Raw genomic sequence first — 56,701 nt, 5'->3', positions numbered from 1 at the left:
GCGCAGGGATCAAGCCTGACCGCCCGGAGTGGGTGGGCTCCCCCGGAAACCCAGCGGCCGAGGACCGTCACACCCCCTTGGGATGCCAGACCGTCTTCGTCTCCAGCAGCGCGGTCATCCGGGTCACCCCGGCGTCCGCGAACCAGTCGTGGTCGGCCGGTGCCGGCCGGAGCACCCGCTTCAGGTTCTCCGCGGCCTTGATCTCCAGCTCTGCCGCCAGCCCCGCGTCAGCCACGCCGGTCAGGTCGATGGCGTTGACGTCCATGTGCGCGGCGAGCGTCGGCACCGTCTCGCTGATCTTCCCGGTGAGGAGGTTGACCACCCCACCGGGCAGGTCCGAGGTGGCCAGCACCTCGGCCAGCGTGATCGCCGCCAGCGGCTCCGCCGGCGAGGCCGCCACCACCACGGTGTTGCCGGACACGATGGCCGGGGCGATCACGCTGACCAGCCCGAGCAGCGCCGGCCGCTCCGGGGCGACCACCGCCACCACGCCCGTCGGCTCCGGCGCGGAGATGTTGAAGTAGGGGCCGGCGACCGGGTTCGCCCCGCCGTACACCTGGGCGAGCTTGTCGGACCAGCCGGCGTACCAGACCCAGCGGTCGATCGCCGCGTCCACCTCCTCGCCCGGCACGCCGAGCGCCACGAACTGTTCCCGCCGGCCCTCCAGCATCTCGGCGACGCGGTAGAGGACCTGACCCCGGTTGTACGCGGTCGCGCCGGCCCACCCCTTCACGGCGGCGCGGGCGGCGACCACGGCGTCACGCGCGTCCTTGCGGGAGGAGAGGGCGACGTTGGCGTCCTGCACGATGTACGACCGTCCCGACTCGCTGCGCGGGAACTTCCCGCCGATGTAGAGCTTGTACGTCTTGCGTACCGCGACCCGCTCAGACATTGAGGTACGCCTCCAGCCCGTGCCGGCCGCCCTCGCGACCGTAGCCCGACTCCTTGTAACCGCCGAAGGGCGAGGTGGGGTCGAACTTGTTGAACGTGTTGGCCCAGACCACCCCGGCGCGCAACCGGTCGGCCATCCAGAGGATCCGGGAGCCCTTGTCGGTCCAGATCCCGGCCGACAGCCCGTACGGGGTGTTGTTCGCCTTCTCCACCGCCTCGGCCGGGGTGCGGAAGGTGAGTACCGACAGCACCGGCCCGAAGATCTCCTCGCGGGCGATCCGGTGCGCCTGGGTGACGCCGGTGAAGATGGTCGGGGCGAACCAGAAGCCCCGGTCCGGCAGCTCGCACGGGGGCGACCAGCGTTCCGCGCCCTCGGCCGCGCCCGCGTCCGAGAGCTCCTTGATCCGGGTCAGCTGCGCCGCGGAGTTGATCGCACCGATGTCGGTGTTCTTGTCCAACGGATCGCCGAGGCGCAACTGGGCCATCCGCCGCTTCAGCGACTCCAGCACCCGGTCGGCGACCGACTCCTGGACGAGCAGGCGGGAGCCGGCGCAGCAGACGTGCCCCTGGTTGAAGAAGATGCCGTTGACGATGCCCTCGACGGCCTGGTCGATCGGCGCGTCGTCGAAGACGATGTTGGCGGCCTTTCCGCCCAGTTCCAGGGTGAGCTTCTTGCGGCTGCCCGCGACCGACCGGGCGATCGCCCGGCCGACCTCGGTCGAGCCGGTGAAGGCGACCTTGTCCACGCCCGGGTGCTCGACCAGCGCCCGGCCCGTCTCACCGGCGCCGGTGACGATGTTGACCACGCCCGGCGGCAGGTCGGCCTGCTGGCAGATCTCCGCGAAGAGCAGCGCGGTGAGCGGCGTCGTCTCCGCCGGCTTCAGCACCACCGTGTTGCCGGCGGCCAGCGCCGGGGCGATCTTCCAGGCCAGCATCAGCAGCGGAAAGTTCCACGGGATGACCTGCGCGGCCACGCCGAGCGGCTGCGGGTCCGGGCCGAAGCCCGCGTAGGGCAGCTTGTCGGCCCAGCCGGCGTAGTAGAAGAAGTGCGCGGCGACCAACGGCAGGTCGACGTCGCGGGACTCCTTGATCGGCTTGCCGTTGTCCAGCGACTCCAGCACCGCGAGCTCACGGGAGCGCTCCTGGATGAGCCGGGCGATCCGGAAGAGGTACTTGGCCCGGTCCCGGCCCGGCATCGGACCCCACACCGTCTCGTACGCCGTCCGGGCTGCCCGGACGGCGCGGTCGACGTCGCCGGAGCCGGCCTCGGCGATCTCGGCGAGCACCTCCTCGGTGGCCGGGTTGATCGACTTGAAGCTGCCGCCGTCGGACGGGTCGACGAACTTCCCGTCGATGAAAAGTCCGTACGCGGGCTTGATGTCCACCACCGAGCGGGACTCGGGGGCGGGGGCGTATTCGAACATCGCGCTCAGTCCAGGGTGAAGTAGTCGGGTCCGGCGTAGACACCGGTCGTCAGCTTGGTGCGCTGCATCAGCAGGTCGTTCAGGAGGCTGGACGCGCCGAAACGGAACCAGTCCGGGTCGAGCCAGTCCGGGCCGACGGTCTCGTTCACCATCACCAGGTACTTGATCGCGTCCTTGGTGGTGCGGATGCCGCCGGCGGGCTTCACGCCCACCTGCCGCCCGGTGGCGGCGCGGAAGTCGCGCACCGCCTCCAGCATCACCAGGGTCACCGGTGGGGTGGCGGCCACCGGAACCTTGCCGGTGGAGGTCTTGATGAAGTCGCCGCCCGCCAGCATGGCCAGCCAGGAGGCGCGCCGCACGTTGTCGTACGTCGCCAGCTCGCCGGTCTCCAGGATCACCTTGAGGTGGGCGTCCCCACAGGCCTCCTTGGTGGCGACGATCTCGTCGTACACCTCCTGGTAGCGGCCGGCCAGGAACGCGCCTCGGTTGATCACCATGTCGATCTCGTCGGCGCCGGCCTCGACCGCGGCCCGGGTGTCGGCGAGCTTGACCTCCAGCGGCGCCTGCCCGGACGGGAAGGCGGTCGCCACGCTGGCCAGGTGCACCTCGCTGCCCTTCAGCACCTCGGCGACGTACGGGACCATCGCCGGGTAGACGCAGACCGCGCCCGCGTGCGGGCAGGACGGGTCGGCCGGGTCGGGGCGCAGCGCCTTGGCGGCCAGCGCCCGCACCTTGCCCGGGGTGTCCGCGCCCTCCAGGGTCGTGAGGTCGACCATCCGGATCGCCAGGTCGATCGCCTGGGCCTTGGCGGTGGTCTTGATGGAGCGGGTGCCGAGCTGTGCCGCCCGCTGCTCCGCGCCGACCTGGTCCACGCCGGGCAGGCCGTGCAGGAAGGTCCGCAGAGCGGTCTCGGATCGTCCCAGCTCGGAGAGCTCCGACCGGGCCGACGTCACTGTCGCCGTCATGCCGGGAAGTCTACGCATCCATCGACACGGTGATCTTGGTCACGTTCCGTGCTGCCGGTGAGCGCCCGCTACGAGTGAGCGGCGTCGCCCCGCTCGCCCGCACCCGCACGCCGGGGCCGGACCGTTCGGTAGGTTGAGCGATCGTGGACGTACACGTCATTGACCACCCGCTGGCGCAGTCCCGGCTGACCGCCATGCGGGACGAGCGCACCGACTCCGCCTCCTTCCGGGCGGCGCTGCACGAACTCACCACCATGCTGGTGTACGAGGCGGTGCGCTCCTTCCCGGTCGAGCGGTACGACATCCGGACGCCGGTGACCGGCACCGAGGGAACCCGGCTGGCGAACCCGCCGCTGCTGGTGCCGGTGCTGCGTGCCGGCCTGGGCATGGCCAACGCCGCGCTGGGGCTGCTGCCCGAGTCCTCGATGGGCTTCGTCGGGCTGGCCCGGGACGAGAAGACGTTCGAGCCGCGCGCGTACATGGAGTCGCTGCCCCGCGACCTGACCGGCCTGCCGGTGCTGGTGCTGGACCCCATGCTCGCGACCGGCGGATCGCTGGAACACAGCTGCCGCCTGCTGGCCGACCGTGGCTGCACCGACATCACCGTGCTCTGCGTGCTCGCCGCGCCGGTCGGCATCGAGCGGCTCGAACGCTCCGGTCTGCCGATGCGCCTGGTCACCGCCTCGATCGACGAGGGCCTCAACGACCGCAAGTTCATCATTCCGGGCCTCGGCGACGCCGGCGACCGCCAGTTCGGCGGCATGCCCCGCTTCTGACCCGCCCACTCGTTCACGGAAAGAGGGCCCGTTCCACGCCGAATGGGCCCTCTTTCCGTCAACGAGCGCACATCCGTAGGGGACGTAGGCGTACCCGGCGAGTGAGGTGGTGCGTGGGGTGCGTGGACCGGATAGCGTCTGCGGCCATGACTGGTGTTGCGCTCGCCGAAGAGTTGCTCCTCCTCGCGTACGACGACGAGACGGGCAAGGCGACCATGCCGCGGATCAGCCTGGACCTGGGGATGGCCGCGGCGGTGCTGATCGAGTTGGCCCTCGCGGGCCGGATCGCGTTCACCGACGGGAACCTGACCGCGGTCGATCCGACGCCCATCGGCGAGCCGGTCGCCGACGATGTGCTCGTCCGGATCGCCGGGGACAGCCCGCACACCCCGTCCTCCTGGGTGCAGCGGCTCCGGCACGGCCTGCGCGACCGGATCCTGGGTGACCTGTGCAGCCAGGGCGTGGTCCGGGACGTGGACGAGACCGAGCTGGGCTTCATCCATGTGCACCGCTACCCGGTGGTTGACGCCTCCGTCGAAGCCGACACCCGGCGCCGGCTGGCCGACGCGCTCACCAGCGGCCTCGCCCCCGACGAGCGGACCGCCGCGATGGCCGCGCTGGTCGCCGTGCTGCGCATGGAGTCCGCGCTCGGGCTGAGCGACGGGGCCGCCGAGACCGCCCGGCACCGGCTCGCCGAGATCGCCAGCGGCGCCGGCTTCTCCGGCGAGGTCAGCCTGGACGACTCCGTGGTCCGCCCCTCGGTGGGCCTCGTCGTCGCCGCCCTGGCGCAGGCCGTCGACGCCGCCCTCGGCCCCCGCCGCTGAACCCGGTTGATCAAGAGCTTCGCGTCAGGTTCTCCGCGTCTCCTGACGCAACGCTCTTGATCAACACGTGCCGGGGTGGGGGTGGGGTGGGGTGGGGGTTAGAGGTTGAGGGCGGTCGCGATCTCGGCGCGGAGTCGGGTGACCGCCTGCTGCGCGCGGGTGCGGGCCGTGGCGACGTCGCCGCCCGTGACCGGCTCCACCACCTCCAGGTACGCCTTCAGCTTCGGCTCGGTGCCGGACGGACGGATCACCACCCGGGCGGTGGCCGTACGCAGGATCACGACATCCGCCTCGGGAAGCAGGTCCTCGGTCGTGTCGACCGGTTGCCCGAGCAGGGTGGTCGGCGTCGCCGCCCGGATCCGGGCCATCGCGTCGGCGATCTGCCGCAGGTCGTCCACCCGCACCGAGAGCTGGTCGGTGTGGTGCACGCCGAACTCGGCGGCCAGCTCGTCGAGCCGGTCGGTGAGGGTCCGCCCCTGTGCCTTCAGCCCGGCGGCCAGTTCCGCGACGGTCAGCGCGGCGCTGATCCCGTCCTTGTCGCGGACCAGGTCCGGCGCGACGCAGTAGCCGAGCGCCTCCTCGTACCCGAAGACGAGCGGCACCGACCCGCCACCGGCGCGGACGATCCACTTGAACCCGGTCAGCGTCTCGTCGTACGGCAACCCCCGCGCGGCGCACATCGCCCGCAGCATCGACGACGACACGATCGTGGTGGCGTAGAGCCCGGTCACCCCGCGACGCATGAGGTGGTCGGCGAGCAGCACGCCCACCTCGTCACCGCGGAGCATCCGCCAACCGGATCCGCCGTCGCGGACCGCCACCGCGCAGCGGTCCGCGTCCGGGTCGTTGGCGATGGCGATGTCCGCGTCGGTGGCGTTGGCCAGCGCCACCAGCAGGTCCACCGCGCCCGGCTCCTCCGGGTTGGGGAAGGAGACGGTGGGGAAGGTCGGGTCCGGTTCGGCCTGCTCGGGCACGATCCCCGGCACCGGGAAGCCGGCCCGGGCGAAGGCCGCGGTCAGGACGGCACCGCCCACCCCGTGCAGCGGGGTGTATGCCACGGAGAGATCCCGGGACCCGTCCGGCGCGATCACCGAGGCGACCTGTTGCACGTAGGACGCCACCAGGTCGTCGCCGAGCACCTGGCCGGCCGGGCCGAGCGGCACCTCGGCCAGCGAACCGACGGCCCGGATGGCGGCCTCGATCCCGGCGTCGGCCGGGGGCACGATCTGGGCGCCGGCGCCCAGCGTCTCACCCAACTGGGCGCCCAGGTACACCTTGTAGCCGTTGTCCTCGGGCGGATTGTGGCTGGCGGTGACCATCACCCCGGCCACCGCGTCGAGCCGGCGTACCGCGTACGCGAGCACGGGCGTCGGCAGCGGGCGGGGCAGCAGCAGCGCCGGACGTCCCGCCCCGGTGGCGACCTGTGCGGTGCGCTCGGCGAATTCGCGGGAACCGTGCCGGGCGTCGTACCCGATCACCAGCGGACCGGTGCCGGCCTGGGCGGCGAGCCAATCGATCAGCCCGGCGGCCGCCTGGGTGACCACCGCGAGGTTCATGCCGTTCGGGCCGGCGCGCAGCGGTCCACGCAGGCCGGCGGTGCCGAAGGCCAGCGGACCGGCGAACCGGTCGGCGAGGTCCGGGGCGCTCGCCGGCAGCCGGTCGAGGACCGCCTGAAGCTCGGCCCGGCTGGCCGGGTCCGGGTCGTCGTCGAGCCAGCGCCGAGCTTGCTCGCGAATGTCGTCGATGTCAGTGGTGTCCGCCGGCATGCCTCTTGATAGCACGCCGGCGGAGCACCGCTGACAGTTCCCTCCGGCTCAGCGGGTCACGCCACTCCGGCCCGACCTCGGCTCAGCTGGCGTCGGTGAGCTTGAAGGTCTGCACCATCTCGTCGAAGATCGGCTTGCTCTCGGCGAACCGGCCGTCGTTGGAGGTCAGGTAGAACGAGTAGACCTTGCCGTCGCTGACCACGCCGCGCCACACACCGTGCCGCATGGTGTCGCCCTCACCGCAGGTGTACTCGAACTCGGCGGCCGGCTTGCCCGCGAGTTCCTTCTCCGCCATCTCGAGCTGGCTGTACGGCTTGGGGCAGCTCTTCGCCTTCTTGAGCCCGTTCGCGGCGATCTCGGCCCAGCGCATCGAGCTGTCCCCGCTGAACTTCTCGGTGAGGACGCGGACCTTGCGACCGCTGTCCTCCGGGTCGACGTAGTCGATGTAGACGCCGCCGGTCGCCTTCTTCCAGCCCTTCGGCACCATCACCTGGATGCCCCGCGCGGCGTGCTCCTGCATCTCGACGCCCGGCCCGGCGGGCGCGGTGGCGCTCGGCTGGGCCTGCGGGGCGGTCGGAGTCTCGTCGCCGCCGCCGGTGACGGCGACGATCACCGCGATCAGCAACACCACGGCGAGGCCACCGGCCGCGGCCAGCTGCATGTTGCGCGGCCAGCCCTTGACCGTGCGGACCAGCTCGCCGCCCATCCGGCGGACCCGGTCGACCAGGCTCCCGCTCTGGACGGGTGCGGCGCCGGAGGAGGTCCACGGCTGCCCGGTGCCCGGCACCGACCACTGGCCGCCGCCGTAGGTGCCGCCGATCCGCTGGGTGGCCTCGGGTGCGACAGCGTACGGGACCGCCTGGGTGGCGTCCGGCCGGACGCCCCAGGTCACCGGCTGGGTCGTGTCGCGGTGGGCGTCCACCCGCTGGGTGGCGTCCGCGCCTCCGTAGGTGCGACCGGCGGTGGGCAGGCCCGGACCCGGCATCGCTCCGGTGGGCGTGTGCAGCGGGCCGGCCAGCGCGTCGGCACTGGTCTCGTCGAGGGCTCCCGTGCCCGCGGCGCCGGTCGGCTGCGGCTGTTCGCCACGGCGCAACGCGGCCAGCCGGTCGGTCAGCGACTCTTCCGGGGCGAGCATGGCCCGACCGCCGATCTGGCCCGACGGCTTCGGTTCGGGCGGGACCACCGGCGGGGGACTGACCGGCCGCTGAAGCGGCACCACCGAGTAGGGATCGGTCATCGAGTGCACGGCGGCGGCGTTGTTGCTCAGTGGACCGGCCAGCAGCTCGCGGAGCATGGCGCGGGCGCCGTGCACGTCCATCCGGCGGGCCGGGTCCTTCTCCAGCAGACCCATCAGCACGCCGGTCATCGGGCCGCTGCGCTGTGGCGGGCCGGGCGGGTCCTCGACCACGGCGTGCATGGTCTCGATCGGGTCGCCCTTGTCGAACGGCGGGCGCCCCTCGACGGCCGTGTAGAGGGTCACGCCGAGCGAGAAGAGGTCGCTGGGCGGGCCGAACTCCTGGCCCATGGCCCGTTCGGGGGAGATGAAGTGCGGCGAGCCGAGCACCATGCCGGGCGTGGTGAGCTGCACGTCGGTGGGCATCCGGGCCACACCGAAGTCGGTGAGCACGCAGCGCCCGTCGGTGCAGATCAGCACGTTGGCCGGCTTGACGTCGCGGTGCAGCACGCCGATCGCGTGCGCCACCTCCAGCGCGCCGAGCAGCGCGATTCCGATCTTGGCGACGACGCGCGGCGCGACCGGCCCGTCCTCGATCACCATGTCGGCGAGGCTGCGGGCGTCCAGTAGCTCCATCACGATCCACGGGCGGCCGCTCTCGGTGACCACGTCGTAGACCTGAACAACTGCGGGGTGTTGGATCGCGGCGGCCGCGCGGGCCTCGCGGAGGGTGCGTTCGTACATGGCGTCGCGGTCACTGGGGGCCAACCCCGGGGGGAGGACGACCTCCTTCACCGCCACGTCCCGGCGCAGCAGGGTGTCTGTCGCGCGCCAGACCGTTCCCATGCCGCCGTTGCCCACCGCGGAGCGCAGTTCGTAGCGACCACCGATGGTGGTGCCGGGTGCCGCACGTCCGCTGGAGGGACTGACAGGTCCGCCGCTCCAGGTCGGGATCTGAGTCACAGAAAAGCCACCGGGGGATATCGAGGGGGCTGGGACACAACCTCCCTATCTTGCTTGTTCCGACGCCCGATGCGAAAGCCGACGCTCGGACGTTTATCGAAGTCAACGGTGTGTAGGCGGCCGCTCACCTGTGGTCCACCTTTGGGGACTCAGTGTGCGGAACCCCTCACCCCCGGCCGTCGTGGGTCGTCCTACCATCCGGGGATGAACCAACGGCGGTCAAGCGAATCCGGTTTTCCGATCAAGGGCGTCTACGGGTCCGACGACCTTCCGGAGGACCTGGACTCCCGGCTCGGTACCCCGGGCGAGTTCCCGTACACGCGCGGGGTCTACCCGACCATGTACACGTCCCGTCCGTGGACCATGCGCCAGTACGCCGGCTTCGGCACCGCCGCCGAGTCCAACGCCCGCTACCACCAGCTGTTGCGGGCCGGCACGATGGGCCTCTCCGTCGCCTTCGACCTGCCGACCCAGATGGGATACGACTCCGACGACCCGATCGCGCACGGCGAGGTCGGCAAGGTCGGGGTGGCGATCGACTCCATCGAGGACATGCGGACGCTCTTCGGCGGCATCCCGCTGGACCAGGTGTCGACCTCGATGACCATCAACGCGCCCGGCTCGGTGCTGCTCCTGCTCTACCAGCTGGTCGCCGAGGAGAACGGCGTACCCGGGTCCGCGTTGAACGGAACCATCCAGAACGACATCCTCAAGGAGTACATCGCGCGGGGGACGTACATCTTCCCGCCGAAGCCCTCGCTGCGCCTGGTGGCCGACACGTTCGGCTACTGCCGCAAGGAGGTGCCGAAGTGGAACACCATCTCCATCTCCGGCTACCACATGGCTGAGGCCGGAGCGAGCCCCGCGCAGGAGATCGCGTTCACCCTGGCCAACGGCGTCGAGTACGTCCGCGCCGCGATCGCGGCCGGGCTGGCGGTCGACGATTTCGCTCCCCGGCTGTCGTTCTTCTTCGTGGCCCGTACGACGCTGCTGGAGGAGGTCGCGAAGTTCCGTGCCGCGCGGCGGATCTGGGCCCGGTTGATGCGCGACGAGTTCGGGGCGAAGAACCCGAAGGCGATGATGCTGCGTTTCCACACCCAGACCGCGGGCGTGCAACTCACCGCCCAGCAACCCGAGGTCAACCTGGTCCGGGTCGCGGTGCAGGGGTTGGCCGCGGTGCTCGGCGGCACCCAGTCGCTGCACACCAACAGCTTCGACGAGGCCATCGCGTTGCCCACGGAGAAGGCCGCCCGGCTCGCGCTGCGCACCCAGCAGGTGCTGGCGTACGAGACGGACCTGACGGCCACCGTCGACCCGTTCGCCGGCTCGTACGTCGTCGAGGCGATGACCGCGGAGGTGGAGGCGGCGGCGACCGAGCTGATGGACCGGGTCTTCGAGTACGGCTCGGCCGTGGACGCGATCGAGGCGGGGTTCCAGAAGCGGGAGATCGAGCAGTCCGCGTACCGGATCGCGCAGGAGATCGACTCGGCTGAGCGGGTGGTGGTCGGCCTCAACCGGTTCGCCATCGACGAGGAGGAGCCGTACGAGCCGCTGCGGGTCGACCCGGCGATCGAGGCGGCGCAGGCGGGGCGCCTGGCCGAGTTGCGGCGTACGCGCGACGCCGCTGAGGTCGAGCGGACCCTCGCCGAGTTGCGCGCGGCGGCTGCCGGTTCCGAGAACGTGCTCCACCCGATGAAGGCGGCGCTGCGCGCCCGGGCCACCGTGGGCGAGGTCTGCGGGACGCTGCGCGAGGTGTGGGGCCAGTACCGGCCCACCGACCGCTTCTGACCGGCCCCACCGACCGCCGCCCGGCACCTGCGCCACGCCGGGCGGCTGTCGCGTTTTAGCTGGTCAGGCACTCGATCGCGTGGTTCGGGGGGAGCTACAGTCGAGATGGGCCCACCCGCCGCCCCGCCCCCGGCGCGATACGCGCGACGCCGCCGTACCGCTGCGGGTCGCCCCCGGGGCGGCGCTGCCCCGGTCCGGCGCGGCGTGTGCTCGTGGGGTTTGCGGGTACCTCGGCCGAGTGAACGGAACGGACACCGTGTGCGCTCCGGTCGCACGGGCGCATGTGAGCGTCTGTCCGGCTCGTCGCGGAGAGTGGTCGGCTCATTGGCGGAGTGTATGTTCATGAAGCTTACTAATGCGACAATTCAGAACTAAGGGCCCGGGGTGGCCGCGCTCGAATTCGTGACCGCCGAATCGGTTACGCGTTGTAGGAGGTGATGCGGCAGATGGCAGCGTCCGAACGCGATCTACCTGCTGTGCCGCTGACTTCTGAGCGCTCTCAGCAGGGCTTTCGTGACGCTGTGCGCTCCGACCGCTACCGGAACGAGGTTGCGCAGCGTCACCGGCGGAGGTCTAGGCTGTCTGCTGTTCATGATGATCCATCCATCTCTACTGAACGAGAATTCGACGTGACGAGTGCGTTGACGCTGCCCACTGGCAGCCAGCTGGCGTCGTCCTGGCCGGAGACGCCATCCGGGTCCCTACCTCTGCCGTTCGAGCTGGACGATCTCCTCGCCCTGCGGATACCCGGCCTCGTCGGCACCCGCCGTCACATCCACGCCCATCCGGAGCTCTCCGGTCAGGAGTTCGACACCGCGGCGCTGATCGCCCGGGAGCTCACCCTGGCCGGCCTCAACCCGCGACTGCTGCCCAAGGGCAACGGCGTGCTCTGCGACATCGACGGTCGCCCCGACGGGCCGGTGATCGCCCTGCGCGCCGACATCGACGCGCTGCCGCTGACCGACGTCAAGGACGTGCCGTACCGCTCCACCGTGGACGGCGTCTGCCACGCGTGCGGGCACGACGTGCACACGACGATCATGCTCGGCGTCGGGATGCTGCTGGGCCAGCTCGCCGAGCGTGGCGAGCTGAACGGCCGCGTCCGGCTGATCTTCCAGCCGGCCGAGGAGATCCTGCCCTGCGGCTCGCTGGAGGTCATCGAGGCCGGCGGCCTGGACGACGTGGTGCAGATCTTCGCGTTGCACTGCGACCCCAACCTGCCGGTCGGCCAGATCGGCCTGCGGGTCGGCCCGATCACCGCCGCCGCGGACAACGTCACCGTCCGGCTCAGGGGGCCCGGCGGGCACACCGCCCGTCCGCACCTGACCGTCGACCTGGTCGACGCGCTCGGCCGGATCATCACCGAGGTGCCCGCCCTGGTCAGCCGCCGAGTGCCGGCCAACAGCGGGCTGCTGCTGGTCTTCGGCCACGCCTCGGCCGGCACCCGCTACAACGTCATCCCCTCCGAGGCGTGCGCGGCCGGCACCCTGCGGGTGATGGACCGCGACACCTGGGAACTCGCGCCGAAGATCGTCGGTCAGGTCGTCCGGGACGTGGTCGCGCCCACCGGCGCCACGGTCGACCTGGAGTACCTGCGCGGCCGTCCGCCGGTCAGCAACGACGCCAAGGCGATCCAGATCCTCACCGCGGCCACCACGGCCGCCCTCGGGCCGGAGGGCGTCGCGGAGACCCCGCAGAGCATGGGCGGAGAGGACTTCTCCTGGTACCTGGAGTACGTCCCCGGTGCGCTCGCCCGGCTCGGGGTCGGCCGGTCGGGGCCGAACGTCGACTTGCACCGCGCCTCGTTCGACGTGGACGAGCGGGCGATCCCGGCCGGCGTACGCGTCATGGTGCAGACCGCGTTGCGGGCACTGGAGGCTGCGGCCCACTGACCTGCGGCGGCTGCGGCCCGCCGACCGGCGGAGGTGGCGGCGCGCCGACCGGTGCCGCCGGCGGGTTCCGCCGCCGTCGGCGCAGCAGCACGAGCAACGCCGCCAGCGGTACGCCGATCACCACCAGCCACGGCAACAGCGCGCCGAGCACGGTCAGCAGGAGGGTCATCGAGGACAGGAAGACCTTCCAGCCGCCGTGCAGCCCGGTCATGAAGCCGAGGTCGGTCCCCTCGTCGGCCGTGCTCACATCCCGCCCGAGCAGCGTGAGCGTGATCGTGGACAGCGCGGTCAGGTCGGCCAGCCGACGCTTCTTCGCCTCCAGCGAGGCCAGGTCCGCCTCCCGCTTGGCCAGCTCACCCTCCAGCGACACCAGGTCGCTGATGGAAGTGGCCCGGGCCAGCAGCTTCCGGCCGCTGTCCACCCGGGCGCGTTGAGTGGCGATCCGCGCGTCGAGGTCCACGGTCTCCTCGGTGACGTCCTCGGTACGGATCTCCCGCCGCTCCTGGCGGCCCAGCTTGGCGAGCTCGTCGACGATCCCGGTGAAACGCGCCGCCGGCACTCGCAGGCTCAACTCGGCCCGCGCGTCGGCGTCGACGCTGCTCCGCTGGTCGCCGCCGACGAAGCCGCCCGCCGCGGTGACCGCCGCGACGGCGTCACGTGCCGCCTTGTCCACATCGTCCACCCGCACCAGCATCGTTCCGGTGTAGATGATCGAGCGCTGGTCCACCCGCAGGTCCGGGGCGCCCGCTCCGGCGGGGGCGGGTGCGCCGGCCTCCCCGGGTGCGCCCGCACCGGCCGGGGGCCGCGCCTGCCCAACCGCACCGGCAGCCGTACCGGCCTCGTCGGTTCCGCCGGTGGCGCTGCACCCGCCGGCGGCCAGGCTCGCCACCAGCACCGCCGTCAGGACCCCCCGACGCCGTCTGCTCCGTACGTCCATCTCCGCTCCCCTCCGCTCGCCCGACGGGCGATACCTCGGACGTGGCGCGCCAGCACGCCGGTTCCGGCAGACTGCGCTGAGGACATCACGATTCGATAATCGAGGAGTCACGATGCAGCTCACCAAGTACGCCCACTCCTGCCTCCGGGTGGAGCACGACGGGGGAGTGCTCGTCATCGACCCCGGTGTGTTCAGCGACCCCGTGTCGCTGGACGGGGCGGACGCGGTGCTGATCACCCACGAACACCCGGACCACCTGAACGTCGAGGCCGTCACCCGGCAGCTCGACCGGCGTCCCGCGCCGGTGTACGGGCCGGCCTCGCTCGCCGCGACCCTCGGTGACGCGGCCGAGGCGCTGCGGGCGGTCCAGCCGGGCGAGTCGTTCACGGCCGCCGGAGTGGCGGTCCGCGCGTACGGCGGCCGGCACGCCGTGATCCACCCGGACATCCCGGTGGTGGACAACGTGGGCTACCTGATCAACGACGTGGTCTACCACCCGGGAGACGCGCTGGTGGTGCCGGACCTCCCGGTCGACACCCTCTTCGCGCCGATCCACGCCGCCTGGTCGAAGTTCTCCGAGGTGGTGGACTTCATCCGGGCGGTCGCGCCGCGTCGGGCGTACGCGCTGCACGACGCGCTGCTCAACGACAACGGGTACGGCCTGCTCGATCGCCAGTACGCGGCGCTGTCGCAGACGGACTACCGGCGGCTGGAACCCGGTACCCGGCTGGACGCCTGAGGCGATGCCCGGCCCCTCGCCCGAGCTGGTCCAGCAGCTCTACAGCACGCCTCCCGACCGGTTCGTGGCGGCTCGGGACGCGGCAGTCGCGCAGGCGCGCAAGGCGGGTGACCCGGCGACCGCCCGTCAGATCGCCCGACTGCGCCGTCCCACCGTGGCCGCCTGGCTGGTGAACCTGCTCGCCATCCGCCGCCCCGAGCTGGTCGCCGACCTGGTGCGGCTCGCCGAGGCGATGCGCTCGGCGCAGCGGGAACTGCGCGGCCCGCGGCTGCGGGAACTCTCCGCGCAGCGGCGCACGGCGGTCGGCACCCTCCTCGGCGAGGTTCGCAAGCTGGCCGCGGCGGAACCCGGCGCCCCGTCGACCGGGAAGCTGCCGCTGACCGAGGTGGAGGCGACCTTGAACGCGGCGCTCTCCGACAGCGAGGTGGCCGAGCAGGTACGCGCCGGACGGCTGCTCCGAGCGGCCAGCTACGCCGGCTTCGGTGAAGTACCCCGCCCGCAACTGCGCCTGGTCACCGGCGGCGAGGACGAGGAGGAGGCGCAGCGGCGACGGGAGTCCGGCCGAGCCCCCGCCCAGCGCGCCCCCGGCGGACGGGCGGCCGAGCGGGCCGCGGAACGGGCCGAGCGGGAGGCGCGGGCCGAGCGGGCACGGCAGCGCCGGGCGTTGGAACGCGAGCTGGCGAAGGCGCGCGCCGAGCAGGAACGGGCCGAGTCGGAGCTGGCGGACGCGACCGAGGTCGAACACGACGGCGCCGCGGCGCTCGACGAGATCGAGACCGAACTGGCCGAACTGGAGCGGCGGCGGGCAATCGCCGAGCAGGAGCTGAGCCGGGCGAAGCTGGCCCGCCGCGGGGCGGAGCGGGCGCTGACCGCGGCCCGGAGGCACGCCGGCGAGGTCGAGGCGGCCGTGGAGGCGCTGGAGGCCGAGGAGGGGGATTCCGGCGCGGGCCGCGGCGAGGCAGACTGACGTCGATGAACTTTCGTGTGGTGCGGGCGGGACGCTCCGGCGCCCGTGGGCGGGCCCGATGACCCCGGAGCAGATCGCCGCGGCCAGCAAGCCCATGGTGCTCGAACTGGGCGACGCCTTCGGCCGCTGCCCGGTCACGTTGCGTCGGGCCCGGCTGCTCGGCATCTCCGGCTGGGCTTTCTACGTGGCGGGTCGGGCCGGCGCCCTCGGTGACGTACGGGCCGAGACGGTGGCCGCCACCCTCGGCTTCCTCGCGCCGGACGCGGTGGCGGACGGCTGGGACGGAGCGGCGCGCACCGTCCGGCCGTCCGAGGTGGCCGCCGCGATGCTCGCCGAGTGCTGCCGGTGGGGTTCGCAGCACCTGGACGACCTACCCCGGATCGACCGGCTCGTCGGGCTGCTCGAACGGGCGGTCCACGCGGCGGACGGCAGCGGCATGCCGCTCTTCGCCGCCTGGCGGGCGATACCGGTGCCGCACCGCGCCGCCGGGGCCCGCGCCGCGGTGGCGTTACGTCTGCTCCGGGAGTACTTCACGGGTGCGTACCTGCTCGCCGTCCGGGCCGGCGGGATGACCCCGCTCGAGGCGGTGCTCGCCGGGCCGGAGGGGGAGGCGGGCGCGATGGCCTGCGGCTGGCCGCCGCCGTACCCGGCGGTGGGCCCGCTGGTCCGGCGTCGGCTCTGGGCCGAGGCGGTGACCCACCGGCTGGCCGCGCCGGCGTTCGCCGCGCTCGGACCGGTCGACGGCACCGAGCTGGTGGAGCTGCTGGCCGCCACCCGCGTGCACCTCGGCGCGGTGGCCCGCGCGCAACCTGCGGCCTGAGCGCCACCGGGGCGGATGGCGCTCTGGCGTCCCGACGCGCGCCCGCCCGGCCCGCACCTCGGCGATCGGGCGAGGGGCAGCGCGGCGTTCGAGGTCGAAAATGGGCGGCGTCGGCGGGCCGGCCCTGCCAGGATCGGCGGCGTGACCCTCCCCGCTGGCTGGAGCGCGCGCCGGCCCACCCTCGACGACGTGCCCGCGATCCTCGCGGTGGTGCACGCCGCGGACACCTTCGCCGTCGGCTACCCGGACTTCGACGCCGCCGACGTCGAGGCGGCGTTGAGCGGCCCGTACGTCGACTCGTCCCGCGACTCCTGGTTGGCGCTCGACCCGGACGGCCAGGTCGTCGGCTGGACGAGCATCGACAACCCGACCGGCACCGGCCGGGAGTTCGTGGATGTCTACGTCGACCCTGAGCGGGGCAGCCAGCTACGCGGGCCGCTGCTGGCCCGCCAGCTCGACCGGGTCGCGGAGCGGGCCGCCGAACGGTCGTTGCCGGCGCTCATCGTGCGGTGCGCGGCCTTCGACCCGGAGCGGGACTGGGCGCGGGTCCTGCGCGACACCGGTTTCACCCCGGCCAAACGTTACGTCCGTATGCACCGCTCGCTGGCCGACCTGACCGCTGAGCCGCCCCCACCGCCCGGAGTGACGGTCCGCCCGGTCGATCCCGACGGCGAACTGGACCTGCGCGAGTTCCACCGGATCTTCGACACCGCCTTCCGGGACACACCCGACTACGAGCCGCTCGGGTTCGCCGAGTGGCGCAAGAAGGTCACCCAGCACGGAACCAGCTGGGACGAGTGGTTCGTCGCGGAGGTCGACGGGGTGGTGGTCGGCGCGCTGCAATCCTCCGACTAGGCGCTCGACCAGGACGAAGGCTTCGTGCGGAGCCTCTCCGTGCTGCCCGGATTCCGGCGGCGGGGGGTGGGTGCCGCGCTGCTGCGCCGGGCGTTCAGCCGGTACGCCGAGAAGGGGCGCGCCTCCGCCGGTCTGGGCGTGGACCTGACCAACCCGACCACGCCGCTGTCGCTCTACCGCTCGGTGGGCCTGCGGGAGACCCGCTGGACCGACATGTACGAGCTGGTCGTGCCGGCCGCGTCGACGGCGGTCGGTTGACGTCCCGCCGCGCGGACGCTCCCGTCCGGTGCCGGTTCCGCCCGAATGTGTGATCGGCGACCCCTCCGCGGAGCCCGGACGGTGGAACGTACCGGCCCGGTAGCAGACTGGGCGCGTGCGACCTACGTTACGCCGAGGCGGTGCCGGTGGGGCGGGAGCGCAGCTCGGTGACGTAGTCGTCCGGCGCCCCGGCCTTCTCGGCAGCGGCCGCGATCTCCGACAGGTACCACGAGGTGGGCAGTCCGCCTTCGTAGCCGTCGAAGACGTAGATCCACGCGGTCACGTCGCCGTCGAGCGTCGAGACGCGGACGTGCAGCTTGCGGTACGTGCCGGAGGTCACGCCCTCGATCTCGTCGAGCTGGGCGGCGTCGTACGGGTGGATGTCGTAGAGCGCCACGAAGACCCGTTCACCGGGGGACTCGACGAGGGTGCTCACCGCGCCCTCCCAGCCGATGACGTCCTCGCCGGCGAAGGTCAGCCGCCAGCCTTCCAGCCAGCCGGTGCCCACCATGGGCGAATGCGGGCAGTAGGCGCGCATCCGACCAGGGTCGAGGTTTGAGCCGTAGGCGGCGTGAAGACGCACGGCGATGACGATAGCCCGGCGGACGGGTAGGGGAGAATACGACGGTGCGTGTCGGACGTGTTCAGGAGAAGAAAGTCACTGTGAGCATCGACGAGGGGCGAGTACGGTGAGCCGGATCGTGATCATCGGGGGCGGGCCGGCCGGCTACGAGGCGGCGCTGGTCGCCGCGCAGCTGGACGCCGACGTCACCGTGGTGGAGGCCGAGGGCGCCGGCGGGGCCTGTGTGCTGTCCGACTGCGTACCGTCGAAGACCTTCATCGCGAGCTCCGAGGTGGTGACCGGCTACCGGGACACCGAGGAGTTCGGGGTGCACTCGGACGGGCTGGAGGCGGTCACCGTCGACGCGACGGCCGTGCACCAGCGGGTGAAGCGGCTCGCGCTCGCCCAGTCGTCCGACGTCCACGCCAAGCTGCTCAAGGCCGGGGTCACCTTCGTGGCCGGCACCGCCCGCCTGGGTGAGGACATGCTCGGTCACACGCACCGCGTGCTGGTCAGCCCGGCCGACGGCGCCGCCGACTACACGATCGACGCCACCACCGTCCTGGTCGCGACCGGTGCCACGCCGCGCCAACTGCCGACGGCCCTTCCGGACGGCGAGCGGATCCTCACCTGGCGCCAGGTGTACGACCTGCCCGAGCTGCCCGAGCACCTGATCGTGGTCGGCTCCGGTGTGACCGGGGCCGAGTTCGCCAGCGCGTACCTCGGGATGGGCGTCGAGGTCACCCTGGTGTCCAGCCGGGACCGGGTCATGCCGCAGGAGGACGCCGACGCGGCGCAGGCGATCGAGCGGGTCTTCCGCGCCCGGGGCATGAGCATCCTGAACAACTCCCGCGCCGACGCGGTCCGCCGCACCGAAACCGGCGTCGAGGTCGAGCTCTCCGACGGTCGCAAGGTGTACGGCTCGCACGCGCTGATCACCGTCGGCTCGATCCCCAACACCGGCAACCTCGGCCTCGCCGAGTACGGCGTCGAGCTGGGCCGGGGTGGCTACGTGACCGTCGACCGGGTGTCCCGGACCAACGTGCCCGGCATCTATGCCGCCGGCGACTGCACCGGCGTGCTCGCGCTGGCCAGCGTCGCGGCCATGCAGGGCCGGATCGCGATGTGGCACGCGCTCGGCGAGGCGGTCCGCCCGCTGCGGCTGCGGACCGTCGCCGCGAACGCCTTCACCTCGCCCGAGCTGGCCACCGTGGGCGTCTCGCAGAACGAGGTGGACGCCGGCACGGTCCCGGCCCGGCAGGTGATGCTGCCGCTGGCGGGCAACGCCCGGGCCAAGATGGACGACCTCGCGGACGGCTTCGTGAAGCTCTTCTGTCGGCCGGCGAGCGGCCAGGTGATCGGCGGTGTGGTGGTGGCTCCCAAGGCGAGCGAGCTGATCCTGCCGATCACGATGGCGGTGGAGAACAACCTCACCGTCAACGAGCTGGCCCAGACGATCACCATCTACCCGAGCCTCTCCGGATCGATCACCGAGTCGGCCCGCCAGCTCATGCTCCACGAACTGGAGTAACCGGCGATTCCACCGGCCGTACCACGGCCGGCGTACGCGGCCCTGCGGTCGTGGCCCTCTGCCGAGGCGCCACGACCGCGTGATCTCGGCGGTCCGGCAAGCCGGTGACCACCAGGGCGAAGATGGTGAGCACGGCGACCTCGGCGAGGATCAGCAGGCGCTCCACCAACCCGATGAGCACGCGGTCACCCGGGTACGCGGACCAGACCATCGCCACCGCGAGGACCGCGCTGGCGATCACGAACCGGCGCGTCCACCGGGCGCCGGCCGCGGGCAGCCGCTTCGCCAGCAGCCACCCGCCCACCGGCAACGCCAGGAAAGCGACCACCGAGGCGTACCGGTGCACGTAGGCGGCGGCGCCCATCGGCGTACCGGGCTGGTTCGTCGGTACGACCGCGGCCAGCAGCAGTCCGGCGACCCAGGCCGCCATCAGGCCCTCCGCCCACCCGATCCGGCGTGCTCCCCTGGCCCGGGCGGCCCGGTGGCCGTCCGTCGCGGCCGGGGTGCGGCTCAGCGCGGGCAGGAGCACGGCGGTGGCCGCCGCCAGCAGCACCATCGCGGTGTCGATGACCCCGCCCCGGTCGGAGACGGCGAAGTCGCTGACGGTCAACGACCAGGGGGACAGGTCCTCGTTCACCTCGAGATGTCCGATCACGGCGAGCAGCGCGGCCAGTGTGATGCCGCCGAGAGCCAGCAGGCCCGAGCTTCGCGTTCCAGGCATGCCCTAGCCTGTCGCCGGCACCACCCGAAACGGATCGGGGCGGGCCACCGAATTCGATCCCCGGGACCACCCCTAGGAGCCGTGCCGAGGATCGACGCCTGCGTCACCGCCGGGCAGCGACGTGCGCACCCGAAGAGGGGGCCGGTGAGTCGACCGGCTGGCCGGCGTTGCGGCGGGCGTTCACGACCGTCATCAGCCAGCCGGCGGCGGCGAAACCGGTCGCCGCCACGACCGCGACGACCGCGAGGCGCCAGGTGGAGGAGGCGAGCGCCGTCCCGCCCAGGTGGCCGACCAGCGCCCCGTAGGTGGCCCAGCCCAGCGCGGCCATCGTCTCGTAGGTCAGGAAGAGCCGGTACGGGTAGCGGCTGCGGCCGGCCGAGAAGCAGGCTGCCATCCGGCCGCCGGGCACGAACCGGCAGAGCAGGATCACCAGCGGCCCTGGACGGCGTAGTCCCTGGGTGAACCGCGCGGCGGCCCGCTGGGCGCGGCTCTGCCTGGTGTGTCGGCGTACCCGCCGGTCGGGTGCGCCCCGGCCCAGCAGGTAACAGACGAGGTCGCCGGCCAGGACGCCGAGCGCTCCCGCGGCGATCGTGAGGGGCAGGTCCAGCCCGCCGTAGACGGTGAGCGCCCCTCCGGTGATCATGATGGCCTGGGTGGGGATGACCGGGACGAAGGCGTCCAGCAGCAGCAGAGCGAGCAGCGCGAGGTACGCCCACGCCGGTGACGTGACGTCAGTGAGTAGTTCGGGCACGCCCGCCACCTCGCCATATGCGGCCGATTTGATGTACCGAGACTGACGACGTGTCCGGCGTCACCACGGACGGGCCCGACCGGTGGTGACCATGGACACGGCAGGGCCACCCCAGTACAACGACGATCCATCGCTATCGGTCACGGTCGGCGGATCAGCGTTCGTCGGCGTACCGTTGTCGCGCGCGGCCATACGACCGTCGGGTCCCCCGTTCTCGACGATCGGGCCGCAGCGGGCCGCCGGCAGGTCCCGTGCCGGCGGCCCGCCCCCTTCATGCCCGTCCTGCCGGCCCGCGCTGACCATGGTCTCGGCAGTTGGTCGGCACTCCGGACGACCCGGGAACGTCTTCGGCAGCGGCACGGTGGCGTAGCGGTTCGTGGTCACTACCGAAACGGACGAAGTTCTCCGTTCTCCCGTCACCGCGGCGGTGGTCTGCGTGGTTGATCCCATGGCAGCTGATAGCGCCCGGATCAGAGGTGAGGAGCCGTGCCACCGATTCCTACCGCGAGAGACCGCGGCCGGCATGCCGCGAGGCCGAGCTCGTCGGTGCGACCCTGGTGTCAGGCTGTGCTGCTGACGCTGCTGCTGGTCGGTTCCCTGCTGCCTACCGTTGGCGTGCCTGTGGTCACACTCGCGGCTGTCGGACTCCTCCCGATCGCGCTGGCGGCCCTCGTCGCGGGCATGCCCGTCCTGCACCGGTCGGCCGGTCTGGCGTTGCTGCTCGCCGCCGTCGTTGCCGTGCCGGCCTACATGACCCCACCGACCACGGCGTACGGAGCGGACAAGCTCCAGACATTCCTCATGCTCACCGTGCCCAGTGCCGCGACGGCGCTGGTGATCCGCAACCGGCGCGACCTCACCGTCTGGGCCACGGTCTGGGTCGCCTCCGGCTGTGTGCTGGCGCTGCTCGCGTTGGTCGGTGACGTCGACCCGTCCGGCAGGTCCGTCGGGGCGGGCGACAGCAACCCGATCTGGCTCGCGCGTGGTATCGGGTCCCCGGCAGTCGCGTTGCTGTGGCTGATGGTCACCCGGGCGATCGCCGTGCCGATCGGCCTGGCCGTCGCCGGCGTGCTCGCCGCCGGGCTGTACGTCACCGGCTCGCGCGGCCCTGTGGTCGCGTTGGTGATCGCCACGCTGATCGTGCTCACCCTGTCGTCAGCGTCCACTCGGGTCGGCCGCGCCGCAGGGTTCGCCCTGGCCGCCGCCGTCGGTCTCTACGTGATTCTGGCGTTCCACCTTGTGCCGGCCACGTCGCGGTTGGGCGCGTTCCTGTACGACCCACGCAGCGAGCTGGACGAGTCCGACCGGATCGAGCTCGCCCGCCCGACATTGGATCTGATCGCCAGCACACCGCGAGGGGTGGGTCTCGGTAGCTGGGCCGAGCATGTCCCCATCGCGCCCTACTGGTACCCACACAATCTCTTCCTGGAGGTGTTCGCCGAAGCCGGGTGGCTCCCCGGCGGGATTCTCGTGGGCACGCTTATCTGGGTGATGGTGCGACTGTGGCGCACCACGAGGGTGCAACCGGCCGCAGTGCTGGTGCTCGCGCTGCTAGCGTTCGAAGTCACCTGTGTGAGCGTGTCCGGCGACCTCAACGCGCGAAGCTTCTTCTTCATCCTGGCGCTCGGATATGGAGTCGGGTGGTGGCCGGCTCCCACCTCACACCGAACCGGTCGGTCAGCGCGGGCACTGCCGTCCGTCGGCTCAGTGTTGACGACGCCGCCAGATCAGCGAGCGCATGGGGTGGCCCGCGGGCCCCACTTCCCGATACGGCACGACCCCTCCCCGCTCATCAGGTAGCGGCCTCTTTCCCGGAAAAAGTCACCATCCGGCGCGCGAAGCGCACTCATTCCAGGAAAGTGCGCGGATCCTTAAGTGCCCGGTCTTCGCAGGTGCAGGGGGTGGAAATGAGCGTGCGGCCGCGCGCGGGCGGCGCGTATGGTCTCGGGCATGCGCAGTGCGAAACGGACCACGACGCCGGTAGATCCCGGCGTGCCGCACTGACGTTTCCGTCCATGAGGCCCCGGGGCGATCGCTCCCGGGGGCCGCGCGGCGTTCGGTGACCAGGTCGCCTCCGGGTCGTACGCGATCAGGGAGAGCGACATGATCGACCACCGCAGGCTCGGCCGTGAGCTGGAGCTGTTCGTCTCCGATCCGCTGGCCGGCGCCGGCCTGCCCATCTGGCTACCGGCCGGGGCCGCCGCCCGGCACGCGGTCGAGGAGTACGTGCGGGAGTTGGAACGCCGGGCCGGCTACCAGCACGTCTACTCGCCGCCTTTGGGTAAGCGGGAGCTCTTCGAACGCTCCGGGCACCTCGGCTACTTCGCCGACGACATGTTCCCGCCGATGCGGCTCTCCGACGACGACGAGTTCGTGTTGCGGCCGGCGCTCTGCCCGCACCATGCTCTGGTGTTCGGCGCGCGGGGCCGCTCCTACCGTGAGCTGCCGCTGCGTGTCGCCGAGCTGGGCGGAATGTACCGTGCCGAGCGCTCCGGGGTGCTCGGCGGACTCTCCCGGGTACGGGCCATCTCGCTCAACGACGCGCACAACTTCTGCGCGCTGGAGCAGGTGGGGGAGGAGGTCGCCGAGATCCTCCGGCTGATCCGCGAGGCACACGCCGCGCTCGGCGTACGCCCGGCCGGGTTCCGGTTGTCGCTGCGCGGGCCCGGCCAGCGGTACGTCGGCGACGACGCGCAGTGGGCCCGCGCCGAGGAACTGCTGCGCGACGCCCTGACCGGGGTCGAGTACGCGGTCGCACCGGGGGACGCCGCCTTCTACGGTCCGAAGATCGACGTCCAGATCGTCGACGCCCGTGGCCGGGAGTCGACCCTGGCCACCGTGCAGCTCGACTTCGACAAGCCGGAACGCTTCGACCTGGCGTACACCGACCGGGACGGGGCACGGCGACGCCCGGTGATGGTGCACCGAAGCCTGGTCGGCAGCATGGAGCGGCTGTTCGCGTACCTCATCGAGGTGCATCAGGGCGCCTTCCCCGCCTGGTACGCGCCGGTTCAGCTGGCGGTGCTCCCGGTGGACGCCGGCCAGTCCGACGCCGCGGCCGACCTCGCCCGCCGGGCCGAGGAATCCGGGCTGCGGGTCGAGGTGGACGCCGCCGGCTCGCTGGGCGCCCGGATCCGGGACGTGACCCGGCGTCGCATCCCGTACGCCGCGGTGATCGGTGCCCGGGAGGCGGCGGACGGGCGGGTGTCCCTGCGGCTGCGCGACGGGCGTGGGCTCGGTCCGTTGCCCGTGGCGGCCGCGCTCGACCTGGTCGGTGGCGTGGTGGCCACCCGGTCCGCGCAGCTGCTGCCCGGGTGACCCGGACAGGGGCGGGCGCTCGGGCCGGTACCCGCCTGAGCGTTGCCCGCGCCGGCCGGTGCACGGGTGTCCGTGCCACCGGCCGGTCGGGTGGGCGGAGTGATTCCGCCCGGCCGTGGGCGTCGCGCACGCCCGTGGCCGGCCGGGTCACCCCGACAGCGCCCCCTGTGCCGCCGCCGGTGTCCGGGCAGCCCCGTCGGTGGGCTCGTCCTCTTCCGTGATCGCCTGACTGAACTGCGACAGGTAGAGCCGCTGGTACGCCCCGCGTGCGGCCAGCAGTTGCTCGTGCGTGCCCTGCTCGACGATCCGGCCGTTCTCCATCATCAGGATCAGGTCGGCGTCCCGGATGGTGGAGAGCCGGTGCGCGATCACGAAGCTGGTCCGGTCCGAGCGCAGCGCGGCCATCGCCCGCTGCAACAGCACCTCGGTGCGCGTGTCGACCGAGCTGGTCGCCTCGTCGAGAATCAGCAGCGACGGCTCGGCGAGGGCCGCCCGCGCGATCGTGATGAGCTGCTTCTCGCCGGCGCTGACGTTGCTTCCCTCCTCGTCGATGACCGTGTCGTAGCCGTCGGGCAGGCTGCGGACGAACCGGTCCACGAAGGTGGCCCGGGCGGCGGCGAGGATCTCCTCCTCGGTCGCGTCCGGCCGGCCGTACGCGATGTTGTCGCGGATGGTGCCGCCGAAGAGCCACGTGTCCTGAAGGACCATGCCGATCCGGCCACGCAGGTCGTCGCGGCGCATGGTGCTGGTGTCCACCCCGTCCAGGGTGATCCGGCCGGCGTCCAACTCGTAGAACCGCATGATCAGATTGACCAGCGTCGTCTTGCCGGCGCCGGTCGGCCCGACGATCGCCACGGTGTGACCGGGCTCGGCGACCAGCGAAAGGTCGTCGATCAGCGGCTTTTCCGGCTCGTAGCGGAACGACACGTGCTCGAACTCGACCCGGCCCCGCGGTTGCGTCACCCGGGCCGGCTCGACCGGGTCGGGGCTCTGCTCGTCGGCATCGAGCACGGCGAACACCCGCTCCGCCGAGGCGACACCGGACTGGAGCAGGTTCGCCATCGAGGCCACCTGGGTCAGCGGCTGAGTGAACTGCCGGGAGTACTGGATGAACGCCTGCACGTCGCCGAGGCTCATCGATCCGTGGGCGACCCGCAGGCCGCCGACCACGGCGATCGCCACATAACTCAGGTTCCCGATGAACATCATCGACGGCATGATGATCCCGGAGATGAACTGGGCTCCGAAGCTCGCCTTGAACAGTTGCTCGTTCTTCTCGGTGAACGCGGCCTCGACCTCGCGCTGCCGCCCGAAGACCTTGACCAGTTCGTGGCCGGTGAAGGCCTCCTCGATCCGGCCGTTCAGCTCACCGGTGTGCGCCCACTGGGCGATGAACTGCTTCTGCGACCGCTTGGCGATGCGCTGGGTGACCAGCACCGACAGCGGCACGGCGACCAGCGCCACCAGCGCCAGCAGCGGCGAGATCCAGAACATCGCCCCCAGTACGCCGACCACCGTGAGCAGCGACGTGAGCAGCTGGCTCAGAGTCTGCTGGAGGCTCTGCGAGATGTTGTCGATGTCGTTGGTCACCCGGCTGAGCAGCTCGCCTCGCGGCTGCCGGTCGAAGTAGGGCAGCGGCAGGCGGTTGAGCTTGTCTTCCACGTCGGAGCGCAGCTTCAGCACCGTCCGCTGCACCACGCCGTTCAGCAGCCAGCCCTGCCAGAAGGACAGCAGCGCCGCGGCGAGGTAGAGCCCGAGCGCCAGCAGCAGGATCCGTCCCAGCGTGCTGAAGTCGATGCCCGCCCCGGGCACCGGCTGCATCCGGGCGAGCATGTCGGCGAAGGCGTTGTTGCCGGTCGCGCGGGCCGCCGCGACGGCCTGATCGACGCTGCTGCCCGCCGGGAGTTGCCGGCCGACCACCCCGGTGAAGATCAGGTCGGTGGCGTGCCCGAGGATCTTCGGTCCGGCGACACTGAGCCCGACGCTCACCACCGCCAGCGCGACGATTCCGCCGAGTTGGAGCCGATGCGGCCGGAGCCGGCCGAGCAGCCGCCGCGCCGACGGCCCGAAGTTCATCGACCGCTCGGCGGGCATTCCGGCCCCGAAGCCGGGGCCGCGGCCACCGCCCAGCCCCCGGCGCGGTGTCGATCCGGCGGCCGGTTTCTGCGCCGGTACCGCCCGGTCGCTCATGCCGGCACCTCCCTTCGGTCGGCGCCGCCCTGAGGCTTCTCCGCGCTGTGCTTGATGATTCGCTCCCTGCGGTCGCTCATGCCGGCACCGCCGTGGTCTGCTGCGAGGCGACGATCTCGGCGTACGTCGGGCTGCTCTCCAGCAGTTCCTCGTGTCGTCCCATTCCGACGATCCCCCCGTTCTCGAGCACGATGATCTGGTCTGCGTCGACGATCGTGGAGACCCGCTGGGCCACGATCACCACGGCGGCGTCTGCGGTGACCGGCCGCAGTGCCGCCCGCAACCGCGCGTCGGTGCCCAGGTCGAGCGCGGAGAACGAGTCGTCGAAGAGGTAGATCTCCGGTTTCCGGACCAGAGCCCGGGCGATGGCCAACCGTTGCCGCTGGCCGCCGGAGACGTTGGTGCCGCCCTGCGCGATGGGTGCCTCCAGCCCGCTGGACATCTGCGCCACGAAGTCGGCGGCCTGGGCGATCTCCAGCGCCGCCCAGAGATCCTCGTCCGTGGCGTCCGGGTTGCCGTAGCGCAGGTTGCTCGCGACCGTGCCGGTGAAGAGGTACGGCCGCTGGGGCACCAGGCCGATGCGGCGCCACAGCTCGTCGGGTGCCAGATCGCGTACGTCCGTCCGGTCCACCAGCACGGCACCGTCGGTGACGTCGACCAGCCGCGGAATCAGCGACAGCAGGGTGGTCTTGCCCGCACCGGTGCTGCCGATGATCGCCGTGGTGGTGCCGGGCGTCACCCGGAACGAGATGTCCCGCAGCACCGGCTCGGCCGCGCCCGGGTACTGGAACCGCACGTCGCGTAGCTCCAACTCGGCCCGGCCGGGCACCTCGACGATCGGGGTCGCGGGCGGCGCCACGGAAGTGTCGGTGTCGAGCACCTCGACGATGCGCTCGGCGCAGACCGTCGCGCGCGGCACCATCATCAGCATGAAGGTGGCCATCATGACGGACATCAGGATCTGCATGAGGTACTGGAGGAAGGCGGTGAGCGCGCCGATCTGGATGGCCCCCGAGTCGACCCGCTGCGCGCCGAACCAGAGCACCGCGACGCTGGAGACGTTGAGTACCAGCATCACCACCGGGAAGATCAGCGCCAGCAGCCGCCCGACCCGGAGCGCCGTGGCGCTCAGGTCGCCGTTGGCCACGCCGAACCGCTCCGTCTCGTACGGCTCGCGTACGAAGGCGCGGACCACCCGGATGCCGGTGATCTGCTCGCGCAGGACCCGGTTGACCGTGTCGATCCGGGTCTGCATGAGCCGGAACCCGGGCACCATCCGCCGGATGATCAGTGACAACGCGACGGCGAGGACGGGTACCGAGACGAGCATCAGCCAGGAGAGACCGAGGTCCTCCCGTAGCGCCATCACCACGCCGCCGACGCACATGATCGGGGCGGCCACGAGCATGGTGCAGCTGAGCAGCACGAGCATCTGCACCTGCTGCACGTCGTTGGTGGTGCGCGTGATGAGCGACGGTGCGCCGAACCGGGCGACCTCGCGGGCAGAGAACCGGTTGACGTGCTGGAAGATCGCGGCCCGGGTGTCCCGGCCGAAGCTCATCGCGGTACGCGCCCCGAAGTACACCGCGGCGATCGAGCAGACGATCTGGACCAGGCTGACCGCCAGCATCCAGACTCCGGTCCGCATGATGTAGCCGGTGTCGCCGCGAGCCACGCCCAGGTCGATGATGTCGGCGTTGAGGCTCGGCAGGTAGAGCGAGGCCATGGTGCCGACGAACTGGAGCAGCACGACGGCGGCCAGCGGCTTCGAGTACGGGCGCAGGTGGTTACGGAGCAGTCGGATCAGCATTTCCTCTGACCTTCCGTCCCGTCTGTGGGCACGGTCATGCCTGGTTCCTCTCCACTACCGATGACCTCCAGCAGGAACTCGCGGATCACCGCCGCCTTCTCGGGGTCGGTGTCGACCGAGGTGAGCGGCCGCCCGGACCGGATCAGGACGCTCAACCCGGCCAACCGTTCGTGGCCGGCGGGGGTGATGGCGAGCCGTACGCTGCGCCGGTCGCTGTCGTCGCGCTGCCGCTCGACCAGCCCGTCACGTTCGAGGGTGTCGACGATCCCGGTCAGTGTGGCCGGCCGTACGAAACAGCGCTGGGCCACCTCGCGGTGCGGCATGGGGCCGTTCTTGTCGAGTGTCATGAGGGCGACCATCCCGGCCTGGGTGAGGTTGAACTTCTCCGCGAGGAAGCGGTTCCACCGCTGGGTGACCACGTGACCGGCCAGGGCCAGGAGGCGGCCCATCGGCAGGTCGTTGAGGGTGACGAGATCCACGACCAACAGGTTAGCTACCTGATGGTCAGGCACCAAACGAAATTACCGCCGCGGTGGCGATGAACGCGACCTGCAGCGCCGTACGTGGTCCCAGTGGCGTGACCGGTCGTCCGCCCAGGTTGAGCCGGCGTTGTGCGGCCGAGACGTTTGCCGGGAACATCGCGAGCATCAGCAGTCCCAGTCCGGTCGCTGCCCAGCGGCCCGTGGCCGGGATGAGCAGCGCGGCCGCGCCGGCCAGTTCGAGCACGCCGGTCACGGTGACCAGGAGCGCCGGCCGGGGCAGGCGTGGCGGGACCATGGCGATCAGGCCGGATCGGCGGGGCTCGGTGAAGTGCGCGAGCCCGGTGAGCACGAACATGGCGGCCAGCCCGACCCGGAGTGCGTCGGCCGTGCCGTCCATGGGGTCGAAACCGGCCAGCCCGGCGATCCGGGCCAGTGCGAAACCGGCGATCAGGGTGATCAGTGGAGCCATGGCGTCCTCCTCGACTGCGAAACTTGTCATCGACAAGATTGCGTCCCGAGTGTCATCTTGTCAATGGCAAGATAGGATCGCGTCATGACCCCGACGCGTGGCTACCATCACGGCGATCTGCGCCGCGCCCTGCTCGACGCCGCGGTGGAGGCGATCGGTGAATCCGGTCCCGCCGCACTCAGCCTGCGAGACCTCGCCCGGCGGGCCGGAGTCTCGCACGCCGCGCCCGCACATCACTTCGGCGACAAGGCCGGCCTGCTCACCGCGCTCGCCGTGCAGGGCTTCGACCTGCTCGCCGGGACCCTGCGCGACGCCGGCGACGACCTGCTCGCCGCCGGCGTCGCGTACGTGGACTTCGCGGTCCGGCACCGCGCGCACTTCGAGGTGATGTTCCGGCCGGAGCTCTACCGAGCGCACGACCCGGAGGTGCGGGCCGCCAGCGACCGGGCCGGCGGCGTGCTGCGCGAGCGGGTGGCCGGCCTGCCGGCGCGCGACGGTGGCGCGGGCGACCCCGGACGGGACGCCCTCGCCGCCTGGGCGATCGTGCACGGCTTCGCCACCCTCTGGCTCGCCGGCGCGCTGCCTCCGCGCGTCGGCGACGAGCCGCGCGAGGCCGCCCGACACGTGATCAGCCGGCTCGTCGAGTAGACCGCCGGCCGGCCGTCACCAGCTGGCCGGCAGCGGCATCCCCTCGGTGTAACCGGCCGCGCTCTGCACGCCCACCACCGCCCGCTCGTGGAACTCCGAGAGGTTCCGGGCTCCGGCGTAGGTGAAGGAGCTCCGCACGCCCGCGATGATCTCGTCGATCAGGTCCTCGACGCCCGGGCGGGTCGGGTCGAGATGCATCCGCGCCGAGGAGATGCCCTCCTCGAAGACCGCCTTCCGGGCTCGGTCGTAGGGGCTGTCCTCCGCGGTGCGCGCGCTGACCGCCCGGGCCGAGGCCATGCCGAAGCTCTCCTTGTAACGCCGGCCGTCCGGGTCGGTGTAGAGGTCGCCGGGAGACTCGTACGTGCCGGCGAACCAGGAGCCGATCATGACGTTCGACGCTCCGGCGGCGAGCGCGAGCGCCACGTCCCGCGGGTGCCGGACGCCGCCGTCGGCCCAGACGTGCCGCCCGAGCGCCCGGGCCGCCGCCGCGCAGTCGAGCACTGCTGAGAACTGCGGCCGTCCCACCCCGGTCATCATCCGGGTGGTGCACATCGCGCCCGGCCCCACGCCGACCTTGACGATGTCGGCCCCGGCCTCGACCAGGTCCCGCACGCCCTCGGCGGTGACCACGTTGCCGGCCGCCACCGGAACCGCCGGGTCGAGCCTGCGCACCGACCGCAGCGCGGAGATCATCCGCTCCTGGTGGCCGTGCGCGGTGTCCACCACCAGGGTGTCCACGCCGGCCTCCAGCAGCGCGGCGGCCTTACCGGTGACGTCGCCGTTGATGCCGATCGCCGCCGCGATCCGCAGCCGTCCCTGCTCGTCCACTGCCGGCCGGTACAGGGTCGCCCGCAGCGCCCCCTTGCGGGTCAGTACGCCGACCAGCCGCCCCTGCGCGTCGACCACCGGGGCGAGCCGGCGGCGACCGGCGGAGAGCAGGTCGAACCCGGTACGCGGATCCGCGTCCGCGGGGATGGTGTGCAGCTCGGTGGACATCACGTGGCGCAACTGGGCGAACCGGTCCACGCCCACGGTGTCCGCCTCGGTGACCACGCCCAGCGGCCGGCCGGCCCCGTCCACCACGATCACCGCGCCGTGCGCGCGCTTGGGCAGCAGGTGGATGGCATCGCCGACGGTGTCCGTCGGACCGAGGGTGATCGGGGTGTCGTAGACCAGGTGGCGCTGTTTGACCCAGGACACGACGTTCGCCACCACGTCGATCGGGATGTCCTGGGGGATGACCGCGACCGCGCCCCGCCGGGCCACCGTCTCGGCCATCCGCCGGCCGGCGACCGCTGTCATGTTCGACACCACGAGTGGGATCGTGGTACCGGTGCCGTCGGAGCTGGCGAGGTCGACGTCGAGGCGGGAGCCCAGGTCGGAACGGGACGGCGCCATGAAGACGTCGTTGTAGGTCAGGTCGTGCGCGGGGACCGCGCCGTGAAGGAACCGCACCCGGCAATCATGGCTGCCCAGCACCCGTACCGCCCCCCTTGGTAGCCGAAAACACCCCCACCCCCACCCCCACCTCCCCGTCGGTGATCAAGAGGTTTCGGTCAGCAGGCGTCACCAATCCGACGCAAAGCTCTTGATCGCGGGGGCGGTGGCCGGGAATCAGCCGAGCAGCAGGGCCAGCGCGAGCCCGGCCATCAGGGTGGCGATCACTCCGTCCAAGACCCGCCAGGCGGTGACACGCGCCAGCAGCGGGGCGAGCCGGTGCGCGCCGGCGCCGAGTGCCGTGAACCAGATCACGCTGGCCAGGGCGGCGCCGCCGCCGAAGAGCCAGCGGTGCGGGTGCTGCTGGGCGATCCCGCCGAGGAGGAGCACGGTGTCGAGGTAGACGTGCGGGTTCAGGTAGGTGAAGGCGAGGCAGGCCAGCAGGGTGGCGCCCAGGGTGGCCGGCGGCCGCTCGGTGGGCAGCAGCGCGCCGGGCCGCAGGGCGCGGCGAGCGGCGAGCGCCGCGTAGCAGAGCAGGAACGCGGCACCGCCCCAGCGGATCGCGGTGAGCAGGACGGGCCGGCCGGTCACCAGCGTGCCGACACCGGCGATGCCCGCCCCGATCAGCAGCGCGTCCGAGGCGGCGCAGGTGAGGACGACGGGTACGACGTGCTCCCGGCGCAGGCCCTGACGCAGGACGAAGGCATTCTGCGCCCCGATGGCGACGATCAGGGCGATGGAGACGGAGAAGCCGGCGGCGGCGGAGCTGAGCACGTCACCGACCGTAGGTGGGCGCATTGCATGAGTCGAGCTAAAGATTTTGAGCCTAGTTAAGCTGTGCTGATGGAAGGGCTCGACTTCGTGCAGCTGCGTACCCTCGCCGCCGTGGTCTCGGAGGGCAGCTTCGAGTCGGCGGCCCGGCTGCTGCACGTCACCCCGTCGGCCGTGAGCCAGCGGGTCAAGGCACTGGAGGAGACGGTCGGGCAGGTGCTCGTCCGGCGGGCCCGCCCCTGCGTGGCCACCGAGGCGGGCGCGCCGCTGCTGCGTCTCGCCGGGCAAGTCGTACTCCTGGAGCGGGAGGCGTTGGCCGACGCCCGCGGCCCGCTCACCGGCGCCGGCACGCGGACCCGGCTGGCCGTGGTGGTGAACGCGGACTCGCTCGCCACCTGGTTCCCCGCCGCGCTGGCCCGGCTGCCCGAAGGGCTGGAACTCTCCCTCGACATCCGGCAGGAGGACCAGGACCACACCGCCGAACTGCTCCGCGACGGCGTGGTGACGGCGGCGGTGACCGCACAACGCGAGGCGGTCCAGGGCTGCCGGGTACGCCCGCTCGGTGCCATGCGCTACCGGGCGCTGGCCGCCCCGGCGCTGGCCGCCACGAACTTCGCCGACGGTACGACCCCGGCGGCGCTGGCCGCCGCGCCCGCGGTCGTCTTCGATCGGAAGGACCGGTTGCAGCACCGCTTCATCCGTACGGTGACCGGACGGACGCTGGACCCGCCCGTGCACTACGTGCCGTCGGTGCCGGCGTTCAGCGAGACCATCCGGCACGGGCTCGGCTGGGGTCTGGTGCCCGAGCAGATCGCCGAGGACGACCTGGCGTCCGGGGTGTGCGTCGACATCGCCCCGGGCCGGCAGGTGGACGTGCCGCTGTACTGGCAGCACTGGCGGCTGGAGTCGGCGGCGCTGAACGCCCTCACCAGCGCGGTACGGGCGGTGGCCGCCGAGGCCCTCCGCTGACACACGAACGGGCGGGCCCTCGCATCCGGAGGGCGCGCCCGTTCGAAAGCGTCAGGAGATGGTGCAGATCGCGGCGCCCGCGGTGATCACCGCGCCGACGTCCGTGGTCAGGCCACTGACCGCGCCCGCCTTGTGGGCGTGCAGCGGCTGCTCCATCTTCATCGCCTCCAGCACCACGATCAGGTCACCCTCGGCGACGCTGTCCCCGTCCGCCACGGCGACCTTGACGATGGTGCCCTGCATGGGGGAGGTGAGCGCGTCGCCGCTGACCGTGGCACCGGCCTTGGCGGCACCACCGCCCCGGCGGGCCGGCTTGCGGGCGGCCGGCGCGGCCGTGCTCGTACCCGCGCCCAGACCGGCCGGCAGGGTGACCTCCAGCCGCTTGCCGCCCACCTCGACCACGACGGTCTCCCGTTCGGCCGGCTCGGCGGCGGGGCCGGGGGTCGCGGTGAACGGCGGGACCGTGTTGTCGAACTCGGTCTCGATCCACCGGGTGTGTACGGTGAACGGCTCCGAGGTGAAGGCCGGGTCCCGGACCACCAGGCGATGGAACGGCAGGGCCGTCGCCATGCCGTCGACGACCATCTCGTCGAGCGCCCGGCGGGCCCGCTCCAACGCCTCGGTACGGGTCTCCCCGACGATGATCACCTTGGCCAGCAGCGAGTCGAAGTTGCCACCGATCACGTCACCGGCCGAGATGCCGGTGTCCACCCGTACGCCGGGGCCGGTCGGCAGTCGCAGCGCGGTGATGGCACCCGGGGCGGGCAGGAAGTTGCGGCCGGGATCCTCGCCGTTGATCCGGAACTCGATGGCGTGCCCACGAGGGGTCGGGTCCCCCGCGAAGCGCAGCTTCTCCCCGTCGGCGATGCGGAACTGCTCGCGGACGAGGTCGATGCCGGCGGTCTCCTCGGTGACCGGGTGCTCGACCTGGAGCCGGGTGTTCACCTCCAGGAAGGAGATGGTGCCGTCGCCGCCGACCAGGTATTCGACGGTACCGGCGCCGTGGTAGCCGGCTTCGCGGCAGATCGCCTTGGCGCTCTCGTGGATCTGTGCGCGCTGGGCGTCGGTGAGGAACGGCGCGGGCGCCTCCTCGACCAGCTTCTGGTGCCGCCGCTGGAGTGAGCAGTCCCGGGTGCCCACCACGATCACATTGCCGTGCTGGTCGGCCAGGACCTGCGCCTCGACGTGGCGTGGCTTGTCGAGGTAGCGCTCGACGAAGCACTCACCGCGGCCGAACGCCGCGACCGCCTCGCGGGTGGCCGACTCGAACAGCTGCGGGATCTCCTCCATGGTGCGGGCGACCTTGAGGCCCCGCCCGCCACCGCCGAAGGCGGCCTTGATCGCGACCGGCAGGCCGTGGTCGACGGCGAACGCCATCACCTCGTCGGCGCCGGTGACCGGGTCCGGGGTGCCGGGGACCAACGGCGCGCCGGCGCGCTGGGCGATGTGCCGGGCGGTCACCTTGTCGCCGAGGTCGCGGATCGCCTGCGGGGTCGGGCCGATCCAGGTCAGCCCCGCGTCGATGACGGCCTGGGCGAAATCGGCGTTCTCGGAGAGAAAACCGTAGCCCGGGTGCACGGCGTCGGCCCCGGACCTGGCCGCGATGTCGATCAGCTTGTCGATGCGCAGGTAGCTGTCCGCCGCGGTGTCCCCGCCCAGGGCGTACGCCTCGTCGGCGAGCGTCGCGTGCAGCGCGTCCCGGTCGGAGTCAGCGTAGACGGCGACGCTCTCCAGACCGGCGTCGCGGCAGGCGCGAATGACGCGAACGGCGATCTCGCCGCGGTTGGCGATGAGTACCTTACGCACCGTGGGGGCTCCTCCCGGGAGGTCATTGACCGGGAGTGTATAGGCCACCGAAGTGGCCCTAACGATCGCTCAGTGCGGGTTGGGGCGCGGTCACATCGCGCCTTAGTCAACTTTGCCTAATACGCTTCTTCCGTGTCTGCCACGCGAATGATGATTCTCGGTCTGGTCCGCTGGATGCAGCCCGTGCACGGCTACGACGTGCGCCGCGAGCTGCTCAGCTGGAGCGCCGACAAGTGGGCGAACGTACAGCCCGGCTCGATCTACCACGCACTGCGCAAGCTGACCGAGGAGGGGCTGCTGCGGACGGTCGCGACCGAGCAGGTCGGCGGCCGGCCGGCCCGCACGACGTACGAGATCACCGAGAAGGGCCAGGAGGAGTTCGAGTCGCTGCTGCGTGGGCTCTGGTGGCAGGTGAACGAGCCGACGGACCCGTTCGCGGCCGCCTTCTCCTTCCTGCCGGCGCTGCCCCGCGACGAGGCGGCGGCCGCGCTGCGTAACCGGGCGATCCTGCTGCGGGCCGGGATGGCGTGGATGCGGACCTCGTTGGAGTCGGACTGGCTGCGCGACACCAAGCCGGTCCACGTGGGTTGGATGTTCGAGCTCTGGACGGCCCGGGCGGAAGTCGAGGCCGCCTGGTGCGAGCGCATCGCAGAACGCCTCGACTCCGGTGTGTCGTACCTGCCTGCTGGACTGGAGCGGGCGGAAGGTTGGTCCGGGTGGGAGCAGCAACTGCCCAGGCATCCGTCCCAGTCTGAATAATCAACGTTGACCAGAAAAGCTATATCGCGTTAGCCTCGTTGCGACGTAGGGGAAGAACGCCGTCCCGCGCCGGCCATCGGCGGCCCGGCGGCGGCCGACCGCGCTGCCTTCCCCGCCGACCCGGCCGTACCGGCCCGGACGACCAGGAGCACGCATTGATCGAGACCAGGGGATTACGCAAGTCCTTCCGCTCCCGCGCCGGGCGGGAGACGAAGACCGTCGAAGCGGTCCGCGGCGTCGACCTGACCGTCACCGAGGGAGAGATCTTCGGATTCCTCGGCCCCAACGGCGCCGGCAAGACGACCACGCTGCGCATGCTCGCCACGCTCATCGAGCCGGACGACGGTGAGGCGATCATCGCGGGCGCCGACCTGCGTAAGGCGCCGGGCGAGGTGCGCCGCCGGATCGGCTACGTGGCCCAGGGCGGCAGCACCTGGGACGAATCCACCGACCGCGAAGAGCTGGTGCTCCAGGCCCGGCTGTACGGGATCGGCAAAGCCGAGGCGCACGAGCGCGCGGCGCGCGCCCTCGACGCCTTCCAGCTCGCCGAGTTCGCCGACCGCAAGTGCAAGACCTACTCCGGCGGTCAGCGGCGGCGGGTGGAGATCGCCCTCGGCATCATCCACGAGCCGAAGATCGTCTTCCTGGACGAGCCGACCACCGGTCTCGACCCGCAGAGCCGCGCACACATGTGGGACGAGATCCGCCGGCTGCGTACCGATGGGATGACCGTCTTCATCACCACCCACTACCTGGACGAGGCCGACGCGCTCTGCGACCGGATCGCGATCATGGATCATGGCCAGGTGGTCGCCGAGGGGACTCCGGCCGACCTGAAGCGGGAGATCTCCGGCGACGTGGTTCAGGTCGGCCTCGACGTCGTCGGCACGCCGCAGGCCGCGAAGGCGCTCGACGGCGAGGCGTACGTCCGGAAGCTGGAAACCGTCGACGACGGCGGTCTGCGGCTGTACGTCGAGGAGGGCGCCACCGCGATCCCGCAGATCCTCCGCCGGCTGGACCAGGTCGGTGTCGCCCTCTCCTCGATCGAGCTGCACCGCCCCAGCCTCGACGACGTCTTCCTCACCAAGACCGGCCGCTCGCTGCGCGAGTCCTGACCAACCGGAGATTGATCATGAAGCTCGCCCGCGACACCTGGCTCATCTTCCAACGACAGTTCCAGCTGCTCATCCGTAACCCGGTCTGGGTCTTCGTCGGCGTCTTCCAGCCGGTGATGTACCTCCTGCTGTTCGCTCCGCTGCTCAAGCCCGCGCTCAACGCGCCGACCCAGGCCGCGGCCTACAAGATCTTCGTGCCCGGTCTGCTGGTGCTGCTGGCCATCTTCGGCGGCTTGTTCCAGGGCTTCGGCCTGATCGCCGAACTGCGCGCCGGTGTGATCGAGCGGTCCCGGGTCACCCCGATCAGCCGGCTCGCCCTGCTGCTCGGCCGCTCGCTGCGGGACGTCGTCTCGCTGATCGTGCAGGCGATCATCATCACGCTGCTCGCCCTCGCGTTCGACCTGCGTGTCGTCCTGGGAGACCTGCTGCTCGCGTACCTGATGCTCGCGCTGATCGCGCTGATGACCTCGGCCGTCTCCTACGGCGTCGCGCTCAAGGTCAAGAGCGAGGACGCCCTGGCCCCGCTGATGAACACCGTGGCCCAGCCGGTGCTGCTGCTCTCCGGCATCCTGCTGCCGCTCCAGTTCGCGCCCGGCTGGTTGCAGGGCATCGCCGACTGGAACCCGTTCTCCTGGGCCGTCGACGGCACCCGTGCGCTCTTCGCCGGCGACCTGGGCAACGACAAGGTCTGGCAGGGGCTGACCATCGTGGCCGCGCTCGCCGTGCTCGGCGTCTACTGGGCGGCCCGGCAGTTCGCCCGTACCGTCCGCTGAAACTGGTACCGCTCGGCCCGCGGCGCGCTTGATCCACACGGCTTCATTGATGTCGGGGTGCCGGAGGGTGTCCGACACCCCGACATCAATGAACCGGAGTCGATCAGTGCGGTGGTGCGTTGATCGCACCTCGCACCTCGCGGCGGTTTGTTGACCGCACTTTCGCGGGTGCGGTCAGCGCACCCGGGCCAGCGTGAGTCCGTCCGCGATCGGCAGCATCACCGCGTCGACCCGGACGTCGGCGAGCACCTCGTCGTTGAAGGCGGCGATCGCCCGGTCGCCTTCGTCCTGTGGGGCGATCACCCTGCCGCCGCGCAGCACGTTGTCCACGGCGATCACGCCACCGGGGCGCATCCGTGGCACCAGCTCCGCCCAGTAGATCGGGTAACCAGTCTTGTCCGCGTCGATGAACGCGAAGTCGAGATACCGTTTGTGTGGCAGCTCGCGCAGAGTGTCCCCGGCCGGGCCGATACGCAGCTCGATCCGGTCGTCCACCTCGGCCCGCGCCCAGTAGCGGCGGGCGATCCCGGTGTACTCCTCGGAGATGTCGAAGCAGGTGAGTCGCCCGCCGTCGGCCAGCCCGCGGGCGATGGCCAGCGCGGAGAGGCCGGTGAAGGTGCCCACCTCCACCGCCTTCCGCGCACCCATCAGCCGGGTGAGGAAGGTCAGGAACGCCGCCTGTTCCGGCGCGACCTGCATGGTCGCCTGGTCCGGCAGCACGGCGCGGGTCTCCTCGGCGAGGTCACGGATGATCTCGTCAGGCGGCGAGCCGTGCCCGACGAGATACGCGTGCAGCTCGTCCGTCAGCGGGATCGACTTGGTGGTCATGGTGGCACGCTAGCCGAGCGGCTCGACCGATTGGCCGCCCGGCGCAACCTTCGTCCACAAGTCGGTGATCCGCAGGCCGAGGTCGGCGAAAAGCTTGCGGAGCAGGGGCAGCGATAGCCCGATGACCGTGCTCGGGTCACCCTCGATTCGCTGCACGAACGGGCCGCCCAAGCCGTCGATCGTGAAGGCCCCCGCCACGGCCAGCGGCTCACCGGTGGCCACGTACGTGTCGATCTCCTCGTCGCTGATGTCCGCGAAGTGGACCACCGTGGAGGCGACCGCCTCGGCGCGGCGCGCCGCCGTAACGTCGATGAGGCAGTGGCCACTGTGCAGGACGCCACTGCGTCCACGCATCCGGCGCCAGCGCCGCCCGGCGTCGGCAGAATCAGCCGGCTTGCCGAGGACCTCACCATCGAACTCGAGTACCGAGTCGCAGCCGATCACCAGAGTGCGCTGGTCGGTGGCCGGACGCAGCCGGGTGAGCACCGCCTGCGCCTTCAACCGAGCCAACTCCAGGCAGAGCTCGTCGGCCCGGTCCGTAACCACCAGGGATTCGTCGACACCGCTGACCAGCACATCCGGCTCGATGCCGGCGGCTTGCAGGATCTTGCGGCGGGCGGGACTCGCAGAGGCGAGCACGAGGCGGAGCGGCAGCTGATCACGCACCCCGCCGACGTTACCGGCTCAACTTCAACAACGGGCCGTGCGGCACCCGGCACACCCCGCCCGGCGCCCCACTCCTCCCACCTGGTCTGGCGCGGCCCGGCCTGGTTGTGGTGCGGTCCCGCCCGGGTCACGGTGGGGTCCGGGCTGGTGGTGGTGCGGTCCCGGGCTGGTGGTGGTGCGGCGTGGCACGGTGCGCTTCGGCCCCGGCTGGTGGTGGTGCGGTCCCGGGCTGGTGGTGGTGCGGCGTCCGGTGCGCTGCGGGCCCGTCTGGTGTTGTGGACCCTCGCCCGGGTGCCGTGCCTGGTCCGGTCTGGCGCGGCGTCGCCTGGCAAGGCGTTTGCGTTGCGTGGCGCGGCGTCGCTTGGCGTTGCCTGGCGCGGCGCTGCCTGGCGCGGCGCTGCCTGGCATCGTCTGGCGCCGCAGACGCAAGATCAACTCACCTTCCTTGAAGTCGGGGTATCGCCGCGCCTGGGACACCCCGACTTCAAGGAAGGTGAGTTGACCAACGGTCGCCGGGCCCCGCACCGCGGCTGTAATTGCCACAAACCACGCGTAGGGCGCTCGTCAGCGGCTGATCCGCGGCGGCGGGTCATCGCTGCGCCGCCGTCGACGCACGATCACCGCCCACGTCACGCCGACGGCCACGATCACACCGAGCGTGGCCAGCCCGCGGATGGTCGCCGCGTTGCCGCTGCTGAAACTGTCGCCGGGAGGTTCCGCGGCCGCCGTCGTGCTCGGGCCGCCGCCCGCCGGTGCGCTCGGCGTTGACGATTCGAACCCAAGCGGCGGTACGTCAGCAGTCAACGCCGCGACGATATCGATCACGCCGTAGCCGTACTCGTCGTCCCGCCCAGGCGGGCCCTTGTCGATGGCTGTGGCGGTCAGCCGATGCACGACCTCCCGCGCCGGCAGGTACGGGTACTTCGACCGAATCAACGCCACCGCCCCAGCCACGATCGCCGTAGCCCCCGATGTTCCGGTGCCCTTCGAATACTTCCCGTCGTAGCTGGTGCTGTAGATGTCTACTGCGGGCGCGACGAGGTCGATCTCGGGCCCTTTAACGGAGACTTCTGCATAAATGCCGGATCGCGTTACGCCGCCGACGGCTATAACCGCGTCCTCAGACGCGGGATAGGCAACCCTGCTGTCTTCCGGCCTGTTTCCTACCGCTGCGACGATGACAATGTCCGCGGCTATTGCAGTTCGGACAGCTTGTTTTAGGCGTGGGGTGGCGCTGCCTGCACTGGATATGTTGATGACATCTGCGCCTTGCGCTACGGCATATTCAATTCCTTGGGCCAAGGCCGTCGGCTCGCCTCTACCATGCGGGGGTGAGTCGAGGATTGGTAGAATTTTGGCTTGTGGCGCAATTCCGAGCGCTCCTTTGGTGTCGCCTCGACCATGAGCTGCAATTAGTCCCGCCATTGATGTTCCGTGGCTATCCCTATCCTCTCGCCCATCCCCGGTGCCGCCAGGAATAATATCAACTCCTGGCAACAGGTTATTCCGCAAGTCTGGATGTTGGTCTACACCAGTATCGGGTACTGCAACGACGACACCCTCGCCTTGTGACAGCTGATGGGCTTCAGTGGCCTTTAGGTACCTCAAATGCCACTGATCATCCCGAACCAGATCGACGCCTTCCTGCATGGGCTCAGCTCGATAGATGGCTACCGTTGGGCACGCGGGCTCGCATGGTGCCGTACTGAAGGCTGCAAGCAGTGCAACTGTCGAGGCTGTTGCATGAAGGATCACCGCTTGAGACCGATGGCCGGGCCGGGATCAATGGGGCCATCTTCGTCGGGAGGCATCACTACGGGATTGACGCCTCTGTCGACCTCCCATGGATTGGTCGGATCCCACTTCCTTGACTTCTTCCCGTCGGAAGCCCAGGGGGCTTGAGTTCGGGTTGCCTCGCCGCCGCCCGGAATGGCACTCGTTCCCATATTTGGCGCGGCGCCGAATGGCGGCGATCCGAAGCCGCGACCTCTGCCGGGGCGGGAACCCGCTCCACCCGCAGGTGTTGTACCGGCGCCGCCCCCTATTACTCCATTGACAGGATTGGGCCGACCCGCCTGAGAACTGCTCGAGGTCGGATGTCCGGTGGCCGAGCCCGGGGCATTTCCGATTAGCCCGCCGAACGGCATTGCTCGCGGTTGAGGCGATGGGCGCGCAGTTGGCGGAATATTGCGGTCGCTAATACTGAACCTACCCGAAGCATTCGAGGCTAGGCCACGGGCGTCACGAACGGTGGGTAGGGCAGGTGTTCCTGAAGGCGGGTTAGGCGTTGAACTGGGGATCATCGATGGTGGTGCTGTTGGCGTTTCCATCTTGGGCGGAGAAATCGTCGGTCCATTGGCGGCACCCAACACTGGCCCGATTGATGACGACGCGGCTGCGGCGGGCAGAATTGTTCCTCTGCCGAGGGTCACTGACTCTGTCCGTGCGGGCGGTAGTGCGGGCATCGGGACGACGGGCGGAACTGCTGGTGTAGGGCCTGGCCCGTAGACATCGGGGTTGTCCGACTGGCTTGGCGGCCTCATCGGCGATGGAGGTTGGCGTAGTGCCACTTGGGCTTGTTGGAGTTCGGTGCTGAGGCCGTACATGATGCCGCGCGCTCGTACGTTCAGTTGCTCCAGGTCGGCGTCGGTGACTGGCCGGTCAGGTAAGCGGCTGCCCATGACCGCCTTCGGGTCGGCGGTTATCGCTTCGTACGCCTGCTTCTGCTGGAGTTTGGCCGCGTACTCCTCGTGGATCTTCTGAAGGCTGGCGCGGGTGCCGCTGATGGCCTGGGTGGCGGCGGCGAGCGTGGTGTAGTTGGTGGCGGCGGCGTCGTGGGTGCGGCGCACCTTGTCGATCAGCTCGTCGAGTCGGGCGAGGTACGCGTGGGCGGCCGTGTTGGTGGCCGGAGGCCACACCTCGGCGAGTCCTCGCCGGTATTCCTGGAGCCGGCTGAGGTGGGTTTGCGCCAGGTCGCAGATCTTGCGCCAGCCGGCGACCTGCTTCCAGTGGTTGGTGGTGTCGTGGTCCTGCAGGCAGGCCCACATGCTGTTCACGTCCATTCGGTGCCAGTCGGTGAGGCCGGACGTACGGCCGCCGCCCCGCTCGATCATGCGCGCACCACCGGGTCGGTTTCGGGGCCGGTCGGGTCGCTGAGCAGCACGGACGGCGGACCGGCGGGCAGGACCGCGCGCGGGTCGGTGAGCGCGTTCTCGACGTCGGCCACCCGGGCTGCGGAGAAGGCGTCGGCCCCTGCGTACCGGTCGGCGACGGTGCCCGCGGCTGCGGCGAGGTGGCCGGTGGCCCCGCACACGCCCCAGACCATGTCGACGCTGGCCTGCTGCGTCTCGTGATGGGCCTGCAGGAAGTGCACCAGCTCGATGAACGCGTCGCAGGGGTTGGGCAGCGGTGCCGTCACGTCCTGGGCGATGTAGGACAGGTGCGGCGCGTAGTTGCGTTCGACCTCGGCCGCGAGCCGGTCGGCGAACTCTCTCAGCTGGTGGATGTCGGCGTCGATGGCCCCGTAGCCCCTCAGCCAGGCCGCGGGGCGCTCCTCCTCAGGGATCATCGACCCTCCCATGCCGTGACGGCTCCGTTTCCCTGAGTGAGGTTAACGGGTGGAGGCGACCCTGGCAGCCCCACGATTGCGACCGGGCCGGATGCGGGGCGACGGAACGAACGCGGTGCAGGAACAGTGGCGCGGAGCGGGCCGGTTCAGCGGGGCAGGCTGTAGGCGCGCCAGGCGCCGGGGCCGGCGGTCGCTCCCCGGCCGACCGGCCGGCCGCTGCGTGCCCAGGCGGACGCTGCGATCGGAGCGGCGACGGCCGCCGGCCGTGACCGGGCGACGACCGCGCCGACCAGCGCGGCCAGTTCCTCGGCGGTCGGTACCCCGCGGACGACCTGGAACAGCGGCTCTTCGGCAGACATGGCAGCCAGGGTACGCGCCGGGGAACTCGAGCTTCACCGCGCTGTGGCGTGCCGCCGGTGTGGCTGTCAGCATGGCCGGGTACCGTCTCTGCGATGTCGAACGCGCTTCCCCGACTCGTCGCTGACCGATACCGGCTGATTTCGCCGCTCGGTCAGGGCGGCATGGGTCGGGTGTGGAAGGCGCGCGACGAGGTACTGCACCGCGACGTGGCCATCAAGGAACTGGTCCCGCCGCCCAGCCTCACCGACGACGAGCGCCGTGAGATGCGGGAACGTTCGCTGCGGGAGGCGCGAGCCATCGCCCGGCTCAACCACATCAACGTCGTCCGCATCTTCGACGTGCTGCGCACCGACGGCGATCCGTGGATCGTCATGGAGTACGTCGCGTCGAAGTCGTTGCAGGACACCCTCGCCGGGTCCGGCCCGGTGCCGTCGGCTCGCGCGATCGAGATCGGTCTCGGTGTGCTCGGCGCGTTGAAGGCCGCCCACAAGGCCGGAGTGATGCACCGTGACGTCAAGCCGGGCAACGTGCTCCTCGGCAACGACGGACGGGTGGTGCTGACCGACTTCGGCCTCGCCACCATCCCGGGTGACCCGAACGTCACCCGCACCGGGATGGTGCTCGGTTCGCCTGCGTACATCGCGCCGGAGCGGGCGCACGACGGCACCGCCGGGCCGGAGGCCGACCTCTGGTCGCTGGGTGCCACTCTCTACGCCGCGGTCGAGGGCAAGTCTCCGTACGCGCGGCCGTCGGCGATCGGCACCCTCGCGGCGCTGGCCACCGAGCCGCTGCCGCCACCGAAGAACGCCGGCCCGCTCAAGCCGGTGCTGCAGGGGCTGCTGCGCAAGGACCCGAGAGAGCGGATCACCGCCGAGACGGCGGAACGCATGCTGCAGCGGGCCAACGGCCGGCGTGCGCGCGGGATCTCACTGCTCGATGGCGTACGCAGGCCGGGGCCGAACGGTCCACGGCTGCCGCGACCGACCGTGGTGGCGGCCCCCCGTCCCGCCGAACCCGCGGCGCCGCCCGTCGCCCCGCCGGCGCCGCGTACGCCGTCGGCCTCCGCCATGGCGGGACCCGCGGCCGGCGCCGCAGCGAAGGTGTCGGCCGGTGCCGACGCCGCGCCCACCGCGAAGGTGGACCGTTCGAGCGTGGACGCGGACCCGACGGCGAAGGTGGACCGCTCGGCCGCGGACGCCGAGCCGACGACGAAGGTCGACCGGTCGGCGTCCACCGCCAGCGCGGGCACGACCGCGAAGATGGACCTTCCGGCCGTGGACGCGGAGCCGACGACGAAGGTCGACGGGTCGAGCGCCGATGCCGAGCCGACGACCAAGGTCGACCGGTCGGGCGCCGACGGGCCGACGACGAAGGTCGACCTGCCGGCCCAGGATGCCGACCTCACCGCCAAGGTGGACCGTCCGGCGGCCGCGGCCGGCAGCGAGCGCACCGAGAGCGCTGGTGCGTCCGGAAACGCCGCCGACCGGACTGCGGCGAAGCGATCCGGCGGTCGGCGAGACGAACGGCCCGCCCCCGCACCGCGCCGGTCGGTCACTCCGACGTCGGTGCTGCCGGTGAGCCCATCGGCCGCCCCGACCGGGCGGGCGTCGATCCCGGTGGCCGACGGCACCACGTCCGACCGCAAGCGGCGCAACCTGCTCGTCGGCGTGCTGGTGGCCGTGCTCCTGGTCGGCCTCGCGGTGGTCGTGCCGCTGCTGACCAGTGGTGACGACCCCGAGGGCGGTGACACTCCGACGGCCGGATCGAGCGTCGGTTCGGCGTCGGCCTCCGCGCCGGCGGCGTCCTCGCCCGCGTCGGCGCCGCCGACCAGTGCCGCGCCGAGTGTGACGCCGAGCGCGAGTCTCTCCCCGAGTGTCTCTCCGAGCAGCGGCCTCCCGGCCGGGTGGTCGTTGCGCAAGGATCCGGTCGGCTTTTCACTGCCGATCCCGAAGGGATGGACGCGCAGCGCCGGCGGAACCTGGGTACGGTACTCGGACCCGAACGGCGTCGGGGAGTTGACGATCGACCGGACCAGCACTCCGGGATCGGACGCGGCGAAGGCGTGGCGGGACATCGAGCCGGCTCGGCATCGGCTGGTCGACAACTACGAGAACCTCGGCATCCGGACCATCGACTGCCGGTGGCGGACCTGCGCGGACTGGGACTGGCTGGAGACCCGCGACGGCACCCGGATCCACGTCCGGAACCGGGGTTTCGTGACCGCCCACAACCGGGGGTTCGCCCTCCGCTGGGAGGTCGCGCAGAAGGACTGGAACGGCAGCCTGCCCGACTTCGAGATGATTTTCCGCGAGTTCGTGCCGGATCGGCGGGACTGACCGCGGTACCCGCGCCTATGCGAGTCGTCCTCGCATGACCTCCCGCCGTCCGGGGTAACTGGACCTTGACGACGGAAGGAGGTACGACATGGGCTACCGACGGAGGGACTTTCGGTCCCGCGTGGCACTGTGGATGCTCGTCGCGTTCGGTGACGCCGTTCTGTTCCTGGCCGGCCTCGGAATCCCGGCGCTCGTCGCGCTCTTCAGCGTCGTGGCCGTCACCGTCGCCGGGGTGGGCGCCTGGCTGGTGGTCCGGCGCGGGGCCCAGGTCCACGAGGATGCGCTGCCCGCCCGGGTGGCGGCGCCCGTCCGCTACCGGCGACGGGCCTGATCACGCAGGTGCGTGGCGGCAGCCGGACCGGTTGTCGACCGTACGGTGACAGCCGGTCCCGCTGCCGCCACCTGGTTCACGGGGTGTTGTTCGCCAGCGCGATCAGTCGCGAGCGGTCACCGTTCCAGTAGTTGCGGTCGACGTTGCCGCTGATGCCGGCGACGCTGCCCGTGCTGGTGTACTGCCAGAAGCTCCAAACCGGGGCGCCGGCCGGCAGGGTGCCGGGCGCGCTGGCCCAGCGGGCGATCCAGAGCGGGTGGTTGCCCCACGGCCCGCTCCAGCTGCCGGTGCACTGGTTCCACCAGCTGGTGGTGGTGTAGATGACGGCGTAGCGGCCGGTGCGCGAGCGGTAGGTGTTCAGGAAGTCCTGTACCCAGTTCCGCATCCCGGTCGTGCTGAGGCCGTAGCAGTAGCCGCCGCTGTACGGGTTGGCCTCCAGGTCCAGCGCCGCGGGGAGCGTGCGGCTGTCGGCGGACCAGGCGCCTCCGTTCGAGGCCAGGTAGTTCGCCTGGACCGCGCCGGAGGAGATGTTGGGCCGGGCGAAGTGGTACGCCCCGCGGATGACGCCCGCGTTGTAGGCGGCCACGTAGTTGGTGTTGAAGCGTGGGTCCTTGTAGCTCGTGCCCTCGGTGGCCTTGATGAAGGCGAACTGGATGCCCGCGTTGCGGACGCTGGTCCAGTTGATGGCGCCCTGGTAGTGCGAGACGTCGATGCCGGGAACGGTGGCGGCCGCGGCCGGCCCGGCGGTGGCGACGAGCACTGTGGCTGCGGTGGCGACGACGGTGAGGCCGGTCGCGAGGAGACGCCGCAGCGATGATCTGGTACGGGACACGGATACCTCCAGGGGGATGAGGATGAATCCATTGATGGAAATCATTGGAGGTAAGCAACCAAGATCGCAAGGGGGGCAAAAGAAACTTTCATCCGGTGGCATGACGGCGTTAGATCTGGACGTGACGTGCGCGACGAGTCACCCTGGGTAACACAGGTGATCGTCGGCGGGTCGAACCGGTAGGCTCGCGCCCCATGTTGTCGTTCGACGGGCTGACCGACCTGTGGGACCGGCTGCTCGGCGCGCAGCCCGACCCGCCGCCGCTGCTGGTCGTGCTGACCGGGCTCGCCGCGCTGCTGGTGGTCTCCACCCGCCTGCCGTGGCGGGTCGCGCGCAACGCGATCACCATCGCCCACGAGGGTGGCCACGCGCTGGTCGCCCTGCTCACCGGCCGAAAGCTGCGCGGCATCCGGCTGCACTCGGACACCTCGGGACTGACCCTCTCCGCCGGCCGTCCCTCCGGGCCGGGCATGATCCTCACGCTGCTCGCCGGGTACGTCGCCCCACCGCTGGTCGGACTGGCCGGCGCCTGGCTGCTCGGCGGAAACCGGATCACGCTGCTGCTGTGGGTGGCCGTCGTGCTGCTGCTCGCGATGCTCGTGATGATCCGCAACGCCTTCGGCGTGGTGTCGCTGCTCGTCACCGGCGGTGTGGTGCTCGCCGTCTCCTGGTACACCTCGCCGCAGGTGCAGGCCGCGTTCGCGTACACCGGGGTGTGGTTCCTGCTGCTCGGCGGGGTACGGCCGGTGGTCGAGCTGCAACGGCTGCGGTCCCGGGGGCGTATGCCCGCCTCCGACGCCGACCAGCTCGCCGGACTCACCCCGTTCCCGGCGTTCTTCTGGGTCACCGTCTTCGCCCTGGTCAACCTGGTCGTGCTGGTTGTCGGCGCCACCCTCCTGGCCGATCCCCTTCTGGACGGCAACCTCCTGCCCACCCGCTGACCGCACCCGGTTCGGCGGTCCCGGCGGCCGGGCGGGCGCCGCGCCACACGAGGTCGCAGAGAGCGGGACGGGGCAGAATGGGCCGCATGCGGTACGTGATCATTGGGGCCGGCGCCGTCGGCGGGACCATCGGCGGGCGGCTCGCGGCGGCCGGTCACGACGTCACACTTGTGGCGCGGGGAGCGCACCTGGCCGCGCTCCGGGAACGCGGCCTGACCCTTCGCCAGCCGGAGCAGGAACGCACCGTACGGCTGCCGGCGGTCGACGACCCGGACGGGCGTCCCCTGCCACCCGACACCGTGCTCGTGCTCACCGTCAAGTCGCAGGACACCGCCGCGGCCCTGGCCGCCTGGGTCGACGCCCCGGTGGACGGCGGCGGAACCGCGGGCGAGCGGCTACCCCTGTTCACCGCGCAGAACGGCGTGGTCAACGAGCCCGCCGCACTGCGGCTCTTCGCCCGGGTGCACGGCGTCTGCGTCTGGCTCCCCGCCACCCACCTCGAACCCGGCGTCGTCGTGGCCAACGGGCATCCGCATCCGGGGGTGCTGCACGTCGGTCGCTATCCGTCCGGTTCGGACGACACCGATCGCGCGGTCGCCGCCGACCTGACCGCCGCCGGTTTCGTCGCGCCGGTGCGGCCGGACGTGATGCGCTGGAAGTACGGCAAGCTCCTCGGGAACCTCGGCAACGGGCTCCAGGCGCTCTTCGGCCGGGACATCCCCACGGAGCTGACCGGCCGGGTCCGGGCCGAGGGCGAGGCGGCACTGGCCGCAGCCGGCATCGCGTACACCAGCCAGACGGACGAGGCGGCCGAACGCGGCGACCTCGTGCAGCACCGGCCGGTCGGCGGCGAGCAACGCTCCGGCGGATCCACCTGGCAGAGCCTGGCCCGGGGCGCCGGCTCGGTCGAGACCGACCACCTCAACGGCGAGGTCGTGCTGCTGGGCAGGCTGCACGGAGTACCGACGCCGGTCAACGCCGCGATACAGCAGGCGGTCCGCCGGGCCGTGCGGGAGCGGATCCCGGCCGGTGAGTTCCCGCTGGCCGAACTGGAGAAAATGCTCGACTGAGCGGGCAACCACGCACACCGTCCGGCGCGTGTCCCCTGCGACCGCCACGGGGGAGGTAGCCAGGTGCCGGACGTCGAAGAGTTCGACGAGTTCTACCGAGGCAGCCGGCAACGGCTGCTCGGCTTCGTGTACGTGCTCACCGGCAACCTCGCCGAGGCGCAGGACGCGGTGCAGGAGGCGTACATCCGGACCTGGCAGCGCTGGTCGACGGTGAGCGGCTACGACGACCCGGAGGCGTGGACCCGGGTCGTCGCCTCCCGGATCGCGGTGAGCCGGTGGCGCAGCCTGCGCAGCCGGGCCCGGGCATACCTGCGGCACGGTGCCGTCGAAACGACCCCTGCCCCTGGCACCGACACCGTGGACGTGGTGGCCGCGCTGCGCCGGCTCCCCGAGGAGCAGCGCACCGCGATCGCGCTCTACTACCTGCTCGGCATGCCGGTGGCGGAGGTTGCCCGGCAGACCGACGCCCCGGTGGGCACCGTCAAGGCCCGGCTCTCCCGCGGGCGCACCGCGCTCGCCGGGCTGCTTGCCGTCTCGGACCTGGAGGAGGCCGCCGATGCGTGACGAGGACCCGTCGTTCGTTGAGATCATGCACCGCGATCTGCGGAGCGTGCGCTGGGCCGAGTCGAGCGAACTGCGCGCCCGTGCACGCCGACGCAGCCGGCGGAGGGCTCTGACCGCGGCGGTAGCCGTACTGGTGTTCTCAGGTGCCACCGTTACGTGGGTCAACCGCCCCGGGCAGGCGGGCACGGTCGTCGCGAGCGGGGACGGAGCCGGTGCGACCAGTGCCGGGGTACCCGCCGAAGCCCTATTGTCGAAGTCCGATCTGCCGGTGCCGACAGATAGCGAGGTCGGAGAATCCGGTGCCCGGGAGACGGTGCGGGTCGACCCGTTGCTCGACGAGTGCGCGAGGGAGCACGGATTGTCCGTGACTCCGGTGGTGTCCCGCTACTCGCGGTCCCGTAGCCAAATGCGGTTTCCGGGGAGCGCCGGTCGCCTGACCGTGGAGTCGGTGCTCACACAGGACGTCTACCGGGTGAACGCCGACGAGGCCGACCGAATCCTCGCCGATCTCGAACGTTCCGTGTCGAGTTGCTCCTGGTGGCGGCCGCCGATTCAGCCTGACGAGCAGTCCGGAGCAACCGCGATCGAGTACGGCTGGCAGGTCGTGGCGCGCGACTTCGCCGGCGACCGAGCGCTCCTGCTGCGCCGAGTCACGTCCTCGAACAGCTCGCCCATGCAGCTCACCCGACGAGAATCGCCGGCGGCGGTGCTGTTCGTGGTGCAGGTAGGCGACCTGGTCGCAGTGGGCGGAACACCCTACGCCGGGGTTGTTCGCCCGATCATCGACCAGCCGCATCTCACCGACGACCAGCTACGCGAGCTGGCGAGGACGGTGGCCCGGCGCATGTGCGCCGACGCCGACCGGCGCTGCTGACGCTGCCGGGGCACCCGCGGGCGCCCCGGCAGCTGGACTACAGCGGAATATTGCCGTGCTTCTTCGGCGGCAGGGTCTCGCGCTTCGTGCGCAGCACGCGCAGCGCGCGGACGATCTGGCTGCGCGTCTCGTGCGGCGGGATGACCGAGTCGACGTACCCGCGCTCGGCCGCGACGTACGGGTTGGCGAGCGTGTCCTCGTACTCGGCGATCTTCTCGGCCCGCACCGCGGCCGGGTCCTCGGCGCCCGCCAGCTCGGAGCGGTAGAGGATGTTCACCGCACCCTGGGCGCCCATCACCGCGATCTGCGCGGTCGGCCAGGCGAAGTTCAGGTCCGCGCCGAGGTGCTTCGAGCCCATCACGTCGTACGCGCCGCCGTACGCCTTCCGTGTGATCACGGTGACCTTCGGCACGGTGGCCTCGGCGTACGCGTAGATCAGCTTCGCCCCCCGGCGGATGATGCCGTCCCACTCCTGCCCGGTGCCGGGCAGGAAGCCGGGAACGTCCACGAAGGTCAACACCGGGATGTTGAACGCGTCGCAGGTGCGTACGAAGCGGGCGGCCTTCTCCGACGCGGCGATGTCCAATGTGCCGGCGAAGTGCATCGGCTGGTTCGCGACGACGCCGACCGGCCGACCCTCGACCCGGCCGTAGCCGACGACGATGTTCTGCGCGTAGAGCGGCTGGACCTCCAGGAACTCCCCGTCGTCCAGCACGTGCTCGATCACCCGGTGCATGTCGTACGGCTGGTTGGCCGAGTCGGGGATCAACGTGTCCAGTTCCCGGTCGGCGCCGGTGACCTCGAGCTCGGCGGGAGCGTCGTAGGTGACCGGCTCGTCCAGGTTGTTCGACGGCAGGTACGACAGCAGCGCCTTGACGTACTCGATCGCGTCCTCCTCGTCGGTGGCGAGGTAGTGCGCGTTGCCGCTGCGGGTGTTGTGGGTGAGCGCCCCACCCAGCTCCTCCATGCCCACGTCCTCGCCGGTGACCGTCTTGATGACGTCGGGGCCGGTGATGAACATGTGCGAGGTCTGGTCGACCATGACGGTGAAGTCGGTGACGGCGGGGGAGTAGACGGCGCCGCCCGCGCACGGCCCCATCACCAGGGAGATCTGCGGGATGACACCGGAGGCGCGTACGTTGCGGAAGAAGATCTCCCCGTAGAGGCCGAGACTGGCCACGCCCTCCTGGATGCGGGCGCCGCCGGAGTCGTTGATGCCGATCACCGGGCAGCCGATCTTCATGGCCAGGTCCATCACCTTGACGATCTTCTGGCCGAAGACCTCGCCGAGCGACCCGCCGAAGACGGTGAAGTCCTGGGCGAAGACGCACACCTGCCGGCCGTCCACCGTGCCGTAGCCGGTCACGACACCGTCGCCGTACGGGCGGGTCTTCTCCAGGCCGAAGTTGGTGGAACGGTGCCGGGCCAGTTCGTCGAGCTCGACGAACGAGCCCTCGTCGAGCAGCAGTTCGATCCGTTCCCGAGCCGTCTTCTTGCCCCGGGTGTGCTGCTTCTCGACCGCCCGCGCCGACCCGGCGTGCACCGCCTCGTCGACCCGGCGCTCCAGGTCAGCCAACCTGCCCGCGGTGGTGTGGGTGTTCATCCCGGTGTCGGTAGTCACCCACGGAATATAACGATGGTTCAGGGCCGAGCCGCTGTGCAGTACACCTCAGTACGCTTGCTCACCCCCGCCGTAGGCTGGCGGAATGCCGGGCTCTCCGTACACCGATCTGGACCGACCGCCGCTGTCGGCGGCCCGGCTGCGCCGGGCGCTGGTCGCCCCGCACGGGCCGTGGACCCGGCTGGAGCTGCGAGCCGAGACCGGCTCCACCAACGCCGACGCGGCCGAGGCGGCGCGGGCGGGTGAACCCGAGGGGCTGGTGGTGGTCGCCGAGCGGCAGAACGCCGGGCGTGGCCGGCGGGGTCGGACGTGGCAGTCGCCGCCGCGCGCGGGCATCGCGACCAGTGTGCTGCTCCGGCCCGGGGAGGCGGTCGCGGAGCGCGGCTGGCCGGCGGCACCGAACACCGGGTACGGCTGGCTGCCGTTGCTGGCCGGTGTCGCGCTCGTGGAGGCGGTGGTTCGCCTGGCCGAGTTGGACGCCACGCTGAAGTGGCCGAACGACCTGCTGATCGGCGACGCGAAGTGCGCCGGAGTGCTCGCCGAGGCCGTGCCGGGCACGTCGTCGGCCCAGCCGCCGGCCGTCGTCATCGGTATCGGGCTGAACGTGACGCTCCGCGCCGACGAGCTGCCCGAGAATCCCACCGGGCTGCCGGCCACCTCGCTGCAACTGGCCGGTGCCGCGGCGACCGACCGTGACCCGCTGCTGCGGTCGCTGCTGCGCTCGCTGGCCGACTGGTACGACCGCTGGCGTACCGCCGGTGGGGATGCGATCGCCAGTGGTCTCCGGGATGCGTACGTGGCCGCCTGCTCGACGATCGACCGGCCGGTACGGGTGCTGCTCCCAGACGGCGGTGAGCTGACCGGCACCGCGACGGGAGTCGACCCGGACGGCCAACTCGTGGTCGAGACGTCGGAGGGCCCGCGCCATCTGGCCGCCGGTGACGTCCTGCACCTGCGCTGACCGCGTTCGTGTGGCCGGCGGGCGTCCGCCGTGGGGTCGGGACGTTCGTGCGGCGCGCCGGGTGCCGATCGGCAGGATCATGGGGGGCCAGTCACGGCCGACCGGGCGGGTGATGGTCGGATGTGCGGTGGCCGGTTACGGTCACCGCGTCCGTTTCTGCGAGGAGGTTCGTGTGGCGTTCCCTGAAGACGTGCTCACCGAGGACGAGCATGTCGTGTTGCACCTGCACCCGCACTGGAAGGCCCTGATCGGGCCGGTGGTCGCGCTGGTGCTGGCCGTCGCCGCGGTGGTGGCCGGCATGGTCCTGCTTCCTGACGGTACCGGCGGGTCGATCGGGCTCGCCGTGATCGGTGTGCTCGCCCTGGTGGCGGTGCTCTGGTTCGCGCTCTGGCCGTTCCTGGTGTGGCGCACCACCCACTACCTCTTCACCAACGAGCGGGTGCTGCTCCAGCACGGCGTCTTCTCCCGCGATCGGCGGGACATCCCGCTCACCCGGGTCAACGACCACTCGATGAGCCAGAAGTTCATCGAGCGGCTGCTCGGCGCGGGCACGCTCACCATCGAGTCGGCTGGTGAGCGCGGTCAGTCTGTCCTCGCCGACGTGCCGCGGGTGGGGCAGGTGCAGACGAAGCTCTACGAGTTGGTCGAGGAGCAGCACGACAAGCACTCGCTTGGCGACGGCGAGATGCGTGAGATCCTCGCCGACATGCGCGAGGGCAAGCCCCTGCGCGACCCCTCCGCCTGACCCGGCATCGTCTCCACCCGGCTCACCCCCCGAGCCGTCGATCATGAAGTTGTTGTCGCGACACGCCGACTGTGGCGGCAACAACTTCATGATCCCCCGCTGGGGCCGGCCTGGGCCGGGTGGGTGTTTGGGGTCAGCGGCGGGGGCGGGGGCGGGTGATCGGCTCGAACTCTGCGGCTAACGCGGCGTCCAGGTCCGTGTCGGCCAGCCGCGGCAGCCGCTTCTGGGTCGGCGGAGTGTTGCCGTTGGGCGACGTGGGTCGGTCGCCGGCCGCCGGAGGCTGGGCCTCCTCGAGCTCGGAGACGGACTCGGCCAACTCGGCGACGGGGTCCATCTCGGCCATCGTGTCCCACTCGTCCCGCGGAACACCGTGCCAGGTCGTCTCGTCCCGAGCAGGTGCCGGCTGGAAGACGAACGTCCGGTAGGACCAGAATCGGAACATCGTGGCCAGCAGCACGCCACCGGTCTTCGCGAAGTTCAACGCCAGCAGGCTGGTAACACCGAGGCCGTACTTGGCTGCGGCCAGGACACCGAGCTCAATGATCAAGCCGGTCGCGTTGAAGAGGAAGAATAGGACATACTCACGCCGAAGCGCTGACTTCGGGCGATCCCGGTATGTCCAGTGGCGATTCATCAGATACGACGTGATCGTCGCCACCACTGTGGCGATCACGGTCGCCTTCAGCTGACCGTCCGCGAAAACGGTCAGTGCCAGTGCATTGAACACTGCGTAATTGATGACGGTGTTGATGCCACCGACGATGCCGAATTTGAGCGCCTCGTGGACGAACTTCTGCCAGCGCTCGGGCAGCAGACGGACAAGACGCATGCGGAACACCTTAAGACAGTGGTTTGGGCCGGCAGTCTCCGGCCGGACTGGCTGGGCGGCAGGTCACGCCCTGTGGTCTCGGTCGTACGTCACTTCCGGAACGGCTGGGGTTCCCGCTTCCGGGAAGACGAACCGTCGGTAGGACCAGAATCGGAAGAGCGTCCCGAGCCCGGTGCCGACGATGAAGCTCGCGATGTTGTCGGCCAGCGGGGTGCGGAACACCTCCGGCCAGACGTTGCCCAGCCCGTACCGGCTGATGGCGAGACATGCGACAGCGATGCCCAGGCCAACCCCGTTGAAGAAGAAGAAGAGCGCGTACTCGCGCGCCGGGTTGTTGCGCTGGCGGTGCCGCCACGTCCAGAACCGGTTACCCATGAAGGCGACGGTCGCGGCGATCACGGTGGAGATGGTCTTCGCGGTGACCTGCTCCAGACCCTGCGCGACGGTCAGGTAATTGAAGAGCGCGAAGTCGAGCAGGAAGGCGATCCCGCCCACCGTGGCGAACTTGCTCAGCTCGTGGACGAGGTGACCGAACCGGTCGAAGAGCGCTCGGCGTAGGCCCCTGCGTGTCGGTGGAGAGCCCTGTTGCTCTCCCGTCATCGTCGCGGCCACGCGCTGAGCCTACCGGCTGAGGGCATGCGGCACCGGTAGCAACGACGAGTGGGGACGACCGGCATCGGCGGCACCCGCGGCGACCGCAGTCGACATGAACAGAGTGTAATCGTCCGAACCCTCGCACGGGGCGGATCGGCGGAAGCGTACGACCTGACGCATCGACGCCCGGAGGGCCGGGCCAGGCTCCTTCGGATACCGCACCGGCAGAGGTTCTCTGCAGGATTTGCGTGAAACTGCGCGTAAAAACGGGTATCAGATCGCGATGCCGCAGCGTGGCCGTACCTTGTGCAGTTCTTCACAACCAGTCCCACTGACTGGGGAGGCTGCCCGGTTTACGCTGAGCCAAATCCCAGGTTTCCACGAAGGCGAAGCGGTTCCCGCCCGCCGACACTCGTGCATCCCACAGATCGGTCAGCGTCGACCACAAGGAGATGTGTCATGGTTGCTCCGGCTGTTGTTCGGGGTATTGATCAGGCCCCGACGTCCCATCCCAAACTTCTCGCCTGGGTCCGTGAGGTCGCGGAACTGACCACCCCGGACAGGGTCGTCTGGGTGGACGGGTCCGACGAGGAGTGGCGTCGCCTCACCGATGAGCTGGTGGAGGCGGGCACGCTGATCCGGCTGAACCCGGAGAAGAAGCCGAACTCCTTCTACGCCCGCACCGATCCCTCGGATGTGGCCCGGGTCGAGGAACGGACCTTCATCTGCTCCGTCGACGAGGCGGACGCCGGCCCCACCAACAACTGGATGGCGCCGGCCGAGATGAAGCGCACCATGACCGACCTCTACCGCGGTTCCATGCGCGGCCGGACGATGTACGTCATTCCGTTCTGCATGGGACCGGTCGAGGCGAAGAACCCGATGTTCGGTGTGGAGATCACGGACAGCCCGTACGTGGTCGCCTCGATGCGCATCATGACCCGGATGGGTAGGAAGGTCCTCGACGCCATGGGCGACAGCGCGGACTTCGTGCACGCGCTGCACTCGATCGGTGCGCCGCTCGAACCCGGTCAGCAGGACGTGGCCTGGCCCTGCAACGAGACGAAGTACATCTCGCACTTCCCGGAGACCCGGGAGATCTGGTCGTACGGATCCGGCTACGGCGGGAACTCGCTGCTCGGCAAGAAGTGCTACTCGCTGCGCATCGCCAGCGTCATGGGCCGGGACGAGGGCTGGCTCGCCGAGCACATGCTGATCCTGAAGATCACCTCGCCGGAGGGGCGGGTCTACCACATCGCGGGCGCCTTCCCGTCGGCCTGCGGCAAGACGAACCTGGCCATGTTGGAGCCGACGATCCCCGGCTGGAAGGTCGAGACGATCGGTGACGACATCGCCTGGATGCGGTTCGGCCCGGACGGCCGCCTCTACGCCGTCAACCCGGAGTACGGCCTGTTCGGTGTCGCGCCCGGCACCGACTGGAAGACCAACGCCAACGCGATGCGCACGCTCGACCGGGGCAACTCCATCTTCACCAACGTGGCCCTGACCGACGACGGGGACATCTGGTGGGAGGGGATGGGCGAACCGCCCGCGCACCTGATCGACTGGAAGGGCAACGACTGGACGCCGGAGAGCGACAGCCTCTCCTCGCACGCGAACAGCCGGTTCTGCACCCCGATCACGCAGTGCCCGATCCTCGCCGAGGACTACTACGACCCGAACGGCGTACCGATCGACGCGATCCTGTTCGGTGGTCGCCGCCGGGACACGGTCCCGCTGGTGACCGAGGCCCGCGACTGGGTGCACGGCGTCTACCTGGGCTCGACGCTCTCCTCGGAGACCACCGCCGCCGCGTCCGGCGCGGTCGGTGTGGTGCGGCGTGACCCGATGGCGATGCTGCCGTTCATCGGGTACCACGGCGGCGACTACTTCCGGCACTGGATCGAGATGGGCAAGGGCGTCGACGGCGACGAGTCCAAGCTGCCGCGGATCTACTACGTCAACTGGTTCCGCAAGGACCCGGACGGCAACTTCCTGTGGCCCGGGTTCGGCGAGAACTCCCGGGTTCTCAAGTGGGTCGTCGAGCGGATCGAGGGACGCGCCGAGGCGGTGGAGACGCCGATCGGCATGGTGCCCGCGCAGGACGCGTTGGACGTCGATGGCCTGGACATGACGCCCGAGGACGTCCGGATCGCGCTCAAGGTCGACCCGGAGGAATGGCGTCAGGAACTGCCGCTCGTCACCGAGTGGTTCGAGAAGTTCGGCGACAAGCTGCCCGGTGTCCTCTGGGCCGAGCTGGACGCGCTGCGTGCCCGGCTCGACGCGGAGCAGCCGCAGCACTAATTAGGTGCGCCCGAGGTACGGGATTCATCGCCCGCCGAGTCGCGCGGCGCCTGGGACGCCCGGTTGCAGGCGCTGCTGGTGGACGCGCTGCTGCGGGGCGACTCGCCGGACGTACTGGCCAGTCGC

At 71.0% G+C, this 56,701-nt stretch carries 50 protein-coding genes and 2 pseudogenes; 26 read left to right on the top strand and 26 right to left on the bottom strand.

Features of this window, described 5'->3' with window-relative positions; translation table 11 throughout:
* Positions 1-67 precede the first annotated feature (67 nt).
* From ABZS42_RS15280 to deoC, 3 genes are read right to left on the bottom strand one after another with little or no spacing between them, the layout of a single operon-like run.
* Positions 68-892, bottom strand: coding sequence for an aldehyde dehydrogenase family protein (locus ABZS42_RS15280; RefSeq protein ID WP_355145544.1), 825 nt, complete (start codon positions 890-892; stop codon positions 68-70).
* The gene (locus tag ABZS42_RS15275; protein WP_355145542.1) at positions 885-2,315 is read right to left on the bottom strand and encodes an aldehyde dehydrogenase family protein; all 1,431 of its coding nucleotides are present in this window, start codon (positions 2,313-2,315) and stop codon (positions 885-887) included. Before ABZS42_RS15275 ends, ABZS42_RS15280 begins: the two co-directional genes overlap by 8 nt.
* Before the next feature lie 5 nt (positions 2,316-2,320).
* Positions 2,321-3,280: a deoxyribose-phosphate aldolase gene (gene deoC / locus ABZS42_RS15270; protein ID WP_355145540.1), complete on the bottom strand. Its 960-nt coding sequence runs from the start codon at positions 3,278-3,280 to the stop codon at positions 2,321-2,323.
* 143 nt (positions 3,281-3,423) lie between these two features.
* Between deoC and upp the strand changes: the two genes are divergently transcribed.
* Together upp and ABZS42_RS15260 are read left to right on the top strand one after the other, a co-directional pair.
* Positions 3,424-4,056, top strand: a complete 633-nt coding sequence (gene upp / locus ABZS42_RS15265; RefSeq protein WP_355145538.1) for a uracil phosphoribosyltransferase — start codon at positions 3,424-3,426, stop codon at positions 4,054-4,056.
* Positions 4,057-4,202: 146 nt separating this feature from the next.
* Positions 4,203-4,880, top strand: a complete 678-nt coding sequence (locus ABZS42_RS15260) for a GPP34 family phosphoprotein (protein ID WP_355145536.1) — start codon at positions 4,203-4,205, stop codon at positions 4,878-4,880.
* 98 nt (positions 4,881-4,978) lie between these two features.
* Here the strand turns inward: ABZS42_RS15260 and ABZS42_RS15255 are convergent, their stop codons facing one another.
* The gene (locus ABZS42_RS15255; RefSeq protein WP_355145534.1) at positions 4,979-6,646 is read right to left on the bottom strand and encodes a phospho-sugar mutase; all 1,668 of its coding nucleotides are present in this window, start codon (positions 6,644-6,646) and stop codon (positions 4,979-4,981) included.
* A gap of 82 nt (positions 6,647-6,728) precedes the next feature.
* A complete protein-coding gene (locus ABZS42_RS15250) occupies positions 6,729-8,783 on the bottom strand; it encodes a serine/threonine-protein kinase (RefSeq protein ID WP_355145532.1) in 2,055 nt (684 codons plus the stop codon).
* 204 nt (positions 8,784-8,987) lie between these two features.
* Here ABZS42_RS15250 and ABZS42_RS15245 point away from each other — a divergent pair, with 204 nt between their 5' ends.
* Positions 8,988-10,571, top strand: coding sequence for a methylmalonyl-CoA mutase family protein (locus ABZS42_RS15245; RefSeq protein WP_355145530.1), 1,584 nt, complete (start codon positions 8,988-8,990; stop codon positions 10,569-10,571).
* A 629-nt stretch (positions 10,572-11,200) separates the two neighbouring features.
* Complete coding sequence (locus ABZS42_RS15240; protein WP_355145528.1) at positions 11,201-12,463, top strand: amidohydrolase; 1,263 nt, start codon at positions 11,201-11,203, stop codon at positions 12,461-12,463.
* Here the strand turns inward: ABZS42_RS15240 and ABZS42_RS15235 are convergent.
* Complete coding sequence (locus tag ABZS42_RS15235; protein ID WP_355145526.1) at positions 12,417-13,400, bottom strand: DUF4349 domain-containing protein; 984 nt, start codon at positions 13,398-13,400, stop codon at positions 12,417-12,419. The two genes, ABZS42_RS15240 and ABZS42_RS15235, sit on opposite strands and share 47 nt — an antisense overlap.
* A 112-nt stretch (positions 13,401-13,512) precedes the next feature.
* Here ABZS42_RS15235 and ABZS42_RS15230 point away from each other — a divergent pair, with 112 nt between their 5' ends.
* From ABZS42_RS15230 to ABZS42_RS15210, 5 genes and pseudogenes are all read left to right on the top strand, one after another.
* Complete coding sequence (locus ABZS42_RS15230) at positions 13,513-14,139, top strand: MBL fold metallo-hydrolase (protein ID WP_355145524.1); 627 nt, start codon at positions 13,513-13,515, stop codon at positions 14,137-14,139.
* 4 nt (positions 14,140-14,143) lie between these two features.
* Positions 14,144-15,106: a hypothetical protein gene (locus ABZS42_RS15225; RefSeq protein WP_355145522.1), complete on the top strand. Its 963-nt coding sequence runs from the start codon at positions 14,144-14,146 to the stop codon at positions 15,104-15,106.
* A gap of 58 nt (positions 15,107-15,164) precedes the next feature.
* Entirely contained in the window at positions 15,165-15,926 is a 762-nt protein-coding gene (locus ABZS42_RS15220) for a hypothetical protein (protein ID WP_355145521.1), read from the top strand.
* Positions 15,927-16,067: 141 nt separating this feature from the next.
* Positions 16,068-16,781 (top strand): GNAT family N-acetyltransferase, encoded by a 714-nt coding sequence (locus tag ABZS42_RS15215; RefSeq protein WP_355145519.1) that lies wholly within the window; start codon positions 16,068-16,070, stop codon positions 16,779-16,781.
* 21 nt (positions 16,782-16,802) lie between these two features.
* Positions 16,803-17,039, top strand: a pseudogene (locus ABZS42_RS15210) (GNAT family N-acetyltransferase); the annotation flags it as partial.
* 127 nt (positions 17,040-17,166) lie between these two features.
* Here ABZS42_RS15210 and ABZS42_RS15205 read toward each other — a convergent pair.
* Positions 17,167-17,622, bottom strand: a complete 456-nt coding sequence (locus tag ABZS42_RS15205; RefSeq protein WP_355145517.1) for a gamma-glutamylcyclotransferase family protein — start codon at positions 17,620-17,622, stop codon at positions 17,167-17,169.
* Positions 17,623-17,728: 106 nt separating this feature from the next.
* On the opposite strand from ABZS42_RS15205, the gene ABZS42_RS15200 reads away from it, so the two are divergent.
* Positions 17,729-19,132 (top strand): NAD(P)H-quinone dehydrogenase, encoded by a 1,404-nt coding sequence (locus ABZS42_RS15200; RefSeq protein ID WP_355145515.1) that lies wholly within the window; start codon positions 17,729-17,731, stop codon positions 19,130-19,132.
* Here ABZS42_RS15200 and ABZS42_RS15195 read toward each other — a convergent pair.
* Together ABZS42_RS15195 and ABZS42_RS15190 are read right to left on the bottom strand one after the other, a co-directional pair.
* Entirely contained in the window at positions 19,110-19,853 is a 744-nt protein-coding gene (locus ABZS42_RS15195; RefSeq protein ID WP_355145513.1) for a DUF998 domain-containing protein, read from the bottom strand. The two genes, ABZS42_RS15200 and ABZS42_RS15195, sit on opposite strands and share 23 nt — an antisense overlap.
* 103 nt (positions 19,854-19,956) lie before the next feature.
* Entirely contained in the window at positions 19,957-20,604 is a 648-nt protein-coding gene (locus tag ABZS42_RS15190) for a DedA family protein (protein WP_355145511.1), read from the bottom strand.
* A gap of 567 nt (positions 20,605-21,171) precedes the next feature.
* On the opposite strand from ABZS42_RS15190, the gene ABZS42_RS15185 reads away from it, so the two are divergent.
* Both ABZS42_RS15185 and thrS read left to right on the top strand, forming a co-directional pair.
* Positions 21,172-22,404: an O-antigen ligase family protein gene (locus tag ABZS42_RS15185; RefSeq protein WP_355145510.1), complete on the top strand. Its 1,233-nt coding sequence runs from the start codon at positions 21,172-21,174 to the stop codon at positions 22,402-22,404.
* A gap of 288 nt (positions 22,405-22,692) precedes the next feature.
* Positions 22,693-23,922: a threonine--tRNA ligase gene (gene thrS / locus ABZS42_RS15180; RefSeq protein WP_355145681.1), complete on the top strand. Its 1,230-nt coding sequence runs from the start codon at positions 22,693-22,695 to the stop codon at positions 23,920-23,922.
* A 147-nt stretch (positions 23,923-24,069) separates the two neighbouring features.
* Here the strand turns inward: thrS and ABZS42_RS15175 are convergent, their stop codons facing one another.
* The 4 genes from ABZS42_RS15175 to ABZS42_RS15160 all read right to left on the bottom strand — a co-directional run bounded on the left by ABZS42_RS15175 (position 24,070) and on the right by ABZS42_RS15160 (position 28,873).
* Positions 24,070-26,016, bottom strand: a complete 1,947-nt coding sequence (locus ABZS42_RS15175; RefSeq protein ID WP_355145679.1) for an ABC transporter ATP-binding protein — start codon at positions 26,014-26,016, stop codon at positions 24,070-24,072.
* Positions 26,017-26,188: 172 nt separating this feature from the next.
* Positions 26,189-27,922 (bottom strand): ABC transporter ATP-binding protein, encoded by a 1,734-nt coding sequence (locus ABZS42_RS15170; protein ID WP_355145508.1) that lies wholly within the window; start codon positions 27,920-27,922, stop codon positions 26,189-26,191.
* A complete protein-coding gene (locus tag ABZS42_RS15165) occupies positions 27,916-28,401 on the bottom strand; it encodes a MarR family transcriptional regulator (RefSeq protein ID WP_355145506.1) in 486 nt (161 codons plus the stop codon). Before ABZS42_RS15165 ends, ABZS42_RS15170 begins: the two co-directional genes overlap by 7 nt.
* A 25-nt stretch (positions 28,402-28,426) precedes the next feature.
* The gene (locus ABZS42_RS15160) at positions 28,427-28,873 is read right to left on the bottom strand and encodes a DoxX family protein (protein WP_355145677.1); all 447 of its coding nucleotides are present in this window, start codon (positions 28,871-28,873) and stop codon (positions 28,427-28,429) included.
* Positions 28,874-28,957: 84 nt separating this feature from the next.
* Between ABZS42_RS15160 and ABZS42_RS15155 the strand changes: the two genes are divergently transcribed.
* Positions 28,958-29,521, top strand: coding sequence for a TetR/AcrR family transcriptional regulator (locus tag ABZS42_RS15155; protein ID WP_355145504.1), 564 nt, complete (start codon positions 28,958-28,960; stop codon positions 29,519-29,521).
* 15 nt (positions 29,522-29,536) lie between these two features.
* Here the strand turns inward: ABZS42_RS15155 and ABZS42_RS15150 are convergent, their stop codons facing one another.
* Complete coding sequence (locus ABZS42_RS15150) at positions 29,537-30,976, bottom strand: GuaB1 family IMP dehydrogenase-related protein (protein ID WP_355145502.1); 1,440 nt, start codon at positions 30,974-30,976, stop codon at positions 29,537-29,539.
* 159 nt (positions 30,977-31,135) lie between these two features.
* Positions 31,136-31,732 (bottom strand): LysE/ArgO family amino acid transporter, encoded by a 597-nt coding sequence (locus ABZS42_RS15145; RefSeq protein WP_355145500.1) that lies wholly within the window; start codon positions 31,730-31,732, stop codon positions 31,136-31,138.
* A gap of 69 nt (positions 31,733-31,801) precedes the next feature.
* Between ABZS42_RS15145 and ABZS42_RS15140 the strand changes: the two genes are divergently transcribed.
* Positions 31,802-32,698, top strand: a complete 897-nt coding sequence (locus ABZS42_RS15140) for a LysR family transcriptional regulator ArgP (RefSeq protein ID WP_355145498.1) — start codon at positions 31,802-31,804, stop codon at positions 32,696-32,698.
* Between the two features lie 51 nt (positions 32,699-32,749).
* Here ABZS42_RS15140 and ABZS42_RS15135 read toward each other — a convergent pair whose 3' ends face one another.
* A complete protein-coding gene (locus ABZS42_RS15135; RefSeq protein ID WP_355145496.1) occupies positions 32,750-34,504 on the bottom strand; it encodes a biotin carboxylase N-terminal domain-containing protein in 1,755 nt (584 codons plus the stop codon).
* 147 nt (positions 34,505-34,651) lie between these two features.
* Here ABZS42_RS15135 and ABZS42_RS15130 point away from each other — a divergent pair, with 147 nt between their 5' ends.
* The 3 genes from ABZS42_RS15130 to ABZS42_RS15120 all read left to right on the top strand — a co-directional run bounded on the left by ABZS42_RS15130 (position 34,652) and on the right by ABZS42_RS15120 (position 37,151).
* On the top strand, positions 34,652-35,263 hold the full coding sequence (locus tag ABZS42_RS15130) for a PadR family transcriptional regulator (RefSeq protein WP_355145675.1): 612 nt from the start codon (positions 34,652-34,654) through the stop codon (positions 35,261-35,263).
* 155 nt (positions 35,264-35,418) lie between these two features.
* Positions 35,419-36,378, top strand: a complete 960-nt coding sequence (locus ABZS42_RS15125; protein WP_355145494.1) for an ATP-binding cassette domain-containing protein — start codon at positions 35,419-35,421, stop codon at positions 36,376-36,378.
* 17 nt (positions 36,379-36,395) lie between these two features.
* Positions 36,396-37,151, top strand: coding sequence for an ABC transporter permease (locus ABZS42_RS15120; RefSeq protein WP_355145492.1), 756 nt, complete (start codon positions 36,396-36,398; stop codon positions 37,149-37,151).
* A 174-nt stretch (positions 37,152-37,325) separates the two neighbouring features.
* Here ABZS42_RS15120 and ABZS42_RS15115 read toward each other — a convergent pair whose 3' ends face one another.
* From ABZS42_RS15115 to ABZS42_RS15090, 6 genes are all read right to left on the bottom strand, one after another.
* Complete coding sequence (locus tag ABZS42_RS15115; protein ID WP_355145490.1) at positions 37,326-37,979, bottom strand: O-methyltransferase; 654 nt, start codon at positions 37,977-37,979, stop codon at positions 37,326-37,328.
* 9 nt (positions 37,980-37,988) lie between these two features.
* On the bottom strand, positions 37,989-38,645 hold the full coding sequence (locus ABZS42_RS15110; protein WP_355145488.1) for a Maf family protein: 657 nt from the start codon (positions 38,643-38,645) through the stop codon (positions 37,989-37,991).
* A 564-nt stretch (positions 38,646-39,209) separates the two neighbouring features.
* The gene (mycP, locus tag ABZS42_RS15105; RefSeq protein ID WP_355145486.1) at positions 39,210-40,295 is read right to left on the bottom strand and encodes a type VII secretion-associated serine protease mycosin; all 1,086 of its coding nucleotides are present in this window, start codon (positions 40,293-40,295) and stop codon (positions 39,210-39,212) included.
* A gap of 101 nt (positions 40,296-40,396) precedes the next feature.
* Complete coding sequence (locus ABZS42_RS15100) at positions 40,397-41,758, bottom strand: hypothetical protein (protein WP_355145484.1); 1,362 nt, start codon at positions 41,756-41,758, stop codon at positions 40,397-40,399.
* Positions 41,755-42,213, bottom strand: a complete 459-nt coding sequence (locus tag ABZS42_RS15095; protein ID WP_355145482.1) for a hypothetical protein — start codon at positions 42,211-42,213, stop codon at positions 41,755-41,757. Before ABZS42_RS15095 ends, ABZS42_RS15100 begins: the two co-directional genes overlap by 4 nt.
* A gap of 146 nt (positions 42,214-42,359) precedes the next feature.
* Positions 42,360-42,572 carry an acyl-CoA carboxylase subunit epsilon gene (locus ABZS42_RS15090; protein WP_355145480.1) on the bottom strand — a complete coding sequence of 71 codons (213 nt, stop codon included), beginning with the start codon at positions 42,570-42,572 and terminating at the stop codon, positions 42,360-42,362.
* Positions 42,573-42,665: 93 nt separating this feature from the next.
* Between ABZS42_RS15090 and ABZS42_RS15085 the strand changes: the two genes are divergently transcribed.
* Both ABZS42_RS15085 and ABZS42_RS15080 read left to right on the top strand, forming a co-directional pair.
* Positions 42,666-44,909: a protein kinase gene (locus ABZS42_RS15085; RefSeq protein WP_355145478.1), complete on the top strand. Its 2,244-nt coding sequence runs from the start codon at positions 42,666-42,668 to the stop codon at positions 44,907-44,909.
* An 88-nt stretch (positions 44,910-44,997) separates the two neighbouring features.
* Entirely contained in the window at positions 44,998-45,240 is a 243-nt protein-coding gene (locus tag ABZS42_RS15080) for a hypothetical protein (protein ID WP_355145476.1), read from the top strand.
* A 76-nt stretch (positions 45,241-45,316) separates the two neighbouring features.
* On the opposite strand, the gene ABZS42_RS15075 is transcribed toward ABZS42_RS15080, so the two are convergent.
* A complete protein-coding gene (locus ABZS42_RS15075) occupies positions 45,317-46,072 on the bottom strand; it encodes a GH25 family lysozyme (protein ID WP_355145474.1) in 756 nt (251 codons plus the stop codon).
* Between the two features lie 194 nt (positions 46,073-46,266).
* Here ABZS42_RS15075 and ABZS42_RS15070 point away from each other — a divergent pair, with 194 nt between their 5' ends.
* From ABZS42_RS15070 to ABZS42_RS15055, 4 genes are all read left to right on the top strand, one after another.
* A complete protein-coding gene (locus ABZS42_RS15070) occupies positions 46,267-47,013 on the top strand; it encodes a M50 family metallopeptidase (RefSeq protein WP_355145472.1) in 747 nt (248 codons plus the stop codon).
* An 86-nt stretch (positions 47,014-47,099) separates the two neighbouring features.
* Positions 47,100-48,083, top strand: coding sequence for a 2-dehydropantoate 2-reductase N-terminal domain-containing protein (locus ABZS42_RS15065; RefSeq protein WP_355145470.1), 984 nt, complete (start codon positions 47,100-47,102; stop codon positions 48,081-48,083).
* A 63-nt stretch (positions 48,084-48,146) separates the two neighbouring features.
* Positions 48,147-48,647 carry a SigE family RNA polymerase sigma factor gene (locus ABZS42_RS15060; RefSeq protein ID WP_355145469.1) on the top strand — a complete coding sequence of 167 codons (501 nt, stop codon included), beginning with the start codon at positions 48,147-48,149 and terminating at the stop codon, positions 48,645-48,647.
* Positions 48,640-49,521 carry a hypothetical protein gene (locus tag ABZS42_RS15055; protein ID WP_355145467.1) on the top strand — a complete coding sequence of 294 codons (882 nt, stop codon included), beginning with the start codon at positions 48,640-48,642 and terminating at the stop codon, positions 49,519-49,521. Before ABZS42_RS15060 ends, ABZS42_RS15055 begins: the two co-directional genes overlap by 8 nt.
* 37 nt (positions 49,522-49,558) lie before the next feature.
* Here ABZS42_RS15055 and ABZS42_RS15050 read toward each other — a convergent pair whose 3' ends face one another.
* The gene (locus ABZS42_RS15050; RefSeq protein ID WP_355145465.1) at positions 49,559-51,142 is read right to left on the bottom strand and encodes an acyl-CoA carboxylase subunit beta; all 1,584 of its coding nucleotides are present in this window, start codon (positions 51,140-51,142) and stop codon (positions 49,559-49,561) included.
* An 85-nt stretch (positions 51,143-51,227) separates the two neighbouring features.
* Between ABZS42_RS15050 and ABZS42_RS15045 the strand changes: the two genes are divergently transcribed.
* Both ABZS42_RS15045 and ABZS42_RS15040 read left to right on the top strand, forming a co-directional pair.
* Complete coding sequence (locus ABZS42_RS15045) at positions 51,228-52,103, top strand: biotin--[acetyl-CoA-carboxylase] ligase (RefSeq protein WP_355145464.1); 876 nt, start codon at positions 51,228-51,230, stop codon at positions 52,101-52,103.
* A gap of 172 nt (positions 52,104-52,275) precedes the next feature.
* Positions 52,276-52,848: a PH domain-containing protein gene (locus tag ABZS42_RS15040; protein WP_355145462.1), complete on the top strand. Its 573-nt coding sequence runs from the start codon at positions 52,276-52,278 to the stop codon at positions 52,846-52,848.
* Between the two features lie 133 nt (positions 52,849-52,981).
* Here ABZS42_RS15040 and ABZS42_RS15035 read toward each other — a convergent pair whose 3' ends face one another.
* Both ABZS42_RS15035 and ABZS42_RS15030 read right to left on the bottom strand, forming a co-directional pair.
* Positions 52,982-53,677, bottom strand: coding sequence for a GtrA family protein (locus tag ABZS42_RS15035; protein ID WP_355145673.1), 696 nt, complete (start codon positions 53,675-53,677; stop codon positions 52,982-52,984).
* Between the two features lie 63 nt (positions 53,678-53,740).
* Positions 53,741-54,591: pseudogene (locus ABZS42_RS15030) on the bottom strand (GtrA family protein).
* A 139-nt stretch (positions 54,592-54,730) separates the two neighbouring features.
* Here ABZS42_RS15030 and ABZS42_RS15025 point away from each other — a divergent pair.
* Entirely contained in the window at positions 54,731-56,575 is a 1,845-nt protein-coding gene (locus ABZS42_RS15025) for a phosphoenolpyruvate carboxykinase (GTP) (RefSeq protein ID WP_355145460.1), read from the top strand.
* Positions 56,576-56,701 lie beyond the last annotated feature (126 nt).

The organism is Micromonospora sp. NPDC005367, assembly GCF_040606825.1.
Lineage (GTDB): Bacteria > Actinomycetota > Actinomycetes > Mycobacteriales > Micromonosporaceae > Micromonospora.
Note: the sequence above shows the minus strand (reverse complement) of the source record. Positions and strands in the feature narration are given on the sequence as shown.

What these genes read in the sequence shown, in the direction of transcription:
- ABZS42_RS15280 (WP_355145544.1), bottom strand. Translation starts at nt 892, where the DNA reads ATGTCTGAGCGGGTCGCGGTACGCAAGACGTACAAGCTCTACATCGGC.
- ABZS42_RS15275 (WP_355145542.1), bottom strand. Translation starts at nt 2,315, where the DNA reads ATGTTCGAATACGCCCCCGCCCCCGAGTCCCGCTCGGTGGTGGACATC.
- deoC (WP_355145540.1), bottom strand. Translation starts at nt 3,280, where the DNA reads ATGACGGCGACAGTGACGTCGGCCCGGTCGGAGCTCTCCGAGCTGGGA.
- ABZS42_RS15260 (WP_355145536.1), top strand. Translation starts at nt 4,203, where the DNA reads ATGACTGGTGTTGCGCTCGCCGAAGAGTTGCTCCTCCTCGCGTACGAC.
- ABZS42_RS15255 (WP_355145534.1), bottom strand. Translation starts at nt 6,646, where the DNA reads ATGCCGGCGGACACCACTGACATCGACGACATTCGCGAGCAAGCTCGG.
- ABZS42_RS15245 (WP_355145530.1), top strand. Translation starts at nt 8,988, where the DNA reads ATGAACCAACGGCGGTCAAGCGAATCCGGTTTTCCGATCAAGGGCGTC.
- ABZS42_RS15235 (WP_355145526.1), bottom strand. Translation starts at nt 13,400, where the DNA reads ATGGACGTACGGAGCAGACGGCGTCGGGGGGTCCTGACGGCGGTGCTG.
- ABZS42_RS15230 (WP_355145524.1), top strand. Translation starts at nt 13,513, where the DNA reads ATGCAGCTCACCAAGTACGCCCACTCCTGCCTCCGGGTGGAGCACGAC.
- ABZS42_RS15225 (WP_355145522.1), top strand. Translation starts at nt 14,144, where the DNA reads ATGCCCGGCCCCTCGCCCGAGCTGGTCCAGCAGCTCTACAGCACGCCT.
- ABZS42_RS15220 (WP_355145521.1), top strand. Translation starts at nt 15,165, where the DNA reads ATGACCCCGGAGCAGATCGCCGCGGCCAGCAAGCCCATGGTGCTCGAA.
- ABZS42_RS15195 (WP_355145513.1), bottom strand. Translation starts at nt 19,853, where the DNA reads ATGCCTGGAACGCGAAGCTCGGGCCTGCTGGCTCTCGGCGGCATCACA.
- ABZS42_RS15175 (WP_355145679.1), bottom strand. Translation starts at nt 26,016, where the DNA reads ATGCCCGCCGAGCGGTCGATGAACTTCGGGCCGTCGGCGCGGCGGCTG.
- ABZS42_RS15170 (WP_355145508.1), bottom strand. Translation starts at nt 27,922, where the DNA reads ATGCTGATCCGACTGCTCCGTAACCACCTGCGCCCGTACTCGAAGCCG.
- ABZS42_RS15160 (WP_355145677.1), bottom strand. Translation starts at nt 28,873, where the DNA reads ATGGCTCCACTGATCACCCTGATCGCCGGTTTCGCACTGGCCCGGATC.
- ABZS42_RS15155 (WP_355145504.1), top strand. Translation starts at nt 28,958, where the DNA reads ATGACCCCGACGCGTGGCTACCATCACGGCGATCTGCGCCGCGCCCTG.
- ABZS42_RS15140 (WP_355145498.1), top strand. Translation starts at nt 31,802, where the DNA reads ATGGAAGGGCTCGACTTCGTGCAGCTGCGTACCCTCGCCGCCGTGGTC.
- ABZS42_RS15130 (WP_355145675.1), top strand. Translation starts at nt 34,652, where the DNA reads ATGATGATTCTCGGTCTGGTCCGCTGGATGCAGCCCGTGCACGGCTAC.
- ABZS42_RS15120 (WP_355145492.1), top strand. Translation starts at nt 36,396, where the DNA reads ATGAAGCTCGCCCGCGACACCTGGCTCATCTTCCAACGACAGTTCCAG.
- ABZS42_RS15115 (WP_355145490.1), bottom strand. Translation starts at nt 37,979, where the DNA reads ATGACCACCAAGTCGATCCCGCTGACGGACGAGCTGCACGCGTATCTC.
- mycP (WP_355145486.1), bottom strand. Translation starts at nt 40,295, where the DNA reads ATGCAGGAAGGCGTCGATCTGGTTCGGGATGATCAGTGGCATTTGAGG.
- ABZS42_RS15100 (WP_355145484.1), bottom strand. Translation starts at nt 41,758, where the DNA reads ATGATCGAGCGGGGCGGCGGCCGTACGTCCGGCCTCACCGACTGGCAC.
- ABZS42_RS15095 (WP_355145482.1), bottom strand. Translation starts at nt 42,213, where the DNA reads ATGATCCCTGAGGAGGAGCGCCCCGCGGCCTGGCTGAGGGGCTACGGG.
- ABZS42_RS15090 (WP_355145480.1), bottom strand. Translation starts at nt 42,572, where the DNA reads ATGTCTGCCGAAGAGCCGCTGTTCCAGGTCGTCCGCGGGGTACCGACC.
- ABZS42_RS15085 (WP_355145478.1), top strand. Translation starts at nt 42,666, where the DNA reads ATGTCGAACGCGCTTCCCCGACTCGTCGCTGACCGATACCGGCTGATT.
- ABZS42_RS15080 (WP_355145476.1), top strand. Translation starts at nt 44,998, where the DNA reads ATGGGCTACCGACGGAGGGACTTTCGGTCCCGCGTGGCACTGTGGATG.
- ABZS42_RS15070 (WP_355145472.1), top strand. Translation starts at nt 46,267, where the DNA reads ATGTTGTCGTTCGACGGGCTGACCGACCTGTGGGACCGGCTGCTCGGC.
- ABZS42_RS15065 (WP_355145470.1), top strand. Translation starts at nt 47,100, where the DNA reads ATGCGGTACGTGATCATTGGGGCCGGCGCCGTCGGCGGGACCATCGGC.
- ABZS42_RS15055 (WP_355145467.1), top strand. Translation starts at nt 48,640, where the DNA reads ATGCGTGACGAGGACCCGTCGTTCGTTGAGATCATGCACCGCGATCTG.
- ABZS42_RS15045 (WP_355145464.1), top strand. Translation starts at nt 51,228, where the DNA reads ATGCCGGGCTCTCCGTACACCGATCTGGACCGACCGCCGCTGTCGGCG.
- ABZS42_RS15035 (WP_355145673.1), bottom strand. Translation starts at nt 53,677, where the DNA reads ATGCGTCTTGTCCGTCTGCTGCCCGAGCGCTGGCAGAAGTTCGTCCAC.
- ABZS42_RS15025 (WP_355145460.1), top strand. Translation starts at nt 54,731, where the DNA reads ATGGTTGCTCCGGCTGTTGTTCGGGGTATTGATCAGGCCCCGACGTCC.